General features: G+C 73.8%; 47 protein-coding genes, 1 tRNA gene and 1 riboswitch (2 of these 49 running past the window's edge). Of the genes, 22 read left to right on the top strand and 26 right to left on the bottom strand.

Annotated features, from left to right (window positions below; all coding sequences use genetic code 11):
- On the top strand, nt 1-1,213 hold the 3' portion of the coding sequence (locus FRAAL_RS02735; protein ID WP_231861474.1) for a helix-turn-helix domain-containing protein. Its footprint begins 122 nt before the window's first position; 1,213 of the gene's 1,335 nt are visible here — the last part of the coding sequence; the start codon falls outside the window, past its left edge; its stop codon occupies nt 1,211-1,213.
- 28 nt (nt 1,214-1,241) lie between these two features.
- On the opposite strand, the gene FRAAL_RS02740 is transcribed toward FRAAL_RS02735, so the two are convergent.
- Both FRAAL_RS02740 and FRAAL_RS02745 read right to left on the bottom strand, forming a co-directional pair.
- The gene (locus tag FRAAL_RS02740) at nt 1,242-1,874 is read right to left on the bottom strand and encodes a GNAT family N-acetyltransferase (RefSeq protein WP_011601878.1); all 633 of its coding nucleotides are present in this window, start codon (nt 1,872-1,874) and stop codon (nt 1,242-1,244) included.
- Nucleotides 1,875-2,058: 184 nt separating this feature from the next.
- The gene (locus FRAAL_RS02745) at nt 2,059-5,127 is read right to left on the bottom strand and encodes an nSTAND1 domain-containing NTPase (protein WP_011601879.1); all 3,069 of its coding nucleotides are present in this window, start codon (nt 5,125-5,127) and stop codon (nt 2,059-2,061) included.
- A gap of 1,020 nt (nt 5,128-6,147) precedes the next feature.
- Between FRAAL_RS02745 and FRAAL_RS02755 the strand changes: the two genes are divergently transcribed.
- Nucleotides 6,148-7,587 (top strand): pyridoxal phosphate-dependent decarboxylase family protein, encoded by a 1,440-nt coding sequence (locus FRAAL_RS02755; protein WP_041940104.1) that lies wholly within the window; start codon nt 6,148-6,150, stop codon nt 7,585-7,587.
- Between the two features lie 263 nt (nt 7,588-7,850).
- Here the strand turns inward: FRAAL_RS02755 and FRAAL_RS02765 are convergent, their stop codons facing one another.
- Entirely contained in the window at nt 7,851-8,492 is a 642-nt protein-coding gene (locus FRAAL_RS02765) for an NAD(P)-dependent oxidoreductase (RefSeq protein WP_011601882.1), read from the bottom strand.
- Nucleotides 8,493-8,885: 393 nt separating this feature from the next.
- Here FRAAL_RS02765 and FRAAL_RS02770 point away from each other — a divergent pair, with 393 nt between their 5' ends.
- Complete coding sequence (locus tag FRAAL_RS02770; RefSeq protein WP_041938740.1) at nt 8,886-9,269, top strand: hypothetical protein; 384 nt, start codon at nt 8,886-8,888, stop codon at nt 9,267-9,269.
- Between the two features lie 110 nt (nt 9,270-9,379).
- Here the strand turns inward: FRAAL_RS02770 and FRAAL_RS02775 are convergent.
- From FRAAL_RS02775 to FRAAL_RS02785, 3 genes are all read right to left on the bottom strand, one after another.
- A tRNA-Ser gene (locus tag FRAAL_RS02775) sits at nt 9,380-9,466 on the bottom strand.
- 228 nt (nt 9,467-9,694) lie between these two features.
- Entirely contained in the window at nt 9,695-10,186 is a 492-nt protein-coding gene (tadA, locus tag FRAAL_RS02780) for a tRNA adenosine(34) deaminase TadA (RefSeq protein ID WP_011601884.1), read from the bottom strand.
- Between the two features lie 88 nt (nt 10,187-10,274).
- Nucleotides 10,275-10,769 carry a tRNA adenosine deaminase-associated protein gene (locus FRAAL_RS02785; protein ID WP_011601885.1) on the bottom strand — a complete coding sequence of 165 codons (495 nt, stop codon included), beginning with the start codon at nt 10,767-10,769 and terminating at the stop codon, nt 10,275-10,277.
- 439 nt (nt 10,770-11,208) lie between these two features.
- Between FRAAL_RS02785 and FRAAL_RS02790 the strand changes: the two genes are divergently transcribed.
- From FRAAL_RS02790 to FRAAL_RS02800, 3 genes are all read left to right on the top strand, one after another.
- Nucleotides 11,209-12,459 carry a MurT ligase domain-containing protein gene (locus FRAAL_RS02790; protein ID WP_011601886.1) on the top strand — a complete coding sequence of 417 codons (1,251 nt, stop codon included), beginning with the start codon at nt 11,209-11,211 and terminating at the stop codon, nt 12,457-12,459.
- Entirely contained in the window at nt 12,456-13,259 is an 804-nt protein-coding gene (locus FRAAL_RS02795; protein ID WP_011601887.1) for a type 1 glutamine amidotransferase, read from the top strand. The genes FRAAL_RS02790 and FRAAL_RS02795 overlap by 4 nt, the downstream gene beginning before the upstream one ends.
- Before the next feature lie 105 nt (nt 13,260-13,364).
- Nucleotides 13,365-14,033, top strand: a complete 669-nt coding sequence (locus tag FRAAL_RS02800) for a PHB depolymerase family esterase (protein ID WP_011601888.1) — start codon at nt 13,365-13,367, stop codon at nt 14,031-14,033.
- A gap of 863 nt (nt 14,034-14,896) precedes the next feature.
- Here the strand turns inward: FRAAL_RS02800 and FRAAL_RS02805 are convergent.
- The 3 genes from FRAAL_RS02805 to corA form a co-directional block, all read right to left on the bottom strand.
- Complete coding sequence (locus FRAAL_RS02805; RefSeq protein ID WP_231861475.1) at nt 14,897-16,006, bottom strand: C40 family peptidase; 1,110 nt, start codon at nt 16,004-16,006, stop codon at nt 14,897-14,899.
- 5 nt (nt 16,007-16,011) lie between these two features.
- Nucleotides 16,012-16,189: riboswitch (cyclic di-AMP (ydaO/yuaA leader) on the bottom strand.
- A 356-nt stretch (nt 16,190-16,545) separates the two neighbouring features.
- The gene (locus tag FRAAL_RS02810) at nt 16,546-16,929 is read right to left on the bottom strand and encodes a hypothetical protein (protein WP_011601890.1); all 384 of its coding nucleotides are present in this window, start codon (nt 16,927-16,929) and stop codon (nt 16,546-16,548) included.
- A 416-nt stretch (nt 16,930-17,345) separates the two neighbouring features.
- Nucleotides 17,346-18,716: a magnesium/cobalt transporter CorA gene (gene corA / locus FRAAL_RS02815; protein ID WP_372666337.1), complete on the bottom strand. Its 1,371-nt coding sequence runs from the start codon at nt 18,714-18,716 to the stop codon at nt 17,346-17,348.
- Between the two features lie 383 nt (nt 18,717-19,099).
- On the opposite strand from corA, the gene FRAAL_RS02820 reads away from it, so the two are divergent.
- Complete coding sequence (locus FRAAL_RS02820) at nt 19,100-20,947, top strand: DUF4139 domain-containing protein (RefSeq protein WP_011601894.1); 1,848 nt, start codon at nt 19,100-19,102, stop codon at nt 20,945-20,947.
- Nucleotides 20,948-20,958: 11 nt separating this feature from the next.
- Here FRAAL_RS02820 and FRAAL_RS02825 read toward each other — a convergent pair whose 3' ends face one another.
- Nucleotides 20,959-21,336, bottom strand: a complete 378-nt coding sequence (locus tag FRAAL_RS02825; RefSeq protein ID WP_231861476.1) for a hypothetical protein — start codon at nt 21,334-21,336, stop codon at nt 20,959-20,961.
- A 182-nt stretch (nt 21,337-21,518) separates the two neighbouring features.
- Between FRAAL_RS02825 and FRAAL_RS02830 the strand changes: the two genes are divergently transcribed.
- The 6 genes from FRAAL_RS02830 (at nt 21,519) to FRAAL_RS02855 (ending at nt 27,616) form a co-directional block, all read left to right on the top strand.
- Nucleotides 21,519-22,319 (top strand): hemerythrin domain-containing protein, encoded by an 801-nt coding sequence (locus FRAAL_RS02830; RefSeq protein ID WP_041938743.1) that lies wholly within the window; start codon nt 21,519-21,521, stop codon nt 22,317-22,319.
- A gap of 231 nt (nt 22,320-22,550) precedes the next feature.
- Entirely contained in the window at nt 22,551-23,747 is a 1,197-nt protein-coding gene (locus FRAAL_RS02835) for a PP2C family protein-serine/threonine phosphatase (RefSeq protein WP_050996991.1), read from the top strand.
- The gene (locus FRAAL_RS02840) at nt 23,747-25,567 is read left to right on the top strand and encodes a sensor histidine kinase (RefSeq protein ID WP_085949698.1); all 1,821 of its coding nucleotides are present in this window, start codon (nt 23,747-23,749) and stop codon (nt 25,565-25,567) included. Before FRAAL_RS02835 ends, FRAAL_RS02840 begins: the two co-directional genes overlap by 1 nt.
- Nucleotides 25,564-26,004: a response regulator gene (locus FRAAL_RS02845; RefSeq protein WP_011601901.1), complete on the top strand. Its 441-nt coding sequence runs from the start codon at nt 25,564-25,566 to the stop codon at nt 26,002-26,004. Before FRAAL_RS02840 ends, FRAAL_RS02845 begins: the two co-directional genes overlap by 4 nt.
- A 233-nt stretch (nt 26,005-26,237) precedes the next feature.
- Nucleotides 26,238-26,897 carry a TIGR03085 family metal-binding protein gene (locus tag FRAAL_RS02850; RefSeq protein WP_011601902.1) on the top strand — a complete coding sequence of 220 codons (660 nt, stop codon included), beginning with the start codon at nt 26,238-26,240 and terminating at the stop codon, nt 26,895-26,897.
- Between the two features lie 239 nt (nt 26,898-27,136).
- The gene (locus FRAAL_RS02855) at nt 27,137-27,616 is read left to right on the top strand and encodes an NUDIX hydrolase (protein WP_041938744.1); all 480 of its coding nucleotides are present in this window, start codon (nt 27,137-27,139) and stop codon (nt 27,614-27,616) included.
- 17 nt (nt 27,617-27,633) lie between these two features.
- Here FRAAL_RS02855 and FRAAL_RS02860 read toward each other — a convergent pair whose 3' ends face one another.
- Entirely contained in the window at nt 27,634-28,977 is a 1,344-nt protein-coding gene (locus FRAAL_RS02860) for a glycoside hydrolase family 26 protein (RefSeq protein ID WP_011601904.1), read from the bottom strand.
- A 590-nt stretch (nt 28,978-29,567) separates the two neighbouring features.
- Between FRAAL_RS02860 and FRAAL_RS35710 the strand changes: the two genes are divergently transcribed.
- Complete coding sequence (locus tag FRAAL_RS35710) at nt 29,568-30,335, top strand: CD225/dispanin family protein (protein ID WP_011601906.1); 768 nt, start codon at nt 29,568-29,570, stop codon at nt 30,333-30,335.
- 12 nt (nt 30,336-30,347) lie between these two features.
- On the top strand, nt 30,348-30,782 hold the full coding sequence (locus FRAAL_RS02870; RefSeq protein WP_011601907.1) for a CD225/dispanin family protein: 435 nt from the start codon (nt 30,348-30,350) through the stop codon (nt 30,780-30,782).
- Here the strand turns inward: FRAAL_RS02870 and FRAAL_RS02875 are convergent.
- From FRAAL_RS02875 to FRAAL_RS34125, 7 genes are all read right to left on the bottom strand, one after another.
- Nucleotides 30,751-31,545 (bottom strand): cytochrome b/b6 domain-containing protein, encoded by a 795-nt coding sequence (locus tag FRAAL_RS02875; protein ID WP_011601908.1) that lies wholly within the window; start codon nt 31,543-31,545, stop codon nt 30,751-30,753. The genes FRAAL_RS02870 and FRAAL_RS02875 overlap by 32 nt on opposite strands.
- Nucleotides 31,532-32,191, bottom strand: a complete 660-nt coding sequence (locus FRAAL_RS02880; RefSeq protein ID WP_011601909.1) for a molybdopterin-dependent oxidoreductase — start codon at nt 32,189-32,191, stop codon at nt 31,532-31,534. Before FRAAL_RS02880 ends, FRAAL_RS02875 begins: the two co-directional genes overlap by 14 nt.
- Nucleotides 32,192-32,369: 178 nt before the next feature.
- Nucleotides 32,370-33,518 carry a CD225/dispanin family protein gene (locus tag FRAAL_RS02885; RefSeq protein WP_011601910.1) on the bottom strand — a complete coding sequence of 383 codons (1,149 nt, stop codon included), beginning with the start codon at nt 33,516-33,518 and terminating at the stop codon, nt 32,370-32,372.
- A gap of 143 nt (nt 33,519-33,661) precedes the next feature.
- Nucleotides 33,662-34,483 carry an ABC-2 transporter permease family protein gene (locus FRAAL_RS02890; RefSeq protein WP_011601911.1) on the bottom strand — a complete coding sequence of 274 codons (822 nt, stop codon included), beginning with the start codon at nt 34,481-34,483 and terminating at the stop codon, nt 33,662-33,664.
- Nucleotides 34,480-35,631 (bottom strand): ABC transporter ATP-binding protein, encoded by a 1,152-nt coding sequence (locus FRAAL_RS02895; protein ID WP_157891970.1) that lies wholly within the window; start codon nt 35,629-35,631, stop codon nt 34,480-34,482. Before FRAAL_RS02895 ends, FRAAL_RS02890 begins: the two co-directional genes overlap by 4 nt.
- A gap of 110 nt (nt 35,632-35,741) precedes the next feature.
- Entirely contained in the window at nt 35,742-36,383 is a 642-nt protein-coding gene (locus tag FRAAL_RS02900) for a response regulator (protein WP_011601913.1), read from the bottom strand.
- A complete protein-coding gene (locus FRAAL_RS34125) occupies nt 36,380-37,984 on the bottom strand; it encodes a sensor histidine kinase (RefSeq protein ID WP_050996992.1) in 1,605 nt (534 codons plus the stop codon). Before FRAAL_RS34125 ends, FRAAL_RS02900 begins: the two co-directional genes overlap by 4 nt.
- 244 nt (nt 37,985-38,228) lie before the next feature.
- Here FRAAL_RS34125 and FRAAL_RS02910 point away from each other — a divergent pair, with 244 nt between their 5' ends.
- Nucleotides 38,229-38,672, top strand: a complete 444-nt coding sequence (locus FRAAL_RS02910; RefSeq protein WP_041938745.1) for a hypothetical protein — start codon at nt 38,229-38,231, stop codon at nt 38,670-38,672.
- On the top strand, nt 38,669-39,313 hold the full coding sequence (locus FRAAL_RS02915; RefSeq protein ID WP_011601916.1) for a dTMP kinase: 645 nt from the start codon (nt 38,669-38,671) through the stop codon (nt 39,311-39,313). The genes FRAAL_RS02910 and FRAAL_RS02915 overlap by 4 nt, the downstream gene beginning before the upstream one ends.
- A 60-nt stretch (nt 39,314-39,373) precedes the next feature.
- Here FRAAL_RS02915 and FRAAL_RS02920 read toward each other — a convergent pair whose 3' ends face one another.
- Nucleotides 39,374-39,889: a hypothetical protein gene (locus FRAAL_RS02920; protein ID WP_011601917.1), complete on the bottom strand. Its 516-nt coding sequence runs from the start codon at nt 39,887-39,889 to the stop codon at nt 39,374-39,376.
- A gap of 122 nt (nt 39,890-40,011) precedes the next feature.
- Complete coding sequence (locus FRAAL_RS02925) at nt 40,012-40,950, bottom strand: acyl-ACP desaturase (RefSeq protein ID WP_011601918.1); 939 nt, start codon at nt 40,948-40,950, stop codon at nt 40,012-40,014.
- Nucleotides 40,951-41,179: 229 nt separating this feature from the next.
- Here FRAAL_RS02925 and FRAAL_RS02930 point away from each other — a divergent pair, with 229 nt between their 5' ends.
- Together FRAAL_RS02930 and FRAAL_RS02935 are read left to right on the top strand one after the other, a co-directional pair.
- Entirely contained in the window at nt 41,180-41,902 is a 723-nt protein-coding gene (locus FRAAL_RS02930; protein ID WP_011601919.1) for a response regulator transcription factor, read from the top strand.
- The gene (locus FRAAL_RS02935) at nt 41,899-43,431 is read left to right on the top strand and encodes a sensor histidine kinase (RefSeq protein WP_011601920.1); all 1,533 of its coding nucleotides are present in this window, start codon (nt 41,899-41,901) and stop codon (nt 43,429-43,431) included. The genes FRAAL_RS02930 and FRAAL_RS02935 overlap by 4 nt, the downstream gene beginning before the upstream one ends.
- Here the strand turns inward: FRAAL_RS02935 and FRAAL_RS02940 are convergent.
- Nucleotides 43,368-44,543, bottom strand: a complete 1,176-nt coding sequence (locus FRAAL_RS02940) for a helix-turn-helix transcriptional regulator (protein WP_011601921.1) — start codon at nt 44,541-44,543, stop codon at nt 43,368-43,370. The two genes, FRAAL_RS02935 and FRAAL_RS02940, sit on opposite strands and share 64 nt — an antisense overlap.
- Before the next feature lie 98 nt (nt 44,544-44,641).
- Here FRAAL_RS02940 and FRAAL_RS02945 point away from each other — a divergent pair, with 98 nt between their 5' ends.
- On the top strand, nt 44,642-45,118 hold the full coding sequence (locus FRAAL_RS02945) for a VOC family protein (RefSeq protein ID WP_011601922.1): 477 nt from the start codon (nt 44,642-44,644) through the stop codon (nt 45,116-45,118).
- Between the two features lie 129 nt (nt 45,119-45,247).
- On the opposite strand, the gene FRAAL_RS02950 is transcribed toward FRAAL_RS02945, so the two are convergent.
- Together FRAAL_RS02950 and FRAAL_RS02955 are read right to left on the bottom strand one after the other, a co-directional pair.
- Entirely contained in the window at nt 45,248-45,850 is a 603-nt protein-coding gene (locus tag FRAAL_RS02950) for a DinB family protein (RefSeq protein ID WP_231861477.1), read from the bottom strand.
- A gap of 243 nt (nt 45,851-46,093) precedes the next feature.
- Nucleotides 46,094-47,257, bottom strand: coding sequence for an amidohydrolase family protein (locus FRAAL_RS02955; RefSeq protein ID WP_041938746.1), 1,164 nt, complete (start codon nt 47,255-47,257; stop codon nt 46,094-46,096).
- A 432-nt stretch (nt 47,258-47,689) separates the two neighbouring features.
- Between FRAAL_RS02955 and FRAAL_RS30175 the strand changes: the two genes are divergently transcribed.
- Nucleotides 47,690-49,315, top strand: coding sequence for a type I glutamate--ammonia ligase (locus tag FRAAL_RS30175; RefSeq protein WP_011601926.1), 1,626 nt, complete (start codon nt 47,690-47,692; stop codon nt 49,313-49,315).
- 21 nt (nt 49,316-49,336) lie between these two features.
- Here the strand turns inward: FRAAL_RS30175 and FRAAL_RS02965 are convergent, their stop codons facing one another.
- On the bottom strand, nt 49,337-50,665 hold the full coding sequence (locus tag FRAAL_RS02965; RefSeq protein ID WP_011601927.1) for a saccharopine dehydrogenase NADP-binding domain-containing protein: 1,329 nt from the start codon (nt 50,663-50,665) through the stop codon (nt 49,337-49,339).
- A 119-nt stretch (nt 50,666-50,784) separates the two neighbouring features.
- Here FRAAL_RS02965 and FRAAL_RS02970 point away from each other — a divergent pair, with 119 nt between their 5' ends.
- The gene (locus FRAAL_RS02970) at nt 50,785-54,273 is read left to right on the top strand and encodes a pyruvate carboxylase (protein ID WP_041940113.1); all 3,489 of its coding nucleotides are present in this window, start codon (nt 50,785-50,787) and stop codon (nt 54,271-54,273) included.
- Nucleotides 54,274-54,383: 110 nt separating this feature from the next.
- On the opposite strand, the gene FRAAL_RS02975 is transcribed toward FRAAL_RS02970, so the two are convergent.
- Together FRAAL_RS02975 and FRAAL_RS02980 are read right to left on the bottom strand one after the other, a co-directional pair.
- Nucleotides 54,384-55,751, bottom strand: coding sequence for a bifunctional glycosyltransferase family 2/GtrA family protein (locus tag FRAAL_RS02975; protein WP_197537240.1), 1,368 nt, complete (start codon nt 55,749-55,751; stop codon nt 54,384-54,386).
- 180 nt (nt 55,752-55,931) lie between these two features.
- Nucleotides 55,932-57,292, bottom strand: the 3' portion of a protein-coding gene (locus FRAAL_RS02980) for an ArnT family glycosyltransferase (protein WP_041938747.1). 1,198 nt of this gene lie beyond the right edge of the window; the window shows 1,361 of its 2,559 coding nt (coding positions 1,199-2,559); the start codon falls outside the window, past its right edge — the gene reads right to left on this strand; its stop codon occupies nt 55,932-55,934.

Here is a 57,292-nt window from a genome sequence, read left to right on the forward strand (position 1 = left end):
ATCGAGGTGGGAACGCGGCGAGCGGCCGTCGCCCCGGTATCTCGACGCGCTCTGCGCCGTGCTGCGCACGCGCCCGGACCGGCTCGGATTCGGGCTGGACGGGTCCGCCCAGGACGTCGCCCCCGTCTTGGCCGAGACGGGCTGGACAGACTCGATCGTGCCGGTTCAGGTCCGATCCGGGCACCCCGCGGGGCCCACCGCGCCGCCACCGGCCGCGGCCGTGCTGGCGCGTGCGGGGGAGCTTCGGGACGTCCTGGATCGGTCGCTGTGGGTCGAGGTGCCGGCCGAGCAGGTCGACCGTCTCGACGAGGTGGTGCGGGACCAGGGCTTCCGGTACCGCACGCAGCCGGTGATCGGGATGATCGGTGACCTGTCCGTCGACCTGGCCGAGGTCGGCCGGCTGCTGGGCCGGCGCCAGCCGCTTTACCAGCAGCGCAGGCTGCGCGGCGTCGCCGCGAAGGTGGCCGGCATCACCGCCCTGTCGTTCTCCGACCTGGGTCACCGGGTCGAGATGCGCGGCTGGTTCGAGACGGCGTACCGCAACGCGAGCGAGCATGGCGCCGCCGAGCTGCTCGCCTGGGTGGTGGCGAAACGGGCCAAGGCCGAGCTGGAGAACGGCGCATCCGCCCAGCTCGTGCTCACGATCGCCGCGCGGGCGGAGGCACTGGCCGGGCGCTCACCGAGCGCCGGAAAGCTGATCGCCGTGACGATGCAGGCCCGGGCTTTGGGCGTGCAGAAGAAGCTGCCCGAGGTGCTGCGGCGAGCCCGGCAGGCACTGGACCTGTTCGACCGACTCGACCCGGAGTCCACCAGCAGCAGCGTGCTGGCGATGAGCGAGCAGCAGCTCCACCTCTACATAGCCGACGCGCTGCTCGCCGCCGGCGACTGGCGCCGCAGCCTGCCGCACTTCGACCGCGCGGTGCGCCTGTTCCCCCCGGGTGAGCCACGCGACCCGGTGCTCACCCGGATCAACCAGGCCGGAGCGCTGATTCTCGGCCAGCAGGTCGACACCGGCTGCGAGCAGATCATCAGGGAACTGACCGGCATCGCCGAGCACTGGCGCAGCCCGCTCGTGCTGCGCTGGGCTGCTGACGGGCTACGGCGCGTGCCCGAGCGGCACCGCGGCCAGTCCGCCGTGCGCGAGCTGCGGGACCTGATCGCGACCCTCACGTCGATCGGGTCGGCCGGGTCGGTGGCGACGATCGGGTGGTGAGCTCGGCGTCCCGCTGGAGCTCGCCCGGCTAGCCGACCGGCCGGGCGCTGTCCGAGCTGCGGGCGGCGGGGCTGTCCCGCTCCCTGGGTAAGGCGCGGTCGGCGGTCGCGGTCCGGGCGTACCACTGCTGGCGGCTCATCACGTAGACGTTGCTGGCCAGCCACGGGCCGACGTCGGCGATCCCGCGGAAGGTCATGCCGAGCCGGTGGGCGATCGCGTTCATGCCGGCGTTGTCCCGATGCGTCGAAGTGATCAGCTCGTCCACTGTGAGCCGTTCGAAGCCGAATTCCAGTGAGGCCCGGACCGCCTCCGTGCCGAGCCCCTGACCCCAGTGGTCCCGCCGGATGGACACGGCGACCTCGATCCCCGGCCAACCGTCCGCGAAATACACCCCGGCTCGGCCGAGGAACTCCCCGCTGCCCCGTTCCTCAACCGCCCACATGCCGTGACCGTGGATCATCCACATGCCGAGGAGATGAGTGACGAGACGTTCCGTGCCGGCCAACCCGAACGGGCCGTCGAGATAACGCATCGTCTCCGGGTCGGCGTTCATCGCGGCGTACGGGTGCAGATCCTCGGGACGCCAGCCGCGCAGGATCAACCGGGAGGTGATGACGGTCGGGATCTCGATTCGGGTGGGCAGGCCGTAAGTCAACGTCATGGAAATGATGGTCCGCTGACGGGCACCGGTCGGGAAGCACCCGGAGCGACCGATTCAGCGCGGCCTGTCGCTGATTTTGTCCGGTATGGGCTGGCTTGGTAGCGACGGGCGGTGGAAACGGGGAGGTCCCGGCCCCGAGGCCGATCGGGTTCGGCGCCGGCGCGCCGGACCGCGCATCGTCGGGTCATCGCTCGCAGGTGGGGCGGTAGGGGACGCCGGGCAGGTAGAACTGCCACGACGAGGCGTCCAGCCCGCCCCCGGCCTCGGCGCAGGCGGCGGCGACCACCTGCCGCCGGGACGCGTTCACGGTGGACACCCGCCACAGCCGGAGCATGCCGTCGTTGCCCCCCGAGGCCAGCACGCTGCCGTCCTGGGAGAAGGCGAGCGAGAACACCGCATGGGTGTGGCCCGTCAGCGGCTGCCCGATGGGGCGCAGGCTGGGCGCCGGCGGGTCGAGGCTGTCCCGGGCGTTGCGGCTGTCCTGGGCGTCGCGGGCGTCGCGGGCGTCGCGGGCGGAGGTGTCCGCACCGTCGCCGGCTGGTCCGCTCCGACCCTCTCGACTCTCCCGTCCTTCCCGGTCCCGGCGGACCTCGTCCTTCTCCGTCTCGCTCGCGCAGGCGTCGAGGGCCGGGCGACCGATGAGGTCCGCGGCGTCCGCGGTGGCGGGGGGAAGCCGGGCGGCGGTGCGGGCGTCCCACAGGCGTACCCCGCGCCCAGAGCCGACGGCGAGAATGCTGCCGTCGGGGGAGAACCTGACTGCCCGCGCCTCCCCGGGGCCGGCGGGCAGCCAGCCCAGGAGGCGGCGGTTGCCGGCCCCGCCGCCGGCGGACCACAGGCTGACCCCGCCGAGCTCCTCGCCGACCGCCTCGACGGGGGCGGCGGGGGATCGGTCGACGCAGGTGTCGACCGGTCCGAGGGCGGGGGCTACCGGGTCGACCGGCCGTGGCCGCGCCGAGTCGCCGATGTCCCAGGCCATCCGGGTGCGGTCGAAGCCGGTCGCGACCAGCTGCCGCCCGTCCGCCGAGAACGTCACCGCGGTCACCTGACTGCGCAGGCCCGTCAGCGGCAGCCCGACGCGCCGCGGCTGGTCCGGGCCGGCCGCGACCGACCACAGCAGCACTGATGCGTCTGCACCGCCGGTGGCCAGCAGCTTTCCGTCGCGGGAGAACGCCACGGCGGTGACGGGGCTGCCGTTGGCCAGCGCCGTCCGGCTGCTGGCGAGGGTCTGGAGGCGCTCCTGGCTGGCGGCGTCCGGATGCACCGCCCAGGCGGCGAGTGACAGCCGCAGCGCGCGGATCCGGTCCGTCGCGCTCACGTCATCCGCCCTGGTCAGCAGGGCCTGGGCGATCACCGCCCGCTGGGCACGCTCGGCGGAGTGTTGTGCCTGCCGGGCGGAGACGCCCTGCCAGCCGGCGGTCGCGGCGCCGGCGAGCGTCACCGCGAGCAGGGCGGCCAGCACCGCGATCGTCCGGCGCCGGCGCCGGCGCTCCCGGTGACGCGCCGCCTCGACGCGGCAGTGGCACTCGGCGAGGAACCGCTGCCCGGCGTTGTTGAGGTTCACGACCGCCCGCCCGCCCGCGCGGAAACGGTCGTAGGACCCCCACAGGATGGTCGTGGCGGCGGTGAGCCGGTCGACGTCCCACAGCGGGCCGCCGTGTGCCCAGGCCGCGGCGGCCCGCTCGACCTGCCCCTCGCTGAGCAGCGCGGCCTCCCGCTCGCGGATCGCGGCGTCCAGCGGCGGCCAGACGGACAGCAGCGCCTCGTGGACGACGCCGACCCCGGCACCGCCGAGGCTGTCGCTGGCCGTCGACAGCAGCCGCTGTTCCACGAAGACGCCGAACGCGGTGCGCATGGCCTCCGACGGCAGTTCCGCCACCTCGATGCGGCGCCGGGTACGCCGGCCCCCCTCGTCCAGGGTGGCAAGCTCCGCCATACCGGCGAGGATCTCCGCTCGGGGCAGGCGGGCGGCGGCCACCGCCTCGTCGAGCACGGCGTCCGCCCGGCGCGCCAGCGCGCCGCGCACCCCGCCGAGCTCCTCGTAGCGCTGTGCGGACAGCCGCCCGCCGCGGGTCTGGTTGCGGGCCAGCTCGTGCAGGGTGAAGGCCAGCAACGGCAGCGCCTCGCCGCCGTCGGTGTCGGCGACCATCTGGCTGACCAGCTCCGGCTCCACCGACAGCCCGGCGACCCGGGCCGGCTCGGTGATCACGACGCTGAGCATGTCGCGCGCCAGCGGCCGCAGCGGAAAGGTGTGCAGGTGGGCGCCGTGCAGCTCGGGCAGGGCGAACAACTGGTCCTGGAACTCCGACCGGACCGCGATGACGACGCGGATGGGGCCGTCGAGCCCGCGGGAGAGAACTCCGGCGAACCGGGCCCGCTCGGCGGCGTCGGCGCGGGTGAACAGCTCCTCGCCCTGGTCGACGACGAGCAGCAGCCGGTCCCGGGGCTGGCCGTAGCCCGCGCTCAGCAGTTCCTCGGCGAGCCCGACGAGGGCGCGGTCGTCGGCGACCAGCCGCTGGTGGATCTCGCCCGGCTCCCAGCGCAGCCCGACGCGGATCGCCGTCTGCGCCAACGCCAGCGCCAGCTTGCGGGTCGGGTCGCGGCCCGGCAGGAACGGATCGGCGATCTCCCAGCCGGGCTCGGCCCCCAGCCGCGCCGTCAACCCCGCCGTGACCAGCGACGACTTGCCGCACCCGGACCCGCCGACGACGAGCAGCAGCCGCCGGTCGCTCAGCGCGCGCAGCCGGTGGGCGAGCCGACGCAGCTCGTCGGCACGCCCGTAGAAGACGCGGGCCATGTCCCGGGTGAACGGCCGCAGCCCCGGGAACGGCGAGCGATCCCACGCCCAGCCCAGGCCGCCGGCGGCGTCCACCCGCCGCAGCGGGCCGTCCAGATCGCCGATCCAGCCGCCGTTGTCGACGACGGCGACGTGCTGGCGGTCGTCGAGCAGCGGCGAGGCCACCCCCGCCTGCGCCCGCAGCGGCAGCAGCAGGCTCCCGACCTCGTGGGCGATGCCGATTTCGTAGGCGCACCAGGGGGAGGTGTTGTAGGCCTCGGTCACGACACAGATGACGGCGTCCGCGGCCCGCAGCTCCTGGTGCAGGCGCTCCTTCCAGACCTCACCCGGCCGGATTCCCGTCCGGATGTCGCGGGCCAGGAATGCCCGATGGCCGAGATCGGCCAGCGTGCGGTAGATCCGGTCGGCCAACTCCACGTCCGAGCTGGCGTGGCTGACGAAGACGCGTGCCACTGTCATCCCCAGTAATCGCCGCGCACATTGCCGTGCAGACGCGGTAGGTCGTCGATACTACCGCCCCGGAGTACCGCGTCGCCGGTACAAATACGGGATTGCCGCGGCCGGCCCCTGGACCGGTCGCGCCGGGGAAATCCCGCAATCGATCGGCCGCCGTCGGGGTATCCGCTTAAGCGCGGATGAACAGATGGTGGAGCGCGGGGAAATAAAGTGAACCAGGCGATCCGGTCGCCGCCCGGCGCCGTCGGAGACGCCCTGCTCGTCCTGCTCGATCTCGCCGAACCGCGCGAACGCGACGCCGGCCGCGGCCAGCCGGGACACGGTCGCGGCGGGTCACCCCGCTGCGCCGCTCCACGCGCCGCGCGCGCCACCGGATGCGGCGTGTGGTGCGCCTGCGGATGCGGCGTGTGGTGCGCCGGCGGCCGCGTGGCGGTGGCCGTCACCTGATCTCACGACGCCGCCGCACCCGGGCATGGCTCGGGCCACCTGACACCCACCCCCGTCCGCGGTCGCCGTGAAATCGCCGTCGCGGCGGCGCTTCGTACGAAGATTGCCCCGCCATACGGCACCTGTCCCTGCCCCGCACGGGGGACGCGGCCGATATTCCGGCGGTCCGGCTGCACACTCGGGCGCCGTTCATGGCATGCTCGGTTTCCGACGGTAGGAGCATGCGTCGGCCGGCTCGGTCAGGGTCGATCGGCCAGGCTTCTCACCGGCGACGGTCCGCCGTCGTGGATGTTGCCGGTTTTGTCGTCGTGTTGACGTGAGTCCTCATCGTGGAGGTTTGTTGTGAAGCGTGTCGGAGCAATTGTTCTGCTGGTTGCGCTCGTGGGTGGCGGCTTCCTGTTCCGCCGGCAGCGTGGCAAGCAGGACGCATAGGTCCGCGCCGCGTCGGCGCTGATCGGCGGGAATCCACCGCGCCCCTCGAGGAGGCTCGGCAATCGGTCCCGCCGGGTTCGGCTGTGATCGGATCGCCGTTTCGGCGGTCGTCTGTCGAGCAACGTGGCGTGGGACGGTCCGTACGTGCATCAGTTTGACGCCGAGACGGCCGATCTCCTGCGGGCGATCTTCGACTTCACCGGGGTCCGCCTTGGATTCGATCCGGTTCCCCTGGACGGTCCGGCGACGCCGGCGGAGCTGTCCGCCAGGGCCGGCCGGACGATCACGGAGGACGGGATCGGCGGTCTCCGAGCCCTGGCGACGTTCGACGAGGTGCTCTCGCGCGCCTGCATCTCGGCGGACCATCCGCGCAACCTCGCCTTCATCCCCGCCGCCCCGACCCGGCTGTCGGTGCTGTTCGACGTGGTGGTCGGCGCGTCGTCCATCTATGCCGGAAGCTGGATGGAGGGTGCGGGCGCGGTCCACGCCGAGAACGAGACGCTGCGTTGGCTGGCCGACCTCGCCGGCCTGCCCGCCACGGCTGGGGGCGTGTTCGTGCCCGGTGGCACGGTCGGCAACCTGTCCGCGCTCGTCGCCGCCCGCCAGGCCGCCCGGGCGAGGCTGGCCGCCGAGGGCCGGCCGATGCCGGCGCGCTGGCGGTTCGTCTGCGGGGCGGAGGCCCACTCGTCGCTCTACCAGGCGGCGATGGTGCTCGACGCGGACATCGTGGCCGTGCCGACGGGGGAGGAGGGCCGGCTCACCGGTCCGCTGCTCGCCGCCGCGCTCGACGACCTCGCCGGCCGTAGCGACCTCGCCGGCCGAGGCGACCTCGTCGGACACCGCGACTCGGCCACGCCGAGCGACGGGCCCGTGCACGACGGGGTCTTCGCCGTCGTGGCGACCGCGGGGACGACCCAGTTCGGCATCGTCGACGACCTGCGGGGCGTGGTCGACGTCTGCCGTGACCGCGGCCTGTGGGTGCACGCCGACGGCGCCTACGGCCTGGCGGCGCTCGCCGCGCCCTCGGCCCGGCCCCTGTTCGACGGGATCGCCGACGTCGACTCGTTCATCGTCGACCCGCACAAGTGGCTGTTCGCCCCGTTCGACGCCTGCGCGCTGATCTATCGCGATCCCGCGCTGGCCCGGGCGGCACACGGTCCGCAGCGGGCCGGCTATCTCGACGTGCTCGACTCGGCCGTCAACTGGAATCCGTCCGACTACGCCATCGGGCTGTCCCGGCGGGCCCGCGGCCTGCCGTTGTGGTTCTCCCTGGCGGCGCACGGCACCCGGGCCTACGCCGAGGCGATCGAGACCACGCTGGCGACGACGCGGGCGGCGGCGGCGCAGATCGCGGCGCGGCCCGAGCTGGAACTCGTCCGCCCGGCAGAGCTTTCCGTGGTCGTGTTCCGCCGGCTCGGCTGGCAGGACGCCGACTATCACCGGTGGAGCGAGAACCTGCTTCGCGAGGGATTCGCCTTCGTGCCACCCACCCGGCATGACGGGGAGACCGTCGCCCGTTTCGCCGTCGTCAACCCGCGCACCACCCCGGCCGACATCGAAGCCATTCTCAACACGATGGTCTGATCTCGTGCTCGCGGTGTTCGGCGCCGTAAACCGCGGCCCGTGCCCCGTGCCCCGTGCTCTCCAGATCCCCTGGTGCCCGCGCTTCTTCGAGAAAGTCGGGCGGCGCGAGTCCTTTCGACCCGCGCCGCCCCGGCGCGGCGACCGGCGGGCGGCCGTCGCCTTCACCGCCCGGCATCGTCGGCGGTCCGGCGTCGGCGGCGGTAAGCCCGCCGATGCCACGCCCTAACCCTGGCTTCGCCCGGGTTATCGTTCAGGTGGCAACGTCAGTTGCCCACCGTGAAACGACGGTTGCGGTTACGCGGCTTCTCGACCTCGTCGACGACGGCGATCGCGAAGTCCTCGTGGGAGATGCCGATCTCGCCCTGGGCGTCCACCACGGGCCGGTCGTTGCCGGTGCGGTAGGCGCCCCGACGCTGTCCCTGGCCCATGTTGCGCGGCGGCGGGGCGATGGCCGCCCAGCGCACGTTGCGCGCACCCCGGTACACGTCGAGCGCGTCGACCTGGTCGAGCGCGTCCTTGCGCTCCGCGGCGGGGAAGTCCGGGCTGTCCACGAGCCGCTGGCCGTTGTCGTCCTCCAGGGTCCCGCCGCTGGAGACGTGCAGGACGGCCGGGGCCTGGTCGCCGATGCGGGGCAGGACGTCGACGAGGGTACGCGCGGCGTTCGCGTGCACCGGACGGTCGACACCACCCACCGCCACGACGACGGCGTCCGCCTCCTGCGCCAGGCGCTGCACGGAGTCGCGCGACGTGACGTCGCCCTCCACCGCGTTGGCCTTGCGCGGAAGCTTCTTCACGCGGGCCGCGTCAACCTCGACCGCGGTGACCTCGTGTCCCCGTCGAATTGCTTCGTCGGTGATGCGGCGCCCGATCTGACCACCGGCACCAAAAATGACGATCCTCGCCATGCCATTGCCTCCGACTCACCGGTCGTGCAACTGATGGATAGATAGTCGTGCGTGTAATCGATGACGTCCGTCGCCCCATTGCGCCGGCGTCATGGTCAGTAAGTGAATTACTGTCCGCGCTGACTATTTCACGCTGCGCAGCGGCTGCAAGTTGACGTCGCCCGCTGCGGTCCGGGTCGCCCGAGTCGGGTGGGCGAAAAGGGAACGGGCCGCGCGCCGCGCGTTCAGGGCGCCGCGAGGGAGCGGGACGACACCTCCGGGACATGGCCCGCATTCCACTCGGGGCGTCGCACCGGTTTCGAGGGCATTGGGTGTGGCCGGTCGGGTGCGGTCGGTAAGATCCGCGGTGTCGGCCGGTAGGGGTCGATGTCGTGCCGGAGGACGGGGGCGTTGATGGCGCGGGTGTTGCTGGTGGTGGATCCGAACGTCGGCGCGAGCCCGGCCGATCTGGTGAGGGTGTGGACGTCGGCTCCTCCGGCCGCGGACGGTGCGGCGCTCGGAGACGGTGCGGGGCTCCCGGACGGGGCGGCGCTCGGGGACGGTGCGGTGGCCGTGGAGGCCGTCCGGGGGCGGGTCATGCTGCCGGGCGTGCTGGAGGTCCTGGTGCTACCGGTCGCGGTGAACCTCGCCAGCAGCGCGCTGTTCGAGCTGGTCCGCTCGTGGGTGGCCCAGGCCCGCGGGCCGGCGGCGCAGGATGCGGAGTTCGAGGTGGTGGAGACGACCGACGACCAGGGCAACCGGGTCGTGGTCGTCCGTCCGCGTCGCACCGTCCGATAGGCGGAGTCCGGCCGAGATCGGGCGGCACCACGCTTCTGCTGGAGCTTGCCGAGGAACTCGTCGGGCCGACGTGGTGAGCGTCGGGCCCGGCGTGCGGCCTGGTGCAGGGGCGGTGGAGGTGGGATTTGAACCCACGGAGGGGTTGCCCCCTCACACGCTTTCGAGGCGTGCGCCCTCGGCCACTAGGCGACTCCACCGTAGGCGAGCTTACCGGACGTCTCGACGGTCCGGTTCGCGGGGGTCGTCAGGCCGGTCCCAGGAGCTCGTCGCCGCCGGCCGGGCGTCGGCGTGCGGTTCCGCGGAACCGCGCCACGGCGATCATGGTCGCCCCGCCCCGCTTATCCAGAGGGATTTTTCGGGCACGGAGGCCTCTGGACAAGCAGGGGAGGGGCCAGATCGCGTGGAAGATCGGTGCTGGCGGGGAGTCAGCCGGTGGGTGGGCGGCGGCGGGCGGTGAAGAAGTCGGCGAGCAGGGTGGCGCACTCGGCGGCGCGGACGCCGGAGATGACCTCGGGGCGGTGGTTGAGGCGGCGGTCGCGCACGACGTCCCACAGCGAACCGACCGCGCCGGCCTTGTCGTCGACGGCGCCGTAGACGAGTCGGTCCACCCGCGCGAGCACCAACGCGCCCGCGCACATCGTGCACGGCTCCAGGGTGACCACGAGGGTGGCGCCGGACAGCCGCCAGGAGCCGACCCGGGCCGCCGCCGCCCGCAGCGCGAGCACCTCGGCGTGGGCGGTCGGGTCGCCGTCGCGCTCGCGGGTGTTGCGGCCCGCCCCGAGCACCGTGCCCTCCGGGCCCACCACGACCGCGCCGACCGGGACGTCGCCGTGCTCCGGCGCCAGCCGCGCCTGGGCCAGCGCGAGGCCCATCGCCGCCTCGTGATCGGACCCGCCGGCCGGGCCGCGCCCGCTCACCAAGCCGTGGGCGCCCGCTGTGCCGTAGGACTTTGCTGCGCCGCGTCCGGTGGTTGTGCTGTGGTCGGACCCGCCCGGTGGGGCGGGGTCAGCCACGGACGTCGTCGAGGATCTCGCCGGCGCCGGCGCGCTCGCTCAGGGCGCTGATCAGGTCTGCGGGCAGCATGCCCTCCTCGCCGATCAGCTCCAGCAGCGCCTCCTCGGAGGTGCCGAGGTCGACGAGCAGGTCGAGGTCGCCGACCGGGGACGCCTGGGTCAGCACGGAGGTGTCGTCGTCCTCGTCGTCCTCCGTGGCCAGGCCCGCCATCGACGGCAGGGCGTCGGCGAACAGGCGCTCGGCGAGCTCGGAGGTGATCAGGACCCGGCGGTCGGAGAGGAAGACCTTGGGGTCCGGTTCGTCGGCGCCGACCCGGACGATCGCCAGGTACTCGTCGTCCTCCTCCAGGAAGGCCACGATGGTGTCGTCACCGAAGTCGCGCATCGTGTCGGTGAGGGCGTCGAGGTCCTCGGCGCCCACCGGGTCGAGTTCGTGCACCGACCAGCGGCCGTGGTCCCGCGCGATCGCGATTGCCTTCGTCGTCACTGTGCGCCCTCACGTCCCTTCTGCAACCGCGTGGTGCCTGGCGGCCAGCCGCTACCCGGCCGGGGTCCCGGGCCCCGCGCGGCCTCGGCCGGATCCGTGGCCGGCCGTGCTCCGCCTGTGATTCTCGTCCTGAGGGCCGGTCTTGGGTATTCCGGTTCACCCCGTCGGGTGAGTTCTACCGCGACGCCGGGTTGATTCCCCCATGGTGGTCCGGTTGGCACCCGTTCGCACACCGGGAGGTAACACCAAAGTTCCGTCCGTGCCGGCCGGTCGGGCGGGCCGTTTGACCTGCGGCAATGGCACCCAGCCGGCAGACACGGCCACGAGGGGGGCGACGGGGGCCCGCCGCCGGCGGCATCGGCGCCGATCGGGACGTAACCGAACGGAAGCGGGGGTGGTCTTCGTCTCCCGGCACCCTCGTGGCACTGTAGAAAGCGCGATGACGACATCATTCCCGCGCAGGTTCACCGCCCGGACCCAGGCCGCGCTCGCCGTCGAACGCCTGGCGGCCGAGGCGTCGCGCCGGCTTGGCCGCGGGTCGGGCGAGATGATCGGCGGCAAGCTGGCCCTGCGGGTCTCCCCGGGGGCGCTGGCCGAGGTCGGCTCCCACCGCCGCACCGCGTGCGTGTCGGGCACCAACGGCAAGACGACCACCACCCGGCTGCTCGCCCGCGCGCTGGGCACCGGCGGGCCGGTGAAGTCGAACAGCGGCGGGGCGAACATGGCGCCCGGCGTCCTCGCCGCGCTCTCGCGTCCCCCGTTCGACGCCGCCGCCGCCCTGGAGGTCGACGAGATCTGGCTGCCGAAGGTGGCCAGGGAGATCCTGCCGCGGGTCGTGCTGCTGCTCAACATCAGCCGCGACCAGCTCGACCGGTCCAACGAGACCCGGCGCATCGCGTCGATGTGGCGGGAGCTCGGCGCCGAGCTGCCGGACGCCACGGTGGTCGCGAACGTCGACGACCCGCTGGTCGCCTGGGCGGCGGCCGGCTGGCGGCGGCAGGTGTGGGTGTCGGCCGGGCAGAACTGGACCGCCGACGCGATGGTCTGCCCCCAGTGCGCCCGGCTGCTGCACCGCAACGAGGCCGGCTGGTGGTCCGAGTGCGGGCTGGCCCGGCCCGAACCGATCGTCGCGGTCACCGGGCCCCGGGAGCTGCTCTGGTACGGCCGCACCATCTCGGCTCACCTCGACCTGCCCGGCCGGGTCAACCTCGGCAACGCGGCGATGGCCGCCGCCGCGGCCCGTGAGCTCGGCGTCGAGGTCGAGGCGGCGCTGGGCGCCATGGCCGGCCTCGGCGACGTGCAGGGCCGCTACCAGGAGGTCGTCCTCGGCGAGCAGGGCCGCCGCGGCCGGCTGCTGCTGGCGAAGAACCCCGCCGGCTGGGTGGAGATGATGGAGCTGCTCGCCGACGCGCCGCCCCGGCCCGTCGTCATCGACTTCAACTCGCAGACCGCCGACGGGCGGGATCCGTCCTGGATCTGGGACGTCCCCTTCGAGCGCCTCGCCGGCCGGCAGGTGCTCGTCACCGGCGGGCGCAAGGAGGACATGAGCGTGCGGCTGGCCTACGCGGAGGTGCCGCACAGCGTGCACGCCAGCGCCGAGGACGCGGCGCTGGCGGCCAACGAGAAGGTGGTCGACGTGGTCGCCAACTACACGGCGTTCCGGGACCTGCTGGTCCGGAGTTCCCGATGAGGCGCACGTCCGCGACCCGGATCGCGCTGATCTACCCCGAGCTGCTCGGCACCTACGGGGACGGCGGCAACGCGATCGTCCTCGAGCAGCGGCTGCGCTGGCGGGGCCTGCCGGTCGAGGTGGTCAACGTCCCCGCCGGCTCGCCGGTGCCGGACAGCTGCGACATCTACCTGCTCGGTGGGGGCGAGGACGCGCCGCAGGTCCTCGCCGCCGACGGCATCCGGCAGAACCGGGCGATCGTGCGCGCGGTGGGATCGGGGGCGGCCGTGCTCGCGGTCTGCGCCGGCTACCAGGTGATCGGCGCGACGTTCCCGTCGGGCGGGGAGATCCACGAGGGGCTCAACCTCGTCGACATCGAGACCCGCCGTTCGTTCGCGCCCCCCGGGACGCCGCCGCCCGGACGGGCCGTCGGGGACATCGTCGTCGAGCCGGATCCGCGTCTCGGCCTGCCCACCCTGTACGGGTACGAGAACCACGCCGGGCGTACCCGGCGGCTGCCGGGGGCCGGCGGCTTCCCGCTCGGCGTGGTGCGCCGCGGAATCGGCGACGGCGACGGCGGCACCGACGGTGGTGGCGGCACGGGTGGTGGCGGTGGCACGAGTGGCGACGGCGGAGGCACCGACGGCATCGTCGACGGGCGGGTCGTCGGCACCTACCTGCATGGGCCGGTCCTGGCGCAGAACCCGGCGCTCGCCGACCTCCTGCTGACCTGGATCCACGGCGAGCTCCCGCCGCTGGACGCCCCTCGGGAGGCACAGGTGTTGCGCGAGGCCCGCCGCCGCGCGCTCGCCACCTCCTGACCCCGGCGGCGGCCCCACGACCCGCTCGGTCCCGCGGCCGCCTCGGACGAAGGAGTAGGTCCGAGCGTCATCTGGTCGCCCGTTTCCGGCGTTTCCCGGCTACCGGTGTGGTTCGGTTGGATCGTGGCGTCGAATCCCCTTGCCGGCTGGTGGGGCAAGAACAAGCGAACCGTACTCATCGTCGGGGCCGTCATCGTCGTGCTGTGGGTCTTCATCGAGCGCGGCAACGGCCCGAAGACCAAGCGCGTCAGCATGCCCAAGGACTACGGCTCGGCCGACCGGGAACTGCTCGTGCACGCCCCGTCGGACCCGAAGGATCCGATCCCGCTGGTGCTGATCCTGCACGACGACAACGTCGACGCCAAGACCCTCGACCATGACAGCGCCGCCGGCTCGGTGGCGAACGCCCGCAACTTCGCGGTCGCCTATCCCGAGGCGGTCGGCGGCACCTGGCGGATCGACTCCCCGGACGGCGCCGACGCGAAGTACCTGCGCGACGTGGTCAGCTACGTCTCCGCGAAGAAGACCAAGGTCGACCCGAACCGGATCTACGTGTGGGGCGTCGGCGAGGGCGCTCGGCTCGCGCTGACCGTCGTCTGCGGCGGCGCCAAACCGATCTTTGCGGCCGTCGGTGTGGTGGGGCAGTTCACGCAGGAGCCGCAGTCCGCCTGCCCGGGTCGGGCACCGGAGGCGAGGGTTGCCGAGACCAAGTGGAACAAGAAGGTCAGCGAGACGCTGTGGACGGCCTCCGCCAAGCACCACCTGGGAGCCTGAGCCCCGAGCCTCAGTCCGAGTCCGAGAACCTGATACCGGGCCCTGGGCCCGGGGCCGCTGACCGTCTGCCGGCCGAGGCCGGCCCGTCTGAGCGAGAGGCCGTCCGCAGAGGCGCCCGATGGCGGCCCTCCACGGCCTCCAGGTGCCGCGTACGCGCCCGCGACGGCTGGGTGGAAGCGAAGGTCCGCCGATGCCGCCGGGAGGGGGGTAGCGGCATCGGCGGACCTCAGTGGCCGGATGGAACCCGAGGGCCCGCCGGCCTCCCGCTGCGGATGGGGGGGGAATCCGAGGGAAGGCCGGCGGGGTCGGGGGCCTTCCGGCCGGACGGACGTCAGATGGGGGGGAGATCTGACGTCCGTCCGGCCGGAAGGAGGCGTTGCCCGGCTGGCACGGAAGCGAGGTCGGGTCGTGGTGCCGCGGGCGATGGCAGGGCCCGCGTACTGGAGCTGGTCCCGGCTCGGCCAGGACTACGACGCCGCCCGGCTTCGGCGGGCGCGCGGACCGGGTGCAGGTGGTCCGGCGGTGTCTCGGCGTCGGTGGTGTCTCGGCGTCAACGGAGTCTCGGCGTCGGCCGCGTCGTGGAACAGCGTCCGGGGCAGCCGCGATGATGACCCGGACGGTTCGGCGATGCGCACCTTCCGCCTGCCGGGGGGAGCAGGCCCGGCGGGGCGGGCACGACGGTGTACGGACGCGCGGTGAACCGAGGCCTGACCGGCGATCTGACCGCACGCGCGACCGGAGGGGGAGGCCGCGTCGCGATCGGCTCGGGGCTGGACGGGCTTCGTCGCACTTCCAGCCGGACGAGGTGACCACCGCAGGGCCGGCGCCGCACCGCAGGGCACCGTGCGCTGGCGTGAACGCTCTTAGACGCGTCCGACGTAGTAGGAGGTGGTGTAGATCGACTGGAGCTTCACGACGCTGCCCGTGTGCGGGGCGACCCACATCTTGCCGTCGCCGGCGTAGATGCCGACGTGGTAGATGTCTCCGGGCGAGCCGAGGAAGATCAGGTCGCCGGGCTGCTTGTTGTACTGCGACACCCGGGTGGTGGCGGCAAACTGGGCGTCCGTGGTCCGCGGCAGGCTCTTGCCGAGCTGCTTGAAGACGTACTGGACGAGCCCGGAGCAGTCGAACGAGCTCGGGCCGTCGGCGCCGTAGACGTACGGCTTGCCCGCCTGCAGGGAGGCCAGGTAGACGGCCTTCGCGCCGATCGAGCTGGACGGCACCGGCACGGACACCTGGGGGGAACCGACGGAGACGCCGCCGGAGAGGCTGCCCAGGCGGGCCGAGACACCGGCGAGCGGGGCCCGCTGCGGGCGCACGTTCAGGGTCGCGTCGTTGACCGAGTGGGCGGACTGCAGGGCGTCGGTGCCATCGAAGATCGCCGTGACGTTCGTCGTGGTGAGCACCCGCGCCGTGTAGGACGCGTAGCCCTGCGCGTTCGTCTGGAGGTGCTTGAAGGTGGCCCACCCGGTGGGGAGCTTCACCTGCACCTTGACGAGCTGGTTCGCCAGCGGCTCGTGGGTGGCCTCGTTGTACAGCGAGAAGCCGATGTCGACCGGCTCGTCCGCGTTCACGGTCACGTCGGGGTTCGTCACCCGCAGGCCGACCTGGACCTTGCCGGCCAGGGGCGGGGCGTCGAGCCCGTTCGCCGCACCGAGAGTGAGTCCCGAGGAGCTGTGCTCGCTGACCGCCGCCGCGGCGATGCTGCCACCCAGGGCGGCACGCGAGCCGATCTGCGCGGCGAGGGTGATCGGGGCGGTGTTCGGCGACTCTTCCAACGCCGTGTCGGCGTGGACGTCGGTGGCGCAGCCGGCCAGGGCCACTCCGGAGACAGCGACAGTCCCGGTGGTCATCGCGGCGAAGGCACGAGCACGGGCCCGGCTACGGGCGACCGGCGGCACGGTCTGGGCGCGGTGACGGCCGCGACCGGCGACGCGCGAATCTTCGTCGAGCTGCACGCTTTGCGCGGACAACGGTGTATTCCTTCCCGTACGCCTGCGAAGTGAGCTGTCGGGTTCGGGCTGGGCTGCCCGGTCCGAGGCGTGGCCTTCACGCACATCGGACTTGACCCCGAGACCAGCACCGCGGGTCGGTGCCGGCCGATGGAGGTGGGTCCCCCGCTCCTGCCCCAGATGACGACTCGGAGGGGACACCGTGGCCGGGGGCAGGATTCGGCGTTCGGCCCGGTGTTGTCGTGACGTCGGCGTGAGACTAGTCCACTTTGACGGGGTGGGTAAACACTAGTCCTTCCCAACTACAGCGAGTGTGCACCGAAGTGCCCCTGGACGGGACGCTCGGTCCGGCCCGTGCCGGCGGCCGCCACGGCCGCCCGATCGGCCAGGGAAACCGGGTATGGCCTGGGGTTCCGCCCTCGTCGAGAGGGTCGGTACGGACGGCTCGTGCGACGCCGACAAAGGCCCGGGCCCACCCCGGTCACTTCGGTCGAGCACCACGTACTCACGTCAGGTAGTCGAGCGGGCGGGGGTACCGGTATCCCCGGTCGGCCGCGGGCTCATCGGGCCCGGCCGCGCCGGGTCAGGAATCCGGCCGCGTCGAGCACCTGGAGTTCGACGGCGAGCTCGTGCACCTCGCGGGGCAGGGAACGGTGGTGGGCCAGGGCGGCCACGGCGGCGCGGGCATGGTCGGCGAGCTCGTCCAGGGCGTGCTGGCGCTGGCGCATGCGGGCCCGCTCCTCCTGGATCGTGCGAACGGTGTCCTCCTGCCAGCGCCGGGTCCGGATGAGGTGCTCGCTGGCGTCGGCGGCCTGGCGCTCGGCGTCCTCGAGCCGGTTCAGCAGCGCGTCGAGGGCTTCGAGTCGCCCGGCGAGCTCGGCGATCAGGTCGCCCCGCTCGGGCAGGATGGCGGTCTCTCGCCGCTGGGGGTCAGACGAGGGCATGTACTCCCCTGACGGGTGGGGGATCGGGGAACCGCTCCGAGCGGTGGGCACGAGACCCGGTTGCTCCGACACGGTTGGTAACGGTAACCGACGGGGAGGGCCGGGTGTAACCCATCGTACGGATACGTCACGGCAGTCAACTGATAGCGAAAATGAGCTATGGACCGGCTACCCTTGCCAGGTTTTCGAGTGCATAGCACGCCCTGTGTTGTTTGTGGACTCTTTCGCCCGATTCGGGGCCCCCTGTCGCCCAACGGATCGGCGTCGTCGGGGTAGGAGTGGCCGGCCGCCCCGTTCGGGTCGTCCTGACGGCCAGGGCGCGACGGCCGGCCGGGCGCCGGCCGACCCCGCAACTTCTGTGACGTTGAGTAGCGGCAGGGCTGGTGGCGGGGGAAACGCGGCGGCCGTCGGCGGCGTCAGAGCCAGCCGTTGCGTTTGAACGCCCGGTACAGAAACAGGCAGGCCGTCGCCATCACGGCGAGAACCGTTGGGTAACCCCAGGTCTGGCGCAGTTCGGGCATGTGCTCGAAGTTCATTCCGTAGATTCCGGCCAGTGCCGTGGGAACGGCGGCGATCGCGACCCAGGCGCTGATCCGCCGCATGTCCTCGTTCTGGGCGATCGTCACCTGGGTCAGGGTGGCCTGCAGCACCGACGACAGCAGCTCGTCGAAGTGTTCGATGCGCTCGCTGACCTGCTCGAGATGGTCGGCGACGTCCCGGAAGTACCGCCGCATCGCCGCGTCGACCAGCCGCGGGCCCTCCGCCGTGAGCGTGCGCAGCGGGCCGGCCAGCGGCTGGACGGCGTGCTTGAGCTCCAGCAGCTCGCGCTTCATCTGGTAGGCGCTTTCCGTGGACGGGGTCTGGTCGCGCCGGAACACGCCGGCCTCGATCTGGTCGACGTCGACCTGGATCTTCTCCACGGTGTCGACGTAGTTGTCGACGACGCTGTCGCAGATGGCGTGCAGCACCGAGGTCGGCCCGTGCCGGAGCATCTCCGGCGTGGCCTCGAGCCGGCGCCGCAGCCGGGTCATCTCCCCGTGCTGGCCGTGCCGCACCGTCACCACGAAGTCCTCGCCGAGGAAAATCATGATCTCGCCGGTGGTGACCACCTCGGAGGTACCCGTCACCTCGGTGTGTGCCACGTAGCTGGCGGTCTTGAGGACCACGAACAGGTGGTTCTCGTACTGCTCGAGCTTGGGCCGCTGGCCGCCGGTGACCGCGTCCTCAACAGCAAGCTTGTCCAGGCCGTACTCCTGCGCCACGGCGGCGAGCTGGTCGTAGCTGGGCTCGAACAGGCCCAGCCAGGCGAAACCGTCGCGTTCCGTCCGCGCCACCCGCAGCGCGTCGGAGTGATCGACCTCCATCGTCACGCACCGCCCATGGCTGTAGACCCCGCACGCCATCACCCGGCCGTCGGGCGTCGCCGGCAGCTCGACCCGCCGCGCCCGGCGGCGCTTGCGGCCAACCCGGACCAGCGACACCGGCCGGCTCAGCGCGCCGGCGAGCCGGTGCGCGTTCGCCGAGGCCTGCCCCAGGGCGTCCTCCAGGGCGTCGAGCACCGGATGCTCGCCGCCCGCCTGGCCGGGCACGCCCGAGCGACCGTCCGGTTCCGTGTGCCCCGGTTCCGTGTGCCCCGGTTCCGCGCGCCCCGGTTCCGCGCGCCCCGGTTCCGCGCGCCCCGGTTCCGCGCGCCCCGGTTCCGCGCGCCCCGGTTCCGCGCGCCCCGGTTCCGCGCGCCCCGGCCCCGTGTGCCCCGGCTCCGCGCCTGCCGCGTCGTCTCGCACCATCGCCTCTTTCCCGTCGCCCACGTTGCCCGCCGCCCACGTTGCCAGTCGCCCAGGTTCCCGAGTTGCCGAGGTGCCCAGCTTCCCAAGCGGCCAAGCTTCCCAAGTGGCACAGCTTCCGCGGAACGCCCTCGCTTCCGCGTGCCCTCGTTCGCCGCGGGGTCCCCTCCATGGTGACAAGTCGGGCCCGGCCGCCACGACGTGATCCGCGGCTCGCCCCGGACGCGGCTCGATCGCCCCGGACGCGGGTCGGCATCGCTGGCAGGGGGATGGTTCGTGTGTGGTCCGAGGTTCGAGCGAGGGTCGGGAGGCAGGACCGTCGCTACTCGGAGATGCACACATGTGGCCTCGAGTAGTGATGACCTACTCGTTTAGGCTGATCGGCCATGGTGACCGAGGATCTGCCGCAGCTCGTGCGACTCGACGCGCCGATCGCCGCCGTGGTCATCCATCCCCGGGGCGCCCGGATCACCCGGCGGGGCCGGGTTCGGCTGCCCGTTTCCGCGGGCTACGGGTCCGTGGGGACGGGTCTCCGGGTCGAGCTGGACGGCCTGCCCTGGGAGCTCGCGCCCGACTCGGTCCGCGTCGGTGGCCGGGGCCCGGGCCGGGTGCTCGGGGTGGACGTGGTCGCCCGGACGCACCCGGAGCCCGCCGACACCGCCGGCGCGGATCTCGCCGCGCGCCGGCTCGCGCTGGCCGCGGAGCTGACCGCCATCGCCGACGAGGACGACGCCGAGCAGGCGCGGCGGGGCTTCCTCGACGTCGCCGCGCGCACCGGAGCCGCCGCCCTGGCGCGGTCCTGGGCGTCGACCCCCGGCGCCGCCGAGGGGTTGGCCGCCGCCGAGGATCTGCTCGCCACCCGGATCGGCGAGGTCCACGCCCGCCGCCGCGCCCTCGCCGGGCGCCGCGACGACCTCGAACGGCGGATCGCGGCGCTCGACCGGACGATCGAGGCCCGCCACGCCCCCCGCGTCCCGGACACCCGCACCGTCGTCGTCGACCTCGACCTCGACGCGCCTGCCGACCTCGACGCGCCTGCCGACCTCGACGCGCCTGCCGACGCCGACGCCCCTGCCGACCTCGACGCGCCTGCCGACCGCGACGCCCCTGCCGACGCCGACGCCCCTGCCGACCTCGACGCCCGTGCCGACGCCGACGCGATCACCGACGCGGATGTGGGTGCGGACGTCGAGCCCGACGCTGGCGTGGAAGCCGGCCGGCAGTCCGCCGAGGAGGGGGCCGAGGTCGAGCTGGAGGTGTCCTACCTGGTCTCGACCGCGGGCTGGCGGGCCGGCTATGACGCTCGCCTGGACGGGGAGCGGGTCACACTGACCTGGTTCGCGCTGATCGCCCAGCGCAGCGGCGAGGACTGGCCGGCCACGGCCGATCTCGTGCTCTCCACGGCCCGCCCGGCCGCGCACGCGGACCTGCCCGAGCTCACGCCCCAGTTCGTGGACCTGAGCCAACCGTCCCCACTCCCGCCGCCGGCCGTGGCTCGGACGGCCGCGGTGCCTGCCGCCGGCGGGACGCCCCCGGGCCAGTCCCGAGGCCGGTCGAAGGCGAAGCAGACGAAGGTCCTGAGGCCGGCGGTGGCCGACGAGCCGGAGATCGACTTCGCCGGGTCGGCGACCTACCGGCCGCCCCGGCGGGTCGCGATCCCGGCCGACGGCGGCCGGCACCGCCTCACCGTCGCGGTGATCGAGTTCGGCGCCTCCCTCGATCATCTGACCGTCCCGAGGATCTCGCCCGACGCCTACCTGCGGGCCACCATCACCAACACCTCGCCGCACACCCTGCTGCCCGGCAAGGTCTCGATCTTCCACGGCACGGACTTCGCCGGCAGCGGCACCATCGGCACGGTGCCATCGGGGGCCGAGGTCGAGCTGCATCTCGGCGTCGACGACCGGGTGCGGGTCGAGCGTGAGCTGGTCCACCGGGCCACGGGACGCCGCGTGGTCGGTGGCAACCGGCGGATCGAGGCCGGCTACCGCATCGAGGTGACCAACCACACCCCCCGGCCGGTCCGGGCGGTGGTGCGCGACCAGATCCCGGTCTCCCGGCACGAGAGTGTCGCCGTCCGGGACTTCCAGGCACGGCCCGAACCGGACGAACGGACCGACGTCGGCCTGCTGTCCTGGACGCTTGCCCTCGGTCCGGGTGCCACCGGGCGGGTGGAGTTCTCGTTCCGGCTGGAGCATCCCCGCGGGATGGAGCTGACCGGCTGGCGCGACTGAGCCGACGCCGCTCAGGCGGTCGTGTCCGCCGGGGCGCGCAGCCGGCGGGTCCACGCGCCCTCGACGATCTCGCCGCGGGCGTCGATGATCGCCCAGTCGACGACGTCGGCGCTGCGGATGCGCAGGGGCCGGCCCATCCGGATGTGCGCGACCGACGGGTGCGCGCCGTCGTTCAGGCTGCGCCCGCCCAGCAGGGTCGCATGCTGCCAGCTTGACACCAGGGCCCAGGGCCATTCGGCCCCGTCCGGGACCGCCACCTGGTGGCGCACGATCAGGGTCCCCAGGGGCGGAAGGTCCCGGCCGAGGAACCGGCGCCGAACGTCGACGAGGCGTGAGCGAGCGGCGAAGACCGCCTGGTCCCGGGCCATGGGGACATTACTGCCAACCATGCCCACAATAGTAGTGGAATCCTTCCTTACGGTAGGCATCGGTGTGGGCGACCGGCACCTTTTGTGATGCTCTCGGTACCGTTGCGTGAGGACCATCGGGATGCGGCCCCGGTCGCGAAGGCGTAGCTTCACAGTGCTGATAACTCTCCGCTACGTATCAACCCATCACGGGTGAGGTGATCATGGCTGAGACGTTGACGACCCTGGTGGACGCGGCGCACGAGGATGCCGTCCATCTCCTGGAGCTGTCCCGCGACGGCCGCGACGCGACCGGCGCCCCGGACGCGACGCCCACCGATCCGCGCCAGGCGCTGCATGCCAGCGACGCGGCGGTGGCGGCCGTCTCGGCCCACCTCAGTGCGATGGAGGCGGTCGTCTACCCGGAGATGGCCCGCCGGGTTCCGGGTGGCCGCGCGCGGGTCGCCGAGCTGGGCCGGTTGGCTCGCCGGTGCTCGTCGGTGATGCGCGGGATCGAGCAGTACGTGCAGGGCGACCTCAACCGCCCGGCGGGCAGCGTCGCCAGCCTGCGCCGAGACCTCGCGGCACTGCTCGCCGAGCATGCCAGGGCGGAGGACGGGTTGCTGCGTGAGCTCACCGAACGGCTCTCCGACGCGGACCGCCAGCACCTGGTCGACCGCTTCGCCGACGCCATGCGCCACGCCCCGACCCGGCCCCACCCGCATCTCGGCCACGGCGGGATCTTCGGTGGCAGCCTGGCGATCCGGCTGCTCGGCAGCTTCGATCACCTGCTCGACGTGATGGATTCGCGCGAGGTGGCCGGCGCCCCGGTGCGGGCCCCCGCGCCTGCCGGGCTGTGGGGCTGGTACCTGCTCGGGCGGCCCACCTCGCCCGCCCCGGAGTGGCCGGCGGCGGATCAGCCCGCCCCACCGGCCGACCGGGCCCAGCCGGAGGCCGAGATCGCCTCCGGGCCCGAGATCGGGTCAGGGCGCTCTGCCGCCCGTGGGACCGGCCCGCGCCGCTGAGTCCTCGACGCTCACCCCTCGCGGGGCCCGGTGTGGTCGCCCCCGGATCCCCGGCCGATCCGGCGCGCCACGGCCTGACCCGATGGTGAAATGTCCCTAACCTCGGTCAGGTGGCGGCCGTGGCGTACAGCGCGATCGGCGTTCCGCTGCGCGCGATTGCCCGTGGGCATGCCATGCTTCGGGTCCAGGATGGGCCTAAATGGCCCGCGTGTCGTGCACTGCCGAGGAGATGTGTCAGGAACCGAGAGCACCGCGGTCCGGGTGCCAGGAACGGAACCGGCGGATGTGGTCTGGCCGATACTCCTCGTCGAGGACGATGACGCGGACGCCTATCTGGTGTCCGAGCTGCTCGACGAGGTTGCGGCGCCGGTCGAGCTGACCCGGGTGCGCACCGTGGCCGAGGCGGTCCGCCGTAGCAAGCAGGTCTCCTGCGTGCTGTTGGACCTCGGGTTGCCCGACAGTGAGGGCCTCTCGGCGCTGCGCCGGCTGCTGGCGGTGGAGGCGGGCGCGCCGGTCGTCGTGCTCACCGGCCTGGTCGACGAGTACCGGGGCGCCCAGGCGGTCGCCGCCGGCGCCCAGGACTACCTCGTCAAGGGCCAGGTCGACGGGCGGGACCTGGTGCGCGCCGTGCGCTACGCGATCGAACGCAAGCGGGCCGACACGGCGGCGCAGGCGCTGCGCGAGTCGGAGCTGCGTGCCGACGAGCGGGCCCGGCTCGAACGCGGCCTGTTGCCCCGTCCGCTCTACGACGACCGCCAGCTGCTCCACGCCGCCCGCTACCGGCCCGGTCGGCAGCAGTCGCTGCTCGGCGGAGACTTCTACGACATGGTGTCCACCCCCGACGGGACGATCCACGTGCTGCTCGGCGACGTCTGCGGGCACGGCCCCGACGAGGCCGCCCTCGGGGTCAGCCTGCGTATCGCCTGGCGAACCCTCGTGCTGGCCGGGGTGGCGGAGGCCGACCGGCTCGGGTATCTCCAACGGGTGCTGGTCAGCGAACGTGAACGCGACGAGATCTTCGCCACCGTCTGTGCCCTCTCGATCGCGCCCGACCGGGCCTCGCTGCGGATGCGCCTGGCCGGCCATCCGCCACCCGCGCTGCTGCACCCCCGGCTCGCCGCGTTGCCCGGTGACGTCGTCGGGCCGGCACTGGGCATCCTCGACGAGGACCTCACCGAGGAGGTGCTGGTCGAGCTCGGCCCGCGGTGGGTGCTGCTACTGGCGACCGACGGCCTGCTCGAGGGCCGGGAGGGCCCGGGCGGGGAGCCACTCGGCTGGGAGGGTGTGCTGCCCGAGATCGCCCAGCTCTGGCCCCCGGACGGGCCGGACGGCCTGCTCGACAGCCTCATCGACCGGGTCGAGGCCCGCAACGGCGGCCCACTCACCGACGACGTCGCCCTGCTGCTGCTGATGTGGGGGGCCGACTGATGGCGGTGCCCAGTGGGCCTTCCGGCACTCTCGACCCGGAGGGCACCCCCGGCTCACCCGGCTCACCCGCCACCCCCGAGTCGATCAGGTCCAGGTCCAGGTCCGGGTTCGGGTTCGGGTTCGGTCGGAGCTGGCCGTTGCGGCGCCGGCTCGGGGTGACCTACGCGGTCGCGGCGGTGGCCCTGCTCATCATCGTCGGGCTGGTGGTGTCGTCGCTGGTGCGGCTGGACAACGCCATCCACACCCGCAGCGACATCATGGCCCCGGCCCTGCTGGGTTCCGCGCAGCTCGTCAGCAGCCTGGTCGACCAGGAGACCGGGATGCGCGGCTACCTGCTCCAGGGGCACGAGGAGTTCCTCGAGCCCTACAACTCCGGCCGCCGCGATGAGAGCGCCCAGCTCGCCGACCTGCAACGCCGGCTTGCCGAGCGGCCGGACCTGCTCGGCAAGCTCCGCACCCTCCGGGAGCGGATCCTGGCCTGGCACCGCGACTACGCCGACCCGTCCATCACCGCCGTGCGCGACCGGGGACCGAAGGCGGCGACCGCGCTGTCGCCGGAGGTCGGCAAGCGGCGCTTCGACGCGGTCCGCGCCGCGTCCGACGACCTGGAGTCGGCGCTGCGGACGAAGGCGATCAAGGCCCGGAACAACGTCGGCGCCGCGCTGCACTTCCTCGTCCTCGCCCTGGCGATCGGCGCGCTGGTTCTGATCGTCCTGCTGGCGGCGATCGCGCGGGCGTTGCGGGTCTGGGTCACCCGGCCGATCGAGCAGGTGGCCGCCGATGCGCGGACCGTGGCCTCCGGCCGGCTTGATCACGTGGTCGAACCTGCGGGGCCGCCCGACATGATCGCGCTGGCCGGCGACGTGGAGTCGATGCGCCAGCAGCTCCTGAGCGAGCTCGGGGTCGCGCGGGCGGCGCGGATCGCCGTGGAGACGCAGGCCGAGGTGCTGCAGCGGTCCAACCGTGACCTGGAGCAGTTCGCCTACGTCGCCTCGCACGACCTGCAGGAGCCGCTGCGGAAGGTGGCCAGCTTCTGCCAGCTGCTGGAGCGGCGCTACGGCGACAAGCTCGACGAGCGGGGGACGCAGTACATCGCCTTCGCCGTCGACGGCGCCAAGCGGATGCAGCAGCTCATCAACGACCTGCTCGCCTTCTCCCGGGTCGGGCGGAGCACCGACGGCTTCGTCGAGATCGCGCTCGGCGACGTCCTCGGCCGGGCCACGACCACCCTGTCCCTGTCGATCGAGAGTCTGCAGGCCGAGGTCACCGCGGACGAGCTGCCCGTCGTGCGGGGTGATCCGGTGCTGCTCACCCAGCTGCTGACGAACCTGATCGGCAACGCCTTGAAGTTCCGCGGTGACGAGATCCCCCGCGTGCATGTCAGCGCCGTCGAGCGGGCAGAGGACTGGGAGTTCGCCTGCGCGGACAACGGCATCGGCATCGACCCGGAGTATGCCGAGAAGATCTTTGTGATCTTCCAGCGTCTGCACGGTCGGGACGTGTACGAGGGCACGGGGATCGGGTTGGCCCTGTGCCGCAAGATCGTCGAGTTCCACGGTGGCAGGATCTGGCTGGACGCGACCGTGGAGCACGGCACGACCTTCCGCTTCACCCTGCCCAAACAGGCTCTGCTGGCTCCGATGTCCGAGCCGGCCGCCCTGGTCGGCGCCGTCGAGGCCGCGGGCCTGCCATCGGTGTCCGCCCCGGCGTCGGCGGCGTCGTCGGCGGCGGCGCCGTCCACGGCCGAACCGCCAGCACCCGTACCGTCCAACCCTGCCCCCGCCCCCAACAGCGCAAGGTCATCCGGAGGATCATCGTGAGCGAACCGCTCGTCCCGGTCGAGGTGCTTCTCGTCGAGGATGATCCCGGCGACGTGCTGATGACCCGGGAGGCGTTCGAGGACCACAAGCTGCGCAACCACCTCAACGTGGTCAGTGACGGCGTCGAGGCGCTGGCCTACCTGCGCGGCGAGGGGGAGTACGCGGGCTCACCCCGCCCCGACCTCATCCTGCTCGACCTGAACCTGCCGCGCCGCGACGGGCGGGAGGTGCTGCGCGAGGTCAAGGCCGACGAGCGGCTACGGCGGATCCCGGTGGTGGTGCTCACCACCTCCGAGGCCGAGGAGGACGTGCTGCGTAGCTACGACCTGCACGCCAACGCCTACATCACCAAGCCCGTCGACTTCGAACGGTTCGTGGCGGTGGTGCGTCACATCGACGACTTCTTCGTCACCGTCGCCCGCCTGCCCGGCCAGTAGGTCCGCCCGGCCGCCCCGCGGTCGCACCGCCGGGCGGCACGGCGCTGGTGGGACATCTCACCGGGGACGATGGTGGCATCGGTGTGGTGCCCGGTCGCGGGGTGGATGACCTGCCGGGCGACGCTTCGCCCGCCGCTTCCGGGTGGTGCGGGCGGGGCAGAGATCGGGGAATCGGTGCGCGGCACCTGTCGCGGTGCGCCCCGCCACGGCCGGCGTCGCCTAGAGTGCGGCTCATGGCGACCGGACCGGAACCCGCCCAGCGCCGCGCCCGCGCGCAGCGGCAGGCGCTCGCGGATCTGCTCACCGACCTCGGCCCGGGTCATCCCACCCTCTGCACCGGGTGGACCAACCACGACCTGGCCGCGCACCTCGTCACCCGCGAGCGGGTGCCCTGGGCCGCGCCCGGCCTGGTGATCAGCAGCCTGCACGGCATCACCGAGCGGGCCGAGCGGGCCACCATGCGGGCCCACCCCTATCCCGAGCTGGTGGAGACCTTCCGGGCCGGACCACCATGGTGGCAGCCGACCCGGCTCGGGCTGATCGACGACGCCGCGAACTTCGTCGAGTTCTTCGTCCACGCCGAGGACGTTCGCCGCGCGGACGCCGGCTGGGAGCCTCGCACGCTGGACGACACGAGCCGCGACGCGATGTGGGCGGCCCTCCGGCTGATCGGATTCGCCGGGTTCCGCCGGGCCGGTGTCGGCGTCGTCGCCGAGCGCACCGACCGGCCAGGCCGGCGCATCCTGCACGCCGGCGAGCCGACTGTGGAGATCATGGGGCCGCCGGAGGAGCTCGTCCTCTACGCGTTCGGGCGGATCGAGGCCGCCCGGGTCGAGCTGCGCGGCGCCGACGACGACGTCGAGCTCCTGCGCGCGACCCCCGTCGGCCTCTAGCGCGCCCCAGCCCGATCCCAGCCCCAGCTCCAGCCCCAGCCCCAGCCCCGGTCCCGGTCCCAGTCCCGATCCCGGCCCTGGCTCCAGCCGCGATCTCTGCTTATCCGGAGCCCTTCCGCGTCCGATTTATCCCTCTGGATAAACATGGTGGCCGGTGGCGGGCGGCGATTCGCGCCACATCGGAGGGTCGGGGCGTTGGTAGGGGCTCGTGCGGGGGTTCGGGGTGCCAGGCTGGCAGGATGGCCCCGCAAACTCGCCTGGCCGCGCGGGTCGTGCTCGTCGACCCCGCCGACGCGGTGCTCCTGCTCCGGTCGCACGATCCGACCCTCGACGACGCGCCGCAGTGGTGGCACGTGCCCGGCGGCGGCCTCGACGCGGGGGAGAGCGCCGAGCAGGCCGCGGTCCGGGAGGTGTTCGAGGAGGTCGGTTACCGCCTCCTCGACCCGGGTCCGGCGGTCGCCACCCGCCGTGCGTCGTTCACCTATCTGGGCCGCGAGTACGCGCAGTTCGACACGTTCTTCGTCGCCCGGGTCCCGCACCGCCTCGAACTCGACTCGTCGTCCTGGACGGAGACCGAACGCGGGTCGATCCTCGGCTGGGCCTGGTGGACCGTGCCCCAGCTGCGGGCGACGAAGCAGACGGTGTATCCAACGCGCCTGGTCGGCCTCGTCGAGGGCTGGCTGCGTTCGGGACCGCCGGCGGCGCCGATCCGGCTGTGACGGCGCCGCCGGCCGGTTCACCAGAGCGAGGCGTAGGTGGCGGCGGCGGTCGGGTTCTCGTTCGGGCCGACCAGGGACGAGTGCACGTTGCCGGCCTCGGAGTTGTTGAAGTACGTCTCGTAGGCGAGCACGTCCCGGTTCGCGGCGAACGTCTGGTACATGTTGCGGACGTAGACGGGGTTGTCCCCGCCGGCCTGCCCCGCCCGGCCCGCCCCCGTGTCGGACTTGCTGACCAGGCCCCATTCGGGGACCGAGAACTGCTTGCCGTGCGTCCGCGCAAACGCGATCACCGAGCACAGGCCGGTCGGGTCGGCGCACTGCTTCGCGAAGGCCGCGTCGGTGGTGCTCGCCGGCCACTGGTCGTAGCTGTCGATCCCGATGATGTCGACGTACTGGTCGCCCGGATACACCGACCAGGCTCCGCCGCTGTGGGCGTTGAGCGCCCAGTCGATGCGGGCCTGGGGGTCCGTCGAGCGGATCGCGCCGACGACCTGCCGGAAGCAGTTCACCCAGGTGGTGGCGTTCGTCTTGGAGACCGACCAGGGGAACCAGTTGCCGTTGAACTCCCAGGCGAGCCGGATGATGCTCGCCGGGCGCCCCTTGCTGACCAGCCAGCGGCCGAAGTCGGCCCAGTGGCCGGAGTAGGCGCCGCTCGCGCAGGAGTTCATGTCGCCGCCACCGGTCGGGAAGAAGGGCTGCGAGATGATCCACGTGCCGTTGAACGTCGAGAACTTCTCCGGTCCGCTGCCGAGCCAGGGGTTGGTGATGGTCTGCCAGCTCGACCGGTCGGCGAAGGTGAGCACGGCGTTGACGGGCGAGCCGCGGAAGCTCTCCCACGCCCGCACCTGGGTCATCGAGCCGGCGGAGACGCCGCTCATGCCACCCGGCACAGAGCCGCCCCCGCCACCGGCGGGCACGATCGGTACCGGGGCGGCCGGTGGCTTCGCCGTCGGCCTGATGGTCGGGACCGCCGGCTTGGTGAGGGCCGGTACCACCGGCTTCGCGGTGGTCGCGGTGGTCGTGGCGGCCGGCGCGCCCGCGCCCGCTCGGCTGGGAGACGGCGAGGCGGCCGGGACGTGACCGCGGCCCGTGCCGCTCGGTCGCGCCGAGGCGCTGGGCGTCGCCTTCGGGTCGCCGCCGTGATGGCGCGCGTTCACGTGGACGGCGGCGGCCTCGACGGTGGAGCCGTCATCGCCGGCCGAGTCGTGTGCGGGGGCGATGCTCCACCCGATGGCGGCCGCGAGCAGGGCCAGGACGCCGAGCGAGGCGATCCAGGCGGGATGGTGCGGACGGCGGCGCCGACGGCGGGAGCCGGCTCGGGCTCGGGGCGGGCTGGGGTTGCCCTCCGATCGGTGTTTCACCGCAGGTATCCCTCCGTGCGTGGCGGTGGCGTCGTCAGAACCCCCCCGGGTCCCTGCTTCGGCGTCGAAGCTGATGACCTCCGTGTCGCGCAGCGGCCTGAGATGTATGGAGTGGCCGCCGGGTTACCCCCTCGGTGCCCCGGACGGCTGCCTAGTTAGATATGACGAGACCCTACACGGAGGGAATCTGGCGCGTTGTCCCAGCTCGGACGCTATGCACGATTCGTCCGTACTGGTGGGTCTCGAACCATGTGTGCGCCTTGTGGGAGCCGTGGGTTTGATGGGTCCGGCGGCCGTTCGGGGACCCCTGGTAACTCGGTGCTCCGGCGGCCCGCTGGGCGGGTCGCTCCGACCGCGTCGCGTGGTGTGGAACGTATGGCAGGCAGAGGTTCCGGTTGTGTCACAATGTGCGCGCGGACCGGGGCGCCGCGGTGGTTCACAGCGGTGACCCATGGATCGTGCGGGGATCGGGAGTCATGGCCGGCGCGTGCCGGCGGCTGCTGGTCCGGTGCCCCGGTGGTCATGGCAGCCAGGCGCGGCGGCGGCCGGGTTTCGGCCTGGACGCCCCGCCGACATCAGGAGCGCACCGTATGTCCCAGCCACCCGAGTACCCGCCGGGCGGGTACCCGCAGGGCGGTCACGACCAGGGTGGCCAGGGCCAGGGCGGCTACGGCCCAGGTCAGGACCAGGGTCAGGGCGGCTACGGCCAGGGTCAGGGTGGCTACGAGCAGGGCCAGGGTGGCTACGGCCAGGGCCAGGGCGGCTATGAGCAGGGCCAGGGCGGCTACGGCCCAGGCCCAGGCCAGAGTCAGGGCGGCTACGGTCAGGGCGGCTACGGCCCAGGTCAGGACCAGGGTCAGGGCGGCTACGGTCAGGGCGGCTACGGCCAGGGTCAGGGTGGCTACGAGCAGGGCGGCTACGGAGCTCCGGTGCCCGGCTACGGACCGCCGCCGGGCGGGTACGGGGCGCCGCAGGGCTTCGGCAGCCCGGAAGGCTACGGAGCGCCGCCCGGCTACGGGGCTCCCGGGGGCTACGGTGCCCCCGGCGGGTTCGGCCCGCCGCCGCCGTATGGCCGGCCGATCTCGAACTACCTGTGGCAGTCGATCGTCGTGACCGTCCTGTGCTGCCTGCCTGCCGGGGTCGTGGCGATCGTCTATGCGACCAAGGTCGACGGTCGCCGGCAGATGGGCGACCTCAACGGGGCGCTCGACGCCTCGAAGAAGGCGCGGATGTGGTGCATCATCTCGGCGATCGCCGGTGTCGCGTCGTTCGTGATCTTTCTCGTGGTGGCCCTGGTCGGCGGCTTCGACAGCAGCTCGAGCACGTCGTACTCGACGCTCGGGCCGGCTGCGGTCTGACGGCGCCCCGCGGTGTCCAGTCCGCCCGGTGGTGAACGTCCGGACCCCGCCGGCCAGCTCGGCGGGTTCGATCAGTCCGGCGGGTTTGATCAGTCCGGCGGGTTCGGTCAGCCGGGTGGTTGGCCGCAGGGGGAACCGGGTGGCTGGCCGCCGCCGGAGGCGGGCGGCGCGGTCGCGACGCCCGCCGAGGACCGGCCCATCCGGACCTACCTCTGGCAGTCGCTCGTCGCGACGCTGCTGTGCTGCCTGCCCACGGGGATCGTGGCGATCGTCTACGCGACGCAGACCCAGACGCGGCTGCAGGCCGGCAATCTCGCGGGTGCCCGGGAGGCGTCGGGCCGGGCCAGGCGCTGGTGCGTCATCTCGCTCATCGCCTTCGTGGTGGTCCTGCTGGTCTACGTCGTCGCCATTGTGATCACTGTGGCGATCGTGTCGCGCAACGACTGATCCCGCCGCTGTCGCCGTCCCGACCCACGGTCTCGCCTGGCGCGGGGCGGGACGGGACGGCCGGCGCCGGCGCCCAGGCGGGATGCTCCCGGGCGGCCCACCAGACCGGCACCGTGCCGGTGCGAATTCCGACCCGTGCGACCGGGTCGTGGGCCGCCATCCACAGGTGCCCGACGACCCCGAAGAACAGACCGTAGGCAAGCAGGTCGTGCACGAACGTGGCGCCGGTGCGGTAGCCGATCGGGATCGGGCCCAGCGGCCCGGCTCCCCACTGCATGATCATGCCGGTACCGAGCATCACGAGGGCGCCCCCCGCGACGAAGGCGGCGAACAGCTTCTGCCCGGCGTTGAACTTCCCGACGCCGGCCACGATCCGGGCCCGGGCGGCGGCCCGCCGCCAGGAACCGAACCGCAGGCTGGCGCGCAGCCAGGCGCGGTCGGCCGCGGTGAACCGGTTGAGCGCCCGCAGGTCGCGGCGGTAGCCGGCCGAGACGGCGGCGACGAGCATCGGCACCGGCAGGGCGAGCCCGGCATAGAGATGAACGGTCTCGACGAGCTGGCGGCGACCGACCAACCGGGCCAGCGGCGGCAGGTAGAGCGTGGCGCCCGTGAGCAGGCAGCAGCCCATCAGGGCCGCGGTCAGCCAGTGCACCCACCGGGGCACCCGGCCGAACCGGCGGACCAGGCCCGACGGGGTCGCGATCCGCCCCGAACCGGGCGCGGGTAGGTCGGCGGGCGACGGCGGCGGATCAGACGGCTTCATCGGCCCGGCCGTTCGACCGGCCGACCCAGCCGTCGACGTCGTACCCCTGGCGTTCCCAGTAGCCCGGGGTGACCGTGTCGACCACCTCGATCTCGCCCAGCCATTTGATCGACTTGTAGCCGTACATCGGCGCCACGTACAGGCGGACGGGCCCGCCGTGGTCGTGCGTCACCGGCGCGCCGAGCATGGTCAGGGCTACCAGGACGTCCGGCCGGGTGGCCTGGGCGAGGGTGAGGCTTTCGGTGTAGACGCCGTCGAAGGAACGGAAGGTCAGCGCGGTGGCGGCGGGCTGGACGCCGGCCGCCGCGAGCAGGTCGCGCAGCAGCACGCCCGACCAGTGCACCGCCCCGACCCGCCAGCCCGTCACGCACTGGAAATCGCGCACGAGGGTCGTCTGCCGCATCCGGGCGAGATCGGCCAGCGTCAGCGTCATCGGCCGGTCGACCAGGCCGTGCACGCGCAGCCGGTAGTCGTCCGGGCCGAGCCTGGGGACGCTGGAGGTCACCGTGTAGTAGCGGAAACCCCCGACGGGCACGAGATCGGACAGCCCCGTCGGGTCCTTCTCGCGGATCGGGGTGACCACCCGCTCGACGGCTCGCTCCACCGGCGCCCCGAACGCGACCCCCGCGGCACCGAGGGCGACCATGCCGAGGACGACCCGTCGTCCCACCGGCGAACCCTCGGATGCCACACCGTCCAGTGAACACCGCCGCCGGCGCGGCCGGCCGCGGCCCTGGCGATTGACAGCGTTCCCCAAGGTTCGGGCCGCCGTCAGCCCGGGCGGGCCTGAGGTTCGGGCCGCCGTCAGCCCGGGCGGGCCGCCGTCAGCCCGGGCCGTTGCGGCCCCCGACGGCGGCCAGGACGCCCAGCAGGACGACGCCGGCGGCGGTGGCGGCCAGACACCAGGCACGGCAGCGCCGGGAGGCCAGCCGCGCGCCGGCCACGTCCCCCCGGGCGAGCCGCTCGCTGGTCCGCATCGAGTACACCAGCCCGAACGCCCCGACCGGCGCGCACAGGATGGTCGCCACGATGGACAGACCAAGGTGGCTGCGAACCCGCACGGCCCGGTGGCTGGGCGCTCGCCGCTGCGGCAGTCGATCCTCGCCGTCCGCCCGCGTACGGATCGGCAGCCAGGCCCGTGGATCATGCGGATCGAGCCGCGGATCCGGCACGCTCCAGGGCTCGCCCGCGGCCTGGACGCCGTTCTCGCCTCGGGAACTGCTCCCGGTGCGGATGCCGAAGCCGGTGCGGATGTCGAAGCCCGCCTGAACTTCGAAGCCCGCCTGAACGTCGGAGCCCGCGCGGATGTCGGGGTCGGTGCGGAGGTCGGGGTCGGTCCGGGTGGTGGAGTCGGTGCGGGTGGCGGAGCCCGCGGCGCGGGCGGTGGCGGCTGCGCCGGCCGGCCGCATCGGCGGGTACGCCGGCCAGGCCGCCCGGCGATGGGGGTGGGTGCCCGGCCCCTGGGACCGGCTCGTCGGGTAGCCGGTCGAGTAGTGGTGACCGCTGGAGAAAAAATGGTGGCCGGTGGTCTCCCCGGCGCCCGCGGCCCGGTGGGCGGAGCGCCGGGCTCGGACGTCCGCGGCTGGTGAGGCCGGTGCGGTTGGCGAAGTCGATGCGGTTGGCGAAGTCGGTGCGGCGGGTGAGGTCGGTGCGGCCGGTGCGGTTGGTGTCGCCGGCGGGGTGGACGCGGCTGGCGGGGTGGCGCGTGTGTCCCGGTGCGGGCGGCTGAGGCGGCCGGTGCGGGCGTCGTAGTCGTCGCGCCACTTCTCCAGCAGCTCGTGCGAGGCGACGATGAGCTGCATCGCGCGGACCGAACCGGGATGCCGGCTGGCCGGGTTGTCCGGGTGGTGGACGCGGACCCGGGCCCGGTAGGCGCGGCGGATCTCGGCGCGGTCGGCGGACCGGCTCACGCCGAGGACGGCGTAGGCGTCGGTCCCGTCGAGTTCGCGGACGAGCCGGTCGAACGGGCTCACCGGGCAGGGCGATCGCAGCCGGCGGAGCGCCGCTGCCGTGTCGGAGGCGCCATCCGATCCCCTGTCGTCGTCAGCCGGGCACGTTAGGTGGTAATCATAGGCTTTTGTCTGGCCGGGCGTCTGCCCTCATGACATAAGAGTGATCAGGCGGTGACATCGCGGCGCGCCAGAGTGATCGCGCCCAGCAGGGCGGCGCCCATCGCGTAGGCCGTACCGACGAGCAGCGCCGTCCCGTAGCCGGCGTCGCTGACGCCGCCCTGGCCGATCGCGTCGAACACGAGGCCGGGCAACACCCGGTTCGACGCGCCCCACGACTCCTGGATGATGTGCTCGATCGGGAACGTCCAGGCGACCCCGACCGCCAGGGTGAGCGCGGTCGAACGCAGCACGAGCCCGAGCACCGTGCCGGCCACCCCGAAGAAGGCGGCGGCGACCAGCGCGTTGAGGTAACCCGAGGCGAGATGCCGCACACCGTCGCCGCTCCACCAGGCGGACGTGTCGATCCCGCGCAGCGTCGCGGTGACGTACCCGACGCCCACGCTCAGGACGACCGCGCCGATCAACGCCGCGGCGGTCAGGGCGAGCATCACCGACATCCGACCGGCCAGCCAGCCCAGCCGGCGGGGTTCGCGCAGGAACAGTGTTCGCAGCGTCCCCTGGCTGTACTCGAGGGTGATGGTGATCGCGAAGACGAGGAAGATCAGCAGCCCGGTGAAGGTGCTGCCGCTGATGAAGCCGAGGGCCATCCCGTCCGCCGCCGACACCTGGCCGGTGGTGACGCCGAAGCCGCCCGACCCGCCGGCGCCGGCCGCGCCGGGTCCGCCGGCATCGGCCAGACCGAAGAGCAGAGCGGTGGACAGCACGCTGAGGACGGCGAGAATCGCCATCGCGACGGCGGTGCTCGGCCGCCACAGCTTGATCAGCTCGGCGCGCAGGGATCGCCGGGCCGCCAGGACGAGGTTCATCGGGCCGTCTCCACGTTGGTCGTGACGTGCGGGGGAGGCGTGACGTGCGGGGGAGGCGGGACGGCGGCGTCGGCGCGGGACTGCGCGACCAGGCTCTGGTAGCGGTCCTCCAGGCTGGGCCGGCGCGGCGAGATCTCGATGAGGGTGATGCCGTGGGCCGCGGCGGCCCGGTTGATGCCGGCGAGCAGGCGAACGTGCTCCCGGGAGTCCGACGGCCCCGCGCTCAGGCTGGCGACGACCTCGTGGGCCCCGCGGACCGCCGGCACGGACAGGCCGGCGAGCAGGTCCGCGACCAGCGCGAGGTCCTCGTCGTGTTCGGGGCGCAGCACGACGTCGTGAGTGCGGGTGGCCATCAGGTTCTCGGTCGGGCCCTGGTAGGCCAGCCGGCCGCCCTCGACGACGATCAGCCAGTCGCAGATCTGCTCCACCTCGGCGAGCAGGTGCGACGAGATCAGCACCGTGCGGGTGCGGCTCGGGCCGCCGGACGGGGCGGGCGCGCCGGACGGGGCATCCGCCAGCGTGCGGATGAGCTCGCGCATCTGGCGGATGCCGGTGGGGTCCAGACCGTTCGTCGGCTCGTCGAGGATCAGCAGGTCCGGGTCGGCGAGCAGGGCGGCGGCGATGGCGAGTCGCTGCTTCATGCCCAGCGAGTAGGACCGCACCCGGTCGCCGCCGCGGCCGGTCAGGCCCACCTCGTCGAGGATGCCCTCCACCCGGGCGGGATCCTGGCCGCCGAGCGCGGCGAGCGCGGTGAGGTTGCGAGCCCCGGACAGCGCCGGGTACAGCGCCGGACTCTCGATCAGCGCGCCGACCCGCGGCAGGTAGGCGGCGGGCGCGTGCAGCGGCCGGCCGAGCACGGTGCCGCGCCCGCCACTGGGGCGGACCAGACCGAGCAGCATCCGCAGCGTCGTGGTCTTGCCGGCGCCGTTGGGCCCGACGAAGCCGGCGACGACACCTTCGGGAACGGCGACGTCCAGCCCGTTGACCACGGTGCGCCGGCCGTACCGTTTCGTCAGGCCGCGGACGTCGATGGCGAGACGGCGAGCCGGGTCCGCCTCGTCCAGGGCTCCGTCGGGCCGGGGGACGGGAACCTCGCTCCGACCGTGAGGGTGGGCCGCCGCGGTGCGCCGGCCTGTGGTTGTCGTCATGCCGATCAGCGTGCCGGCGCGAACGGGGGACGTCGTCCGTCAGCGGACGACACCGGTGTACGCAAGCGAGCGTGTCCCGGCCGCGTTCCCGGTACGCGCCAGGTGCCGGCTCAGACCAGGCCGGCCTGGTTGGCCAGGACGGCGAGCTGGGCCCGGTCGCGGGCGGCCAGCTTCACCATCACCCGGCTGACGTGGGTGCGGGCCGTCGCCGGGCTGATCACCAGGCGGGCGGCGATCTCGTCGTTGGACATCCCACGGCCGACGAGGCTCATCACCTCACGTTCACGTACGGTGAGCCCGCTCAGATCCGGGGCCGTCACCGCCGGTCGGCGGGCGAACGTGTCGATGACGAGCCTTGTCACCGTGGGCGACAGCAGCGATTCGCCCGCCGCCACCACCCGGATCGCCCGCAGCAGGTCCGCGGGCTCGGTGTCCTTGAGGACGAAGCCCGAGGCGCCGGCGCGCAGGGCCTCGAAGACGTACTCGTCGACCTCGAAGGTGGTGACGATGACGATCCTGGTCGCGGCCAGCCGTGGGTCCGCCACGATCGTCCGCAGCGCCGCCAGGCCGTCGACCACCGGCATGCGGATGTCGAGCAGCACCACGTCCGGCCGGGTGGCTCGAACGATGTCGACGGCAGCCCGACCGTCCTCGGCCTCGCCGACGAGGTCGAGATCGTCCTCGGTCTCGATGAGGACCCGCAGCCCGAGCCGGACCAGCGGCTGGTCGTCGGCGATCACGACGCGAATCACGCGCGCACCTGCGCCCGCTCGCGGCGCGGCAGCGGCAGTTCGGCGCGGACCTGCCAGCCGCCGCCGGGCCCCGGGCCGGCGAACAGGACCCCGTCCAGTTCCGCCGCGCGTTCACGCAACCCCGTCAGTCCCTGGCCGCCCGGCCTCTGCCCGCCGGGGAGCGCGTCGTGCGCCCGCTCGGACGCCTGCGCCCGCTCGGACGCCTGTGCCGGCCCGGACGCCTGTGCCGGCCCGGACGCCTGTGCCGGCCCGGACGCCTGTGCCGGCTGTGGCGACTGTGCCGGCTGCGACGGCTCGGGTGGCTCGGGCCGGTCGGTGACGTCGAGGGCGAGCCGGCCTCCCGCCGTGGCCAGGGTCACCCGGACCCGGGTTCGGCCCGGCGGTGCGTGGCGCAGGACGTTCGTCAGCGACTCCTGGATGATCCGGTAGGCGGCCAGGTCGAGGTCGGCGGGTAGCCCGGTCAGCAGGTCGCCGTCGTCCTCGGTGACGAGCTCGATCGGGACGCCACACAGGCGCACCTCGTGCAGCAGGGTCGGCAGTCGGCCCAACCCGGTCAGCGGCGGCTCGGGCCGCGGGCTCGCACCGGCCGTGACCCGGGGATCGCCCGATCCTGCCCGCTCGCCCACGGGCGAGCGGTCGTCGACCGCGACGGCCCCGCCTGCGCGGGGCCCGCCTGCGCGGGGCCCGCTGACGAGAGTGATGCTGGTGTCGGTGCCACCGCCCTCGTGCTGGCCGTCGCCGGCGCCGGTGCCGCCGCCCTCGTGCTGGCCGGTTCCGCCGCTCTGCTGGCCGGCGCGGGTGAGGGCGAGGGTGGAGCGCAGCTCGTCGAGCGCGTCGACGCTCGTGCGGCGGATCGCCTCCAGGGCCACCTGGGCCTGCTCGGGCCGCCGGTCCAGCACGTGCAGGGCCACCGCGGCCTGCAAGGAGATGACCGACAGGCTGTGCCCGACCACGTCGTGCACCTCGCGCGCCATCCGCAGTCGTTCCTGCTCGATCCGGCGTCCGGTCGCCTCCTGGGCGGCCTGGGCCGCGGCGACGCGGTTGAGCCGGATCAGTGCGCCGACCAGCGCCGGCACGCTGCACAGCGCGATCCCGCCGACCGTCTCGAACACCAGCCCCCAGCCGCCGGTGGCGTAGCCGCGGGCATCGCCCACGGCCGACCCGACCAGCAGGGCGACGTTCGCGACCAGCACCGCCCGCCGGGACGCACGCCGATCGTGGTGCAGGCCGACGGACAGCGCCGCCACGACCAGGGGAGTGACCGCCGGGCCGTGCGGGTAGCCGGCGGCGAAGTACAGACCGAGCAGCAGGCTCGTCGAGAGCAGCATCACCAGCGGCACGCGGCGGCGCAGCAGGACGGTCCCGGTGAGCAGGGTGAGCAGCACGAAGGCCGGCGCGTCGAGGGCCCGGGCGGGTGGGACCTGGTCCTGGGCGGCACCGTTCGACCCGCCGATGACCACGGCGGCGGTGGCGACCAGCGCCATGACATCGCACACGGTCCGCAGGGGGCCCCGGCGTCGCACCCGGGCGCGGCCGGGCGGCGGCGACGGGCGCGCGAGTGCCAGCGCCCGCGCGGCCGCCGATCTGTCCGTGCTCGTCATCACCGTCGACGGTAGCGAGCCGGTGGCGTCGGGACATCCGTCCCTGGACGTACTCGACGTACCTGCCCCGACGTACCTGCCCCGACCTGCCTGCCCCGACCTGCCTGCCTGCCCCGACCCTGCCGTGACGTGCCTGCCGTGACCTGGCCACCCCGACGTACCTGCCGCGGCCTGCCGACCGGGAGGCGCCCGGCTTGTTACGCTCCCGACCGGATCCGGTGGATGCCGTCGGCGGGGAGGCCGCATGCTCGTGTCGGGAACGCCGCCGACGTTGCTGTCACTGTGGTATCTGGCGGCCTGCCTGGCCGATCGGGGCGACCGGTTGGAGTACCGGCACCCCCTGGTCGCGGTCCGCAACGCGAACAATGTGGTCGTCGGCGGGCTGGACGTGGTGCGGGGCGAGCCGGCGGCCTCGGCGGTCATCCGCGGGGACGGCTGGTGGTCGCGCGCGGTGCTCGGCACCGCCGCCGCGGCCCTGCCGCCGATCGACGGCAGGGCGCTCACCGGGCTGTGGGCGACCTTCCAGGGCAAGGCGGGCGCGGTGGCGCTGCTGCCGGCCGAGCTGCGCCACGCCCGGATCGAGGCGGCGGCGGCCCGGGCGGGCGTCCCCGCCGCCCTCGCCGGCCGGCTGTTGAGCTGGTCCGACGCGGTCGTGGAACACTTCCGCCAGCAGCCGGTGATCGGATGATCATCGCCATCGAAGGTGTCGACGGGGCGGGCAAGAACACGCTGACCGGCCGGCTCGTCGCCCGGCTCACCGACGCCGGGCGCAGCGTGGCGACCCTCGCCTACCCGCGCTACGACGCCGAGCCCCTCGGACCGGCCATGCGCGGGCTGCTCGGGGGCGATGCGCGGCTCGCCCCGCTGGCCGCCGCCCCCCGCGCCACGGCGATGATGTTCGCGCTCGACCGGGCGGCGTCGCGGCCCGCGCTCGACGCCCTGACCGACGCCAACGACGTGGTCATCCTCGACCGGTACATCGCGTCGAACGCCGCCTACGGCGCGGCGCGGCTGCCGGCGGCCGAGCGGGCGGGCTTCCCCGCCTGGGTCGCCGATCTCGAACTCGGCTCGCTGGCCCTGCCAGCCCCGGACCTGCAGGTGCTGCTGCGGGTGCCGGTCGCCAAGGCGCGGGCGGGCGCGGCGGCGCGGGCGGGCGACGACCCGGACCGGCCGCTGGACGCTTTCGAGAGCGACGGCGGGCTGCAGGAGCGGTGTGCGCGGATGTACGAGGATCTGGCGGCCCGAAACTGGATTTCGCCCTGGTTGATCGTCGACCGGGACAGCGCTGTCGGCCTCATCGAGGGGTGGCTCGGCGCCCTGCTGCGCTGATCGCGTCGCGTCGCGGCTCCCCGGACCCTGACACTCACAGATCACCGAGGGGCATGCGGGCTAGCAGCCGACGAGGCAGCTCGGCAGGACGATCGGCGGCATGCGCACGACGACGCCGGGATCGGCGCGCGAGCGGTGGTCGTGCGGCGCGGGCGCCGGGGTGTGGTGCGACGTGGACGGTGCCGCCGCGGTCATGGCCGGCTGGCCGGCGCCCGCGGTGCTGACGGCACTCGGGCCGACCGAGGCCGGGGCCGTCGCCGGCGAGTGCCGGATGGTGGCGGGCCGAGGCGGGGACACCGGGTCCTTGCGCCCGAGCGACGGCAAGGTGGTGCCTCCGCCGGCCACGACCGAAGCGGCGGAGGAGGGATGGCCCGCAGGAGGCCGGCCGGGCACGGGCGCGGCGGTGGTGCCGCCGGTGGCGGAGGGGGTCGGCTCCCCGGCACCGACCGCGTCGTCCGGCGCGGCGGCGCCGCGCTGCCCGATCAGCACCGCGACGGCCACGGCGGCGATGGCCACGATCCCCAGGCCAAGCTGCGGGAAGGTGATCCGGTGGATGCTCCCTCGGTGCACGCTCACGCGGGCTCCATCCGTCGACGGCGACGACGGCCGGACCGTAGCACGTGTACCTCAGATCGGGACACTACCGCCTGATCCGTGCACTACGGACACTCGGCAGAGCCCGCCCGGAACCGCACCGGTCAGACGGAGGTCAACGCCTGCGCGCGCCGTGCCAGTCGGGCCTGGGTGTGTTCGAACTTCTCCTGCTGCTGCGCGGCGGCCGCGTCGAGGCCGGCGAGGAAGGTGGCGACCTCCTCGCGGGCTTGTTCGCCCGCGGCGTCCAGCCCCGTCAGGTCGAAGAAACGCCACTGGCGCAGGATCGGCGCCACCACGTCGTCATGGTGGACACGCAGGTTGTAGATGCCGGCCCGGGCGATCTGGATGGCCTTGCGGCCGAAGTCGCGGATGCCGACGCCGGGCATCACGAAATTGAGGATCTCGTCCCGGATGGCCTCCACCGTCCGGGACGGGGCGATCTCCAGCGCGGCGGCCACGAGATTCCGGTAGAAGATCATGTGCAGGTTCTCGTCGGCGGCCACGCGGGCCAGCAGCTTCTCGGCGACAGGCTCCCCGCAGAAACGCCCCGTGTTGCGGTGGCTGACCCGGGTCGCCAGCTCCTGGAAGGACACGTACGCCATCGACTGCAGCGGCGTGATGCCGGGCCGATCGAAGCCCCGGCTCATCTGGTACATGCGGTCACGTTCGAGGGCGACCGGGTCGACCCCCCGGGTGACCATCAGGTAGTCGCGCATCGCGATCGCGTGGCGGCCCTCCTCGGCCGTCCACCGGTGCACCCAGGTGCCCCAGGCGCCATCCTGGCTGAAACCGTCCGCGATGACCCGGTGATAGCTCGGGAGATTGTCCTCCGTGAGCAGATTGACCTCGAAGGCGATCTGCGCCGCCTTCGACAGGGACGACTGGCCGGGCTCCCAGGGAACGGTGTCGAAATCCCGGCCCAGGCTCCAGGGGACGTAGTCGTGCGGCATCCACTCGGTGGCGATGCCGAGATGCCGGTTCACGTTCGCCTCGGCGACGGGCTCCAGCTCGCGAATCAGCTCGGTGTCCGTGAGTGATCTCATTGGGAGACTGTTCCAGACTGGACGCCCGCCAACCATGTCCCACGGGTGTGGATTCCCGCTCGCGGGACTGTTCCGCCCGGCCAGTTCGCCTGCGCGACCAGGGCTTTCCCACCGGGCCGAGGGGGCCCCGCCGACCTGCGATACCAGCCCCTTCACACGGAACTCTCACGATGCTCCGATGAACTCGGCATCCGGGCCGCCCAGCCACGAGACAACGAGGGAGCCGGACATGGTCGCAGCCCCACGGGTGCTCGTCGTCGACGACGAACCCAACATCGTCGACCTGCTCCGGATGGCCCTGCGCTTCCACGGCTTCGACGTCCTGACCGCGGCGACCGGGCGGTCGGCGCTGCAGCTCGCGGTCCAGGCCCGTCCGGACCTGATGATCCTCGACGTGATGCTGCCCGACGTCGACGGCTTCGAGGTCTGCCGGACCCTGCGGGCCGGCGGCCAGAGCGTGCCCGTCGTCTACCTCACCGCCCGCGACGCCCACCGCGACAAGATCGCCGGGCTGACCTACGGCGGGGACGACTACGTCACCAAGCCGTTCGCGGTGGACGAGCTGGTAGCCCGCGTACGGGCCGTGCTGCGCCGGACGTCGCCGCCGCGGCCCGAGCCCGCACCCGATCCGCCGGCCACCACCCTTCGCTTCGCCGACGTCGAACTCGACCCGGACACCCATGTCGTCCGCCGGGCCGGCGAGCCGATCGAGCTGTCGCCGACCGAGTTCACCCTGCTGCGGTACTTCCTGACCAACCCCAACCGGGTGCTGTCCCGGGTGCAGATCCTCGACGCGGTGTGGAGCTACGACTTCGCGGGCGAGCCGACGGTGGTCGACCAGTACGTCAGCTACCTGCGACGCAAGCTGGGTCGGCACGGGCCGTCGCTCATCCACACGCAGCGCGGCTTCGGTTACGCGCTGCGTCTGCCTGCGGCGGGGACCGGCCGGTGACCCTGCGGCTGAAGCTGATGGCCGGGCTGGTGGCGCTGTGCGCCCTCGGCCTGACCATCGCCGGCACGGCGAGCGCGTTCGCCCTGCGCTCCTATCTCTACGACCGCGTCGACCAGCAGCTCGGCCGCGCCGAGGTGCTCGGTCGGCTGCCGGTCGCAACCCTGCTGACCCGCCCGTCGAGGCTGGACCGAGCCGGGATGGAGCGGGCCGTGGGCCCCACCGACTACCTGGTGGAGATCCGCCGCGCCAACGGCACGGTGCTGCGGGTGGCCGGATCCGCGAGCCCCCCGCCGCCGGCCACCCCGCTGTTGGACGTCGCCGGGCGCGCCGGCATCGGCGGTGCGAGCGGCGGGGCGGGCGGCGGCGGCGCCGGTACTGGCACGGGCTCGCCGCGGAGCCCGGCTCCCTTCACCGTCGTCGCCGATCGCGAGCGTTACCGGGCGGTCCAGCGCGCCTTTCCGGGCGGCACCCGGGTGCTCGTCGCGCTGCCGCTGCGGCCGGTCGCGGACACGGTGCGCCGGCTGGTGCGCATCGAGCTGGCGGTCGGGGCGGCCGTGCTCGCCGCGGTGGCCGCCCTGGCCTGGCTGTGGCTCACCCGCGGCCTGCGCCCGTTGCGCCAGATGGTCGGCACCGCGGCGGCGATCGCCGGCGGCGACCTCGACCGGCGGGTGCCGGCGGGGCCGCCCCGCTCCGAGACCGGGCAGCTCGCGATGGCGCTCAACGCGATGCTCGGCCAGATCCAGACCGCGTTCGACGCGCGGGTGGCCTCCCAGGAGCAGGTGCGTCGGTTCGCCGCGGAGGCGTCGCACGAGCTGCGGACGCCGCTGACGTCCATCCGCGGATATGCCGACCTGCTGCGCGCCGGGATGGTGCCGGCGGACGAGGCCGACCAGGCGCTGCGCCGCATCCAGCAGGAGGCGGCGCGGATGGGTGACCTCGTCGACGACCTGCTCTACCTCGCCCATCTCGACGAGCAGCGGCCGATGCGGCGGGTCGAGCTCGACCTCGCCGACCTCGTCCGCGACGCCGTCGCCGACCTGCGCGCCGCCGCCCCGCAGCGTGCGGTGCACGCCGAGCTCCCGCCGAGCTGCCCCGTGCTCGGCGACCCGGACGCGCTGCGCCAGCTCGTCGGCAACCTGCTCGCCAACGCCCGCGTCCACACTCCGCCCGACGCGGCCGTCGAGGTGCGCCTGCGTGCTGGAGGGCCCGGGCACAGGCTCGGGCCCGCGCCGGGCGGCGCCGTGCTGGACGTGATCGACCACGGGCCGGGCATGCCGCCCGAGGTCGCCGACCACGTCTTCGACCGCTTCTACCGGGCCGCGGACAGCCGGGCCCAGGGCCGCGGCGGCAGCGGGCTGGGCCTGTCGATCGTCGCGGCGACGGCGCAGGCCCACGGCGGCCGGGTCGAGGTCATCAGCGCCGTCGGCACCGGCAGCACCTTCCGCCTCCTGCTGCCACCGGATCATCAGCTACCGGGTGACGCCGTCGGCCTGACCGCGCCGGGTGGCGTCGGGGCCGCGGTGCTGTAGAGGCGGGCGAGGGCGGCGGCGGCGCGGGCCAGAGCGGCGCGCAGCTCCGGAGGATCGACCACCTCCAGCTCGGGGCCGAGCGCCAGCAGCTCGCCCTGCGCGTGCCGGACCGACTCGATCGGCAGCCGCGCGCGGACCCACCCGTCCCCGTCCGGCGGCTCCGCGCTGTCCCGGATGCTCCGGCTGACGGCCGGTGGCAGCCGGTACGGCGCCAGCGCGAGCCCGGCCGGGGACAGGCGCACGGTCGCCGTCGCACGATAGACCGCGGCCTCGTAGCGGGCCGTCCAGGCGGCCCAGTAGGCGGCGAGGTCGAAGTCGGGCGACCGCTCGAACCCCTCCCCGGTCGGCGCCAACGACAGGATCCTCCCGATCCGGTACACCCGCGTCCCCGCGGGCGCACCCGCCTGCTCGGTCCCCCCGCCGTCGCCGGTCCCCCCGCCGTCGCCGGTCTCCTCGCCGTCGCCGGTCTCTCCGCCGTCGCCGGTCTCTCCGCGGTCGCCGGTCTCCTTGGCGTCGCCGGTCTTCTTGGCGTCGCCGGCCGTTTCTGCGGCGGCGACCAGGTACCAGGTGCCGCCCTTGAGGACGAGGCCGAGCGGGTCGAGGACGCGGTCGACCTCGCGGGGGGCCCGCCAGCGCCGGTAGGTGACCCGGAGGCGGCGCTGCGCCCAGACCGCGTCGGCGACCTCGGCGAGCAGCGGCGTGTCCTCGGTCGCCCGGAACCAGCCGGGCGCGTCGAGGTGGAAGCGTTCGCGCACCCGGCCGGCCCGCTCGCGCAGCGGCTCCGGCAGCGCCGCCAGCAGTTTCAGTTCGGCCGCCGCGAGCATGGCGCCGAGGCCCAGCTCGGCGGCGGCCCCCGGCATCCCGGCGAGGAACAACGAGTCGGCCTCGTCCGCGGTCAGGCCCGTCAGTCGAGTGCGGTAGCCGGCAAGCAGCCGGTAGCCGCCGGTGACGCCGCGGTCGGCCAGAACCGGGACGCCGGCCTGCGCGAGGGAGTCCAGGTCCCGGTGGACGGTCCGGACGGACACCTCCAGCTCGTCGGCGAGCTGGCGCGCCGTCAGCTTGCCGCGCGTCTGCAGCAGCATCAGGACGGACAGCAGCCGGCTGGCACGCACGCCCGCATTGTCGCCCGCAAATCCTGACAGAGGAAGTCAGGTATCCCGCCCAGGATGGGTGGCACAGGCAACACCACCAGGTCCGATGGGAGATCATCATGGCGGGAACGGGAACGGAAGCGAGAACGGAGACGCCCGGCGGCACCGTGGCCGAGGGCGTGACGCCTGCGGCGGGCGTCGCGACGGCGGCGTGGGCAGGGTTGATGCTCGACTGTCCGGACGCCAAGGAGCTCGCGACCTTCTACGGTGAACTGACCGGCTGGGGCGTCGGCGGCGCGGACGACGCGGGCGCCTGGGCCTACCTGAGCCCGCCGGGAACCGAGATCATGATCGGGTTCCAGCAGGTGGCGGACTACCACCCGCCGCGTTGGCCGGATCAGGAGGCGCCGCAGCAGTTCCATCTCGACTTCCGGGTCGCGGACCTGCCCGCCGCCGTCGGCCGCGCCGAGGAACTCGGCGCCACCCAGGCGGAGTTTCAGCCCGGCGGCGAGCGCTGGCGGGTGCTGCTCGACCCCGCCGGGCACCCCTTCTGCCTGTGCCCGCCGCCCCCCGCCGCCCCCGCCGACGCGGGCTGACGCCGAGCCCGGCGTGACCCCGTCGCCGCAAACGTCGCGACGCCCGCCGCCGCGACCGGCTGACGGCGGCCCGGCCGCACGGCGGGGGACGTGGGGCCGGGGGCGTGGGGCGTGAAGAAGGTGAAGTAGTCAGCCCATGGTGCGGGCGCCGTCGAGGGACTCGCGCAGGATGTCGGCGTGCCCGCAGTGGTGGGCGGTCTCGGCGATGAGGTGCAGCAGGACCTGCCGCACCGACCAGCTTGCGCCGGGCTCGAACCAGGGCGCCGCGGGCAGCGGACGGGCGTCGTCGAGGTCCGCGACCTCGGCGACGATCCGCTCGGTGCGGCGGGCGACCTCGTCGAAGCGGTCGAGCACGCCGGCCAGCGTCTCGCCGGGCGACAGCTGGAAGTCCTCGCGGAACTTCTGCTCGCGAGCTGTCATGTCGCCGTCGAACGCCGCGGCGCCGACGAGGACGAAGTCCAGCCACTGGTACTCCATGACGGCGACATGCTTGACCAGGCCGGCGAGGGTCAGCTCGCTGACCGTGGTGCGCCGCGAGGCCTGCTCGTCGTCGAGGTTCTGCACGGTGAACCGGAGGAAGGCACGGCGCCGCGCCAGGTTCGCCAGCAGATCGGCGCGCTCGCCGGTGAGCGGGGGCCGGGCCGTGGCGACCCCCTGCCCCCCGTCCGGGGCGGCCGTGGTCGCGTCGGTGGCCGTGGTCGGGCCGGTGGCGGTGGTCGGGTCGGTGCTCATGGTGGTCATCGTCTGTCGCCTCTCGTCGTCGGTCCGCTGACGTCGACGTTAGGGGCGATTGCGGTCAAGTCCTGGCCTCAATCATGAGAGGCGTGCAGGCACGGTGCGGTTCCGCGGAACCGCGATCGGCGCGACCGCGACCGCACGGTTGCCTGCGGTGCGATGCGATGCGCACGGTTCGCCGGTGCCAGACCGCGCAGGACGCACCGCGACCGGTCCCTGCCGTGGTTCGTACTCGCTCGTCTACCGCAGGTCGTAGACGCGGCGGGCGTTGTCGGCGCAGACGAGTCGGGCGATCCGGGCGGCGTCGGCGGCGGTCCAGGCGTCGTCGTCGATGCCGTCGGCGAGGAAGGCGGCCAGGCCGCGGCGGAACAGCGTCGCGCCGAGCAGGAACAGCTCGCCCAGCGCGTAAGCGTCGGTGGAGAACAGGAACTTGCCGAACGGGGCGAGTTCGAGGGCCTGCGCGATCAGGCCGATGGAGCCGCGACCCGTGTTGTTGATCGCGAGCCCCAGGTCGAGGTGGACGTTGGCGAACACCTGGGCGAGGTAGGCGGCCTCGCGGTGGAACGGATAGCAGTGCAGGAGCAGGACGGCGACCTCGGTCGGCGCGATCGCCCGCAGCAGGCCGGTGAGCAGCAGCGGGTTGCCGCGGGCGAGATCCAGATCGGCGTCGCCGTAGCCGACGTGGATCTGCACCGGCAGCCGCGCCTCGACCCCACACCAGATCAGGAACGAATGCAGTACGGGGTCGTGCAGCCGGATCGCGGCGCCACCCCGGATCTCGTTGATCCAGGTGCGGGTGGCGGCGGCGACCTCCCGATCGGTGGGCCGCCGCGCCGGCAGGGCCAGCCCGGCACGGTAGGCCGCGACCGACTTCACCGCGACCGTCGACGGGGTGCGCTCCGCCAGCCGGGCGCGCACCGTGTCGGCGAGGTGGGCGACTCCGATCTGCCCGGTGAGCACGTCCACGGCTGCCCGTTCCGCGATCCGTTCGAGACGTACGACGTCGAGCCCCCGTCCGCCGGCGAACGCGGCGAGGTCCTCGGCGCAGGTCAGCGGCTCGGGCTGGAAGCCGGTGTCGACGCAGAAGGTGCTGATTCCGGACGCACCGAGCAGCCGCCGGTGCACCTCGGCGTGGCCGAGTTCGGCCCGCCGCTCCAGGTAGGTCTCGGGATCGGAGTGCGGTGGCAGGTCGAGCGCCGGGGCGCACCAACGCCGCAGGGCGAGGCCGATCTGGCTGTCGAACAGCGTCGTTCCGGGTGGACCGGGCCGATCGGCCTCGGTGAGCATGCTCTCGAACTCCGGGCGGGTGAGGTCACGCCGGACGAGGCCGTGGCAGTGATGGTCGACGAGCTCAAGCTCAAGGTTGACGAGGTCGGGTCGGCCGACGCCTGCGGAGCGCCCCATCCCTGACCGATCCCCGCCGGGCGGCGTGGTCATGCCTGGCCGAAGCCGTCACCTTGTGTAATCGAACTCTGTGTGCAGGGCCTGTGGATAACTTGTGGATTACTTTGGCCTGCCTGGGGACAGTCGACCCGAACATCGGTGATGTTGGCGTGTTTTCAGATCTTCTTGCCGAGGCGAAAGCTGTGGACAACTCCGTGGACGGCCGCCGGATGCACGGTGGGCATCCCGGCTGGAGCGCGACTCAAGCTTACTTTCCGTAATGGTTGGGCCGGTGTGGGCGGGGTCTCGTCCGGTGTCTCACCCGACATCGGGCCCGCGGGCGCGCGAGCATGGTGCCAGGCGAGACCCACCCGGGGCGGGATCCGTGGGGAAGGCGACATCCGTGGGACAGCGATATCCGTGCCGCAGGCGGCATCCGCGGGAAGGCCGATCGTGAGCGACCCTGCGTGGGACCGGGCCGCGCTGCGGATCAGCGCCAACGGCGGCCGCGAGCGCGACCGACTCGCCGCCGCGGCCAGGCATGCGGCGACGAACCTGGAGGTCCGCGGCGTCGTCTGCGTCGCCTGCACCTTCGTCGACAACAGCGGCATCACCCGGATGAAGGGCGTGCCGGTCGGTCGGCTGGACAGGGCGGTGGTGTGGGGCGTCGGCGCGTCCCCGGTGTTCGACGCGTTCGGCGCCGACGACGGGATCACCACCGGCCGCGTCGCCGGCGGCGCCCTCGGCGGCCCGGTCGGCGACCTGCGGCTGCATCCGGACCTGGACCGGCTGACCGCGCTCGCCGCCCAACCCGGGTGGGCGTGGGCGCCGGCGGACCGCCGTGATCAGAGCGGCGCGCCCCATCCCCAGGACACCCGGCAGCTCGTTCGGGTCGAGGCGGCGCGCCTGGCCGCACGCGGGCTACGGGTCGCGATGGCCTTCGAGATCGAGTGGGCCGTCGCGCCGGCCGGTGCCGACGGGTTCACTCCCGCCGCCGGTGGCCCCGCCTACGGGATGACCCGCGTCGCCGAGCTCGGTGACTACCTTCGCGACGTGGTCGCGGCGCTGACCGAGGAGGGGCTCGTCGTCGAGCAGATCCATCCCGAGTACGCGGCCGGCCAGTTCGAGGTCTCCGTCGCCGCCCAGGACCCGCTCGCCGCCGCGGACACCTGCGTGCTGGTGAAGGAGACCGTGCGCGCGGTCAGCGGGCGCCACGGCCTGCGCGCCTCGTTCGCGCCGAAGGTCCTCGCCGACGGCGTCGGCAACGGTGGGCACGTCCATCTGAGCCTGTGGGGCGATGGCGATGGCGATGACGGCAGTGGCGTGGGTGGCAGTGGCGTGGGTGGCAGTGGTGATGATGGTGGTGCTGGTGGCGACAGTGCGGCCCGGCCCGGCGGGTACCTCGGTGGATACGGGGCGGGGCCGGGCACTGCGGCGGGCGGCGTGGTGGTGGGGGGCTCGTCGGCGGGCGGCGGGTGGCACGGCGGTGGTCGGGTCAACCTGATGGGGGGCGGGAACGGCCCGGGTGGCCTGACCGCGACCGGCGAGGCGTTCGCCGCCGGGATTCTCGCCCGGCTGCCCGCGCTGATGGCGCTCGGCGCGCCGAGCGTGGCCTCCTATCTGCGGCTGGTGCCGTCCCAGTGGGCGAGCGCCTACGCCTGCTGGGGACTGGAGAACCGGGAGGCCGCGCTGCGGATGATCCCCGGCCCGCCGGCGGCCGGGGGCCGGGCGGCGAACCTGGAGATCAAATGCTTCGATCTCGCCGCCAACCCCTACCTCGTGGCGGCCGGTCTGCTCGCCGCCGGCCACGCCGGCCTGGACGGCGCGGCGAGGCTTCCCCCGCCCGTCGACGTCGACCCGGCCTCGCTCGACCCCGCCGAGCGGGCCCGGCGGGGCATCGCCCGGCTGCCGACCGACCTCGGCGTGGCCGTCGCCGCCTTCGCGGCAGACGACGTCCTGCGCCGCGCCTGCGGTCCGGCGTTGCACGACACCGTCGCCACGGTCCGGCGCGCGGAGATCGACCGGTTCGCCGACGCCGACGCGGCCACCGTCGTGGCCGCCACCCGCTGGCGCTACTGACCCGGCAGCGCCGCCCCGCGCTCAGACGACGCGGTGCAGCCCGGCTGCCTGGACGGCCCGCTCCAGGTCGGCCAGGCCGAACGCCTCGACCGGGCCGAGCGCGCCGACGCGGCGGACCGTGCCCGCGGCAAGGTGCCCCGCCATCCAGGCCATGATCCGCCCAGTGAACGTGTACGGGTCGTGGCCGGCCAGCGCGGCGGTGGCGAGCTCCCGGCCGGCGCCGTCACGGGCGCAGGCGATCACCCGAACCCCGGCGCGCGCCCGGTTCGGCGCGTCCGGGCCCCGCCCGCTGGTCGACCGGGCGGCGCGGGCCAGCGCGTCGAGCGCCGCCCGCGTCGGTGGCAGGCGCCGCAGCCCGGCCAGCGGGAACGACAGCGCCTGCGCCGCCCGGGCACCGCCATCACCGCCGCCGCCGAAGTAGGTGGAGACGTCGGTCAGCGCCGGCGCCAGGCGGGGCAGCGTGATCGCCTCCCCGCCGGACCACAGCGCGCCGCGCCGGGCTCCCCGCACCGCCTGATCGGCAGGCCGCGCCCGGCCGGCAGTCCCGGCCTGGTCGACGGGCGTGGCCCGGGCGGCGGGGGCGGAGAACGCGCGCACCTCCCGGGCGAGCGGGCGCTGCACGAGTCGGCCGCCGCGCAGGACGAGGACGCCGTCGCCGAGGGCGGCCAGCAGCGTCGCCCGTGTTCCGCAGCTCATCCCCGTGGGCCCGCTGACGAGGTAGCCGACGTCGAGCCGGCGGGCCGCGTCGCCGGCCGCGTGCAGGGCCAGCGCGCCGGCGAGGTTGCCCGGTACGAACTCGAAGCCGGCGCCGGGGAGCAGCACGCAGCCGGCCGCCGCCGCCCGCGGCCCGACGTCGGCGAAGACGTGGCGCAGGAACGCCCCCTCGCCGGAGCAGTCGACGTAGTGCGCCCCCGCCGCCGCGGCCGCCGCCACCGCCGGGCGGCCGAGCTGGTCGAACGGGCCGACCGTGGAGACGAGCACGTCGCCCGCGCGCAGCAGCCGGCGCAGCGCTGCGGCGTCGGCGGCGTCGGCCACGGCGGTCGCCAGCCCGCCGTGGGCGGCGGCGAGGGCGGCGACCCGCGGGCCGGCGCGCCCGGCCAGCACCGGCCGGTGCCCGGCCGCGACGAGCTCGGCGGTGACCAGCCGGCCCGTGTAGCCGGTCGCCCCGAACACCACGATGGTCCCCGTGGTCTCGGCGCCCGTCGTCTCGGCGCCCGTCGTCTCGGCGCCCGTGGTCGCGGCGACCGTCGGCGGGGAGCCCGGTGGCATGGAGTCCGGCGACTGCATGAAGTTCTCCGGCGGCGTGGGGGTACCGCCTGCCACGGCTGCCGCCGTGCCTTGGTTCTCCATAGCGCCGTCCTTGTGGTGACGTTAGTCCGAACAGTCGATCGTGACCCCCGACACGTTGCTTTGGCGCGTGGGAGCATCGGCCCCTCACAATGATGCGCACCCCGTCCGAGGAGGCGCGCGTGCGTAAGGTCCTGGTCGCAAATCGCAGTGAGATAGCCGTCCGCGTCTTCCGAGCCGCCCAGGAACTGGGGCTGCGCACCGTTGCGGTCTACACCCCGGAGGATGTTTCCGCGTTGCACCGGACGAAGGCGTCCGAAGCGTACGAGCTCGGCGGGCCGGGTCATCCGGTGCGGGGCTACCTCGACATCGACGCGCTGCTCACGGTGGCCAAGCAGGCGGAGGCGGACGCGCTGCACCCCGGCTACGGCTTCCTGTCGGAGTCGGCGGTGCTGGCCGAGGCGTGCGCGGCGGCGGGGGTGACCTTCGTCGGGCCGCCGCCGTCGGTGCTGCGGCTGACGGGAGACAAGGTCGCCGCGCGCAACGCGGCGATGGCGGCCGGGCTGCCGGTGCTGCGCGCGTCCACGCCGCTGCCGGACGGGCAGGGCGCGGCGCAGGCGGCCGAGGAGGTCGGGTTCCCGCTGTTCGTGAAGGCCTCGGCGGGCGGCGGCGGGCGGGGACTGCGCCGGGTGGAGCGGGCGGCGGACCTCGCCGACGCGGTGGCCAGCGCCTCCCGGGAGGCCGCGGCGGCGTTCGGCGACGGGACCGTGTTCCTGGAGCAGGCGGTCGATCGCCCCCGTCACATCGAGGTGCAGGTCTTCGCCGACTCCTACGGCAACATCATCCACCTGTACGAGCGGGACTGCTCGGTGCAGCGCCGCCACCAGAAGGTCGTCGAGATCGCCCCGGCGCCGAGGCTGGACGAGGCGATCCGGGCGAGCATCTGCGCGGACGCGGTCCGCTTCGCCCAGCACGTCGGCTACGTCAACGCCGGCACCGTCGAGTTCCTCCTCGGCGCCGACGGCCAGTACACGTTCATGGAGATGAACCCGCGCATCCAGGTCGAGCACACGGTCACCGAGGAGGTCACCGGCGTCGACCTGGTCGCGGCCCAGCTGCGCATCGCCGACGGGGAGAGCCTCGCCGACCTCAACCTCGGCCAGGACCAGATCGCCCTGCGCGGCACCGCGATCCAGTGCCGGGTCACCACGGAGGACCCGGCGGACGGCTTCCGGCCCGACACCGGGACGATCAGCTTCTACCAGTCTCCGGGCGGCCCCGGCGTCCGCCTCGACGGCGCGACCTACGCCGGCGCCGAGGTCAGTCCCTACTTCGACTCGCTGCTGGTGAAGCTGACCGCGCGGGGCAGCACGCTGGAGAAGGCGGCGCGCCGCGCGCGCCGGGCGCTCAACGAGTTCCGGGTCCGCGGCGTCCGGACCAACATCGACTTCCTGGGGCGGGTGCTCACCGACCCCGACTTCCTCGCCGGCGGGGTGACGACGTCGTTCATCGACGAGCGTCCGGAGCTGCTTCTGCCCGGCCGGGGTACCGACCAGACCAGCCGGACGCTCGCCCGCCTCGCCGAGAGCACCGTCAACGGGTTCCGGCGACCGGCGCACGCCCTGGTAGACCCGCGCATCCGGCTGCCCGAGCTGCCGCTGCTGCCCGACGGCCAGGGGGTGGCGATCGGCCCCGGCTCGCCCGCCTGCCTCGGCACCGGCACCGGTGGCGGCAGTGGTCAGGGGCTGTCCGGCGCGGGCCTCACCGGCGTCGCGGTGCCCGCCGGCTCGCGGCAGCTGCTCACCGAGCTCGGCCCCGCCGGCTGGGCGGCGCGGCTGCGCGCCCAGGAGGCGCTGGCCGTCACCGACACCACCCTGCGTGACGCCCACCAGTCGCTGCTGGCCACCCGGCTGCGCAGCTTCGACATCCTCGCGGCGGCGCCGTCGTTCGCCGCCCTGACGCCGAACCTGCTCAGCCTGGAGGCGTGGGGCGGGGCGACGTACGACGTGGCGCTGCGGTTCCTGGCCGAGGACCCGTGGGAGCGGCTCGCGGCGCTGCGGTCCACCGCGCCGAACCAGTGCCTGCAGATGCTGCTGCGCGGCCGCAACGCGGTCGGCTACACGCCGTACCCGGACGACGTGGTGCGGGCGTTCGTCGCCGAGGCCGCCGCGACCGGCGTCGACATCTTCCGGATCTTCGACGCCCTCAACGACATGGAACAGATGCGCCCGGCGATCGAGGCGGTCCTGGAGACCGGCACGGCGATCGCCGAGGGCACCCTGTGCTACACCGGCGACCTGTCCGACCCCGGCGAGCAGATCTACACCCTCGACTACTACCTGCGCCTCGCCGACCAGCTCGTCGCCGCCGGCGTGCACGTGCTGGCGATCAAGGACATGGCCGGGCTGCTGCGCCCCGCCGCGGCGGCGACGCTGGTCACCGCTCTGCGCGAGCGGTTTGACCTGCCCGTCCACCTGCACACGCACGACACGGCCGGCGGCCAGCTCGCCACCCTGCTCGCCGCGTCCGCGGCCGGGGTGGACGCCGTCGACGCCGCCGCCGCGCCGATGTCCGGCGGCACCAGCCAGGTGAACATGTCGGCGCTGGTCGCCGCGACCGACCACACCCCGCGGGCGACGGGGATCGCGCTGTCGGCGCTGTCGTCGATGGAGGCCTACTGGGAGGCGGTGCGCGACCTGTACGCGCCGTTCGAGGCGGGCCTGCGGGCGCCGACCGGGGCGGTGTACCGGCACGAGATCCCCGGCGGGCAGCTCACCAACCTGCGCCAGCAGGCGATCGCGCTGGGGCTCGGGGAGCGCTGGCCGGCCGTGCAGGAGGCGTACGCGGTCGCCAACGAGCTGCTCGGCAAACCGATCAAGGTGACGCCGACCAGCAAGGTCGTCGGCGATCTGGCGCTGTTCCTCGTCGGCGGCGGGGTGGACGTCGCCACGCTGCGGGAGCATCCCGAGCGCTTCGACCTGCCCGCGAGCGTCCTGGGCTACCTCGCCGGGGAGCTCGGCACGCCGCCGGCCGGGTTCGCCGAGCCGTTCCGGGAGCGGGCGCTGGCCGGCCGCCACCCGGCGCCGCCGTCGGCCGACCTCGACCCCGCCGACGCCGCCGAGCTCGCCGTCCCCGGCGCCCGGCGCCGCGCGGCGCTGTCCCGGCTGCTGTTCCCCGGCCCGTGGAAGGACTACCTGGCCGCCGCCGACAGCTACGGCGACTCGTCGCTGGTCCCGACCGAGCCCTACCTGTACGGGCTGCGGCCGGGCGTGCCGGTGGCCGTCACGCTGGAGCCCGGCGTCGAGATCATCATCGAGCTGGAGACGCTGTCCGAGCCGGACGACGCCGCCATGCGAACCCTGTACCTGCGGGTCAACGGCCAGCCCCGGCCGGTCCGGGTCCGCGACAACTCCATCACGGCGACGACGGCCTCGGCGCGCCGTGCCGACCCCGGCGACGCGAACCAGATCGGCGCCGGGCTGCCCGGCATCGTCACCTTCACCGTCGCCGCCGGGGACACCGTCACCCAGGGCCAGAAGCTCGCGGTGGTCGAGGCGATGAAGATGGAGGCCGCCGTGACCAGCCCCGTGGCCGGCACCGTCGGCGAGCTCGTCCGCGCCAACGGCGACTCCGTCGAGGTCGGCGACCTGCTGCTCGTCGTCCGCCCCTGACCGACGGGCTCGACTGCGCACCCGCGGGGCCCGCCGCGCCATCCCGGCGGCGGGCCCCGCGGGACCGCACTCCGCGTCAGGAGGCTCCGGGCGTCAGGAAGCTCCGGGCGTCAGGAGGCTCCGGGCGTCGCCGGGCCGGGACGGAACACCCAGGCCCGCAGCAGCAGGAACCGGATGACGGTGGACAACAGGTTCGCCAGCACGAGGACCGTGACCTCCAGGCCGCGGCCGGGATGGTCGCTCGCCGCGTGCAGCGCGGCGAGCGAACCGCTGGTCAGCCCCAGCCCGATGGCGAACACCACCAGACCCTGCAGGTGGTGACGCCCGGCCTGGGCCGCCCCGGTGAGCCCGAAGGTGAGCCGCCGGTTCGCCGCCGTGTTCGCCACCGCGGTGATGAGCAGCGCCAGCAGGTTCGCCGCCTGCGCGCCGGTGGCCGTCCGCAGCAGGACGAACAGCACCAGGTAGGCCAGGGTGCTGGCCACACCGATGATGGCGAAGCGGACGAGCTGACCCGGCAGTCCCCGCGGCACTCCCGGCACCTGCACCCCTCCCGCCGCCCCGCCCCTGCCCTCCGTGCCGCCGCCCTCGCCCGGGCCGAGGCCGGCCGTGGCGGTCAGCGGGCCGCGGCCGAACTCCCGGCGCAGCTCGGCCAGCGGCAGCGCGCCGGTGCCCAGCGCCCGCAGCAGCCGCACGACCCCCTTGAGGTCCGCGATCGCCGTGGCGAGGACGTCGACCCGGCTGTCCGGATCGTCGATCCAGTCGACGGGTACCTCGTGGATGCGCATCCCGGCCCGCTCGGCGAGGACGAGCAGCTCGGTGTCGAAGAACCAGCCGGTGTCCTCCACCAGGGGCAGCAGCGCCGCGGCGGCGTCGGCGCGGATCGCCTTGAAGCCGCACTGCGCGTCGGAGAAGCGGGCGGCGAGCGTCCCGCGCAGGATCAGGTTGTAGCAGCGGGAGATCACCTCCCGGCGCGGCCCGCGCACCACCCGGGAGGTGCGGGCGAGCCGGGTACCGATCGCGAGGTCCGAATGCCCGCTGATGAGCGGCGCGACCAGCGGCAGCAGCGCGGCGAGGTCGGTGGACAGATCGACGTCCATGTAGGCGAGCACCGGCGCGGGCGACATCGCCCAGGCGGTGTGCAGCGCCCGGCCGCGTCCCTTCGCGTCGAGGTGCACCGTGCGTACCCCGGGCAGCTCCTCCGCCAGCGCCAGCGCGATCCCGAGGGTGCCGTCGGTGCTGGCGTTGTCGGCGATCGTGAGCTGGAACGGGTAGGGGAACGAGTCCCGCAGGTGGGCGTGTAGCCGGCGCACGCAGGGGCCGAGATCGGTCTCCTCGTTGTAGACCGGGATGACGACGTCGAGCACCGGCAGCGGTCGGCCGTCGTCCTCCACTGCCGTGCTGGCGTGCGTCTGCTCCACGGGAACGCGCTGCGCGGGGGCACCGGTTCCGGTCGCCGAGGAAGGCATCCACGTCGTCATGCTCCTCACTCTCGGTCGGCGAGCTGTGCCACCCGTGTGCCCATGCTGTGTGCCGCCTGTGAGACTCCAGCCTTCGCCCTGAGCAGTGCCGTCGGCACCCCCACCTGACCGGCGACGGCCGTGTGCTCCGGGCCTGGGGGAGGGCCCGGAGCACACGGCCGGTCTGGTGATGGCGACGGATCAGGTGGTGCGAGTGGTGGTGGTGGAGGAGGAGGTGCTGGTGCTCGCCTTGGGGGCGGTCAGGTCGTAGAGGGTGACCCCGCCGACCGTCTTCTCGGTGAAGTTCTCCGTGATCCAGGCGGCGATCTCCTGCGAGGAGTTGCTGCCGCCGTTGGCCTGGCCGAAGCCGCCGCCACCGATGAAGTAGTGGATCTTTCCTTCGGTCACGTACTTCTTGAACTGCGCCAGCGTCGGCGACGGGTCGCTGCCGTTGAAGCCACCGATCGGCATGACCGGTTCGCGGGTCGCGAGCTGGTAGCCGGCGGCGCTGTTCGAGCCCACCGCCGCCGCGACCCAGGTGTAGGAGTCGGCGTTCTGCTTGAACAGCTTCACGATGGCGTCGCTGGGCTTCGCGGCGTCGAGCAGGCCGCCCATGCCGCCGCGCATGCCGCCCCGGCCCTGGGTGGTGCCCGGGCTGCCCGTCGCGCCGTTGCCGGTGCCGCCGCCGGTCGTGCCGCCGGCGCCGCCGGTCGTGCCGCCGGGGAACCCGGGGAATCCGCCGGTCTGGCCGCCGCCGGGGAAGCCGCCCTGGCCGCCGCCCGGGAATCCGCCGGTCTGGCCGCCGCCCGGGAACGTGCCCTGGCCGCCGCCTGGGAAGGTGCCGGTCTGGCCGCCGCCCGGGAAGGCGCCGCCTGCCTGGTTGCGGCCTGTGCCGCCCGGCTGTCCGTTCAGGCGGCGCATGAAGCCGCCCGGGCCGCCGAAGCCGGCGCCGGCCGGGCCGGCCGAGGGGATCGAGCCGGTGTGCGGCGTTCCGGCGGTGGCCACCGCGTACGCGCCCGGACCGAGCAGGCCGGCGACGAGGGCCACCGCGGCGACCCCGATCGAGGCCCGGCGGGGCAGCCGGACGGTGGCGAGGAAGCCGAGCGTGGCGATGATGCCCGCGACCAGCACGGCGTAGCGGATCCACGGGTGCCAGTCGGCGGTGCGGTGCAGCAGCGTCCACGACCAGGCGGTGGTCGCGGCGATCGTCGCCGCGCCGGCCAGCGCGGCGGCGGGGTGACGCCGGTGCCGCCACAGCAGGACGGCTCCCATGCCCACCAGGGCGCCGACCGCCGGAGCCAGGGCCACCGTGTAGTAGGCGTGGAAGATGCCCTTCATCTGGCTGAAGATGATCCCGGTGACGAGCAGCCAGCCGCCCCAGAGGGCGAACGCGGCCCGCAGCCGGTCGGTGCGCGGTGCCCGCCGGGTGATCCACAGCCCGGCGACCAGCAGAATCAGCGCGGCCGGCAGCAGCCAGGAGATCTGACCGCCGACCTCCGAGCCGAACATCCGGGTCCAGCCGGTCGAGCCCCACATGCCGCCGCCGCGCCCGCCGCCGGGGC

The organism is Frankia alni ACN14a, assembly GCF_000058485.1.
In the GTDB taxonomy this organism is placed as follows: domain Bacteria; phylum Actinomycetota; class Actinomycetes; order Frankiales; family Frankiaceae; genus Frankia; species Frankia alni.

Coding starts and splice junctions, on each gene's coding strand:
- FRAAL_RS02955 (WP_041938746.1), bottom strand. CDS start 47,257: ATGGGGCGCTCCGCAGGCGTCGGCCGACCCGACCTCGTCAACCTTGAG.
- FRAAL_RS02790 (WP_011601886.1), top strand. CDS start 11,209: ATGACGACATCATTCCCGCGCAGGTTCACCGCCCGGACCCAGGCCGCG.
- FRAAL_RS02820 (WP_011601894.1), top strand. CDS start 19,100: ATGGTGACCGAGGATCTGCCGCAGCTCGTGCGACTCGACGCGCCGATC.
- FRAAL_RS02975 (WP_197537240.1), bottom strand. CDS start 55,751: ATGACGACGTGGATGCCTTCCTCGGCGACCGGAACCGGTGCCCCCGCG.
- FRAAL_RS02745 (WP_011601879.1), bottom strand. CDS start 5,127: ATGACAGTGGCACGCGTCTTCGTCAGCCACGCCAGCTCGGACGTGGAG.
- FRAAL_RS02830 (WP_041938743.1), top strand. CDS start 21,519: ATGGCTGAGACGTTGACGACCCTGGTGGACGCGGCGCACGAGGATGCC.
- FRAAL_RS02770 (WP_041938740.1), top strand. CDS start 8,886: ATGGCGCGGGTGTTGCTGGTGGTGGATCCGAACGTCGGCGCGAGCCCG.
- FRAAL_RS02810 (WP_011601890.1), bottom strand. CDS start 16,929: ATGCCCTCGTCTGACCCCCAGCGGCGAGAGACCGCCATCCTGCCCGAG.
- FRAAL_RS02930 (WP_011601919.1), top strand. CDS start 41,180: ATGGTCGCAGCCCCACGGGTGCTCGTCGTCGACGACGAACCCAACATC.
- FRAAL_RS02825 (WP_231861476.1), bottom strand. CDS start 21,336: ATGGTTGGCAGTAATGTCCCCATGGCCCGGGACCAGGCGGTCTTCGCC.
- FRAAL_RS02910 (WP_041938745.1), top strand. CDS start 38,229: ATGCTCGTGTCGGGAACGCCGCCGACGTTGCTGTCACTGTGGTATCTG.
- FRAAL_RS02740 (WP_011601878.1), bottom strand. CDS start 1,874: ATGACGTTGACTTACGGCCTGCCCACCCGAATCGAGATCCCGACCGTC.
- FRAAL_RS02765 (WP_011601882.1), bottom strand. CDS start 8,492: ATGGCGAGGATCGTCATTTTTGGTGCCGGTGGTCAGATCGGGCGCCGC.
- FRAAL_RS02925 (WP_011601918.1), bottom strand. CDS start 40,950: ATGAGATCACTCACGGACACCGAGCTGATTCGCGAGCTGGAGCCCGTC.
- FRAAL_RS02965 (WP_011601927.1), bottom strand. CDS start 50,665: ATGGAGAACCAAGGCACGGCGGCAGCCGTGGCAGGCGGTACCCCCACG.
- FRAAL_RS34125 (WP_050996992.1), bottom strand. CDS start 37,984: ATGACGAGCACGGACAGATCGGCGGCCGCGCGGGCGCTGGCACTCGCG.
- FRAAL_RS02915 (WP_011601916.1), top strand. CDS start 38,669: ATGATCATCGCCATCGAAGGTGTCGACGGGGCGGGCAAGAACACGCTG.
- FRAAL_RS02895 (WP_157891970.1), bottom strand. CDS start 35,631: ATGACGACAACCACAGGCCGGCGCACCGCGGCGGCCCACCCTCACGGT.
- FRAAL_RS35710 (WP_011601906.1), top strand. CDS start 29,568: ATGTCCCAGCCACCCGAGTACCCGCCGGGCGGGTACCCGCAGGGCGGT.
- FRAAL_RS02890 (WP_011601911.1), bottom strand. CDS start 34,483: ATGAACCTCGTCCTGGCGGCCCGGCGATCCCTGCGCGCCGAGCTGATC.
- FRAAL_RS02795 (WP_011601887.1), top strand. CDS start 12,456: ATGAGGCGCACGTCCGCGACCCGGATCGCGCTGATCTACCCCGAGCTG.
- FRAAL_RS02840 (WP_085949698.1), top strand. CDS start 23,747: ATGGCGGTGCCCAGTGGGCCTTCCGGCACTCTCGACCCGGAGGGCACC.
- FRAAL_RS02945 (WP_011601922.1), top strand. CDS start 44,642: ATGGCGGGAACGGGAACGGAAGCGAGAACGGAGACGCCCGGCGGCACC.
- corA (WP_372666337.1), bottom strand. CDS start 18,716: ATGGTGCGAGACGACGCGGCAGGCGCGGAGCCGGGGCACACGGGGCCG.
- FRAAL_RS02950 (WP_231861477.1), bottom strand. CDS start 45,850: ATGAGCACCGACCCGACCACCGCCACCGGCCCGACCACGGCCACCGAC.
- FRAAL_RS02850 (WP_011601902.1), top strand. CDS start 26,238: ATGGCGACCGGACCGGAACCCGCCCAGCGCCGCGCCCGCGCGCAGCGG.
- FRAAL_RS02875 (WP_011601908.1), bottom strand. CDS start 31,545: ATGAAGCCGTCTGATCCGCCGCCGTCGCCCGCCGACCTACCCGCGCCC.
- FRAAL_RS02880 (WP_011601909.1), bottom strand. CDS start 32,191: ATGGTCGCCCTCGGTGCCGCGGGGGTCGCGTTCGGGGCGCCGGTGGAG.
- FRAAL_RS02855 (WP_041938744.1), top strand. CDS start 27,137: ATGGCCCCGCAAACTCGCCTGGCCGCGCGGGTCGTGCTCGTCGACCCC.